This is a genomic window from Collinsella phocaeensis (assembly GCF_900119895.1).
Classification (GTDB): Bacteria; Actinomycetota; Coriobacteriia; order Coriobacteriales; family Coriobacteriaceae; genus Collinsella; species Collinsella phocaeensis.
Genome location: NZ_FQLR01000004.1, coordinates 1,207,947 through 1,265,617 on the forward strand (window position 1 = coordinate 1,207,947; position 57,671 = coordinate 1,265,617).

A 57,671-nucleotide genomic window follows, 5' to 3' on the forward strand; every position below is an offset into this window, starting at 1 on the left:
CGTCCTGGTCGAAGATGACCTCGGGGTCGAGACCGAACGCATCGTGGGCGACGCGCGCCTCGAAGCGCATGCCCTCTGCGACGCACAGATACCAGGGGGCCTCGGGCCCCATGAGCCCCTTCAGGGCGGCGGCGGTCGTGAGGCCGAAGGCGAGGGCGCTGCGCGCCGACGGGCTCGAGGATTTGATCGATCCCGAGCGCGAGGTCTGACACATGCAGAGCAGGTCGATCAGGGCGATGGGGTCGCCCTCGAGCATCCGATCGATGTTCTCGGCGAGCTTGTCCCACACGCGACGGCTCTCGGACAGGGCGCTGCGCACGATGACGGTGTACCCGAGCCCGAGCTGCTCGACGTCTCCGTCGGCGACGAGGTCGAGATCGCACGCGACCATGTCGACGCGGGGCTGGATGCTCACGCACCCCGGAGCCTCTCCGCACGAGAGGGGCACCATGCCCGTCGCGAGCGAAGCCATGCCGTCGAGCGAGGTGGGGACCAAGACGCACGCGGTGCCAGCGCACCACGAGCGGGAGCACCAGATGGCAAGGGAGCACGCGGCGGTCTGGCCGACCCCGAGGATGAGGTCATCGGAGGTGATGCCGGCAGAAGACAGATCCCGCATGGCGGCGAGCGCAGCGTCCATAGACGGGTCGTCGGACTCCGTCAGCGTGATCGAGAACCCGGCGTCGGCGAGCGCGCGGCGAACCGCCACGCGGACGCGCGCATCGGTACCCGGCGACACGATCGCATGCGCGCGCTTAGGAGAGCCCACCACGTTCTTGAGAATACGGGGGAGTTCGTCGAGCAGGCCCGACCCCAAGCGGAAATCGGTGCAGGTGCTTCCGAAGTTGACGAGTTGGCGACGAATGGTCATAGCAATCCACGCTCCAACAATATCTCGGCACAGGTATAGGACACCTCGGTAAACGAACGGCCGCGAATGTCGACGGTGATGTCGGCGGCGGCGCGGTACAGAGGACGGCGATGCTCGTAGAGCCGAGCGGCATGGCGCTTCGAGCGAAAATCGGGACGCGTGTCGGCACGGCGAATCTGGCGCAGGGAGTCATCGAAATCCCCATCGAGGTAGACGCACCAGCCCATCTCGTGCATGAGCTCGATGTTCTGCGGCATCTCGACGATTCCCCCGCCGCAGGAGACGAGCAGGCTGCGCTCCCCCATGAGAGAGCGGAGCGCCTCGGTCTCAAGCTCCCTGAAGGCGGGCTCGCCTTCGCGCTGGAAGATCTTGGTGACGCTCATGCCCTTCTCTCGCTCCACCATGCGATCGGTGTCGACGAAAGGGCGACGGAACATGCGTCCCAGGTTGCGCGCGAGCGTCGACTTGCCGGCACCGAGAAACCCGATGAAGAAGATATGGTCGCAGCCGCGTTTGATCGACGAGGCCATAGACGCTACTCCTCGCAGGGCAGGCCGCGGAGCGCGCGGCGCTCGAAGATCCGGAAGATCTGCGTGTACCAGAGGTCCACCGTCGTCTGCGGCTTCACGAGCACGGTGTCCACGCCCGCCAGGTTGCCTCCCCAGACATCCGTGTAGAGCTGGTCTCCGATCATGACGGACTCGTGCGCGCGCGCACCGAGCCTCCGCATGCCCGCACGTATGGCAAACGGAAGCGGCTTGCAGGCGAACAGGATGAAGTCCATCCCGAGTTCGCGCGCAGAGCGCTCGACCTGATCCTTATGCCAGTTGTTGGACACCATGATGAGCTCGAAGCCGAGCGTGCGCGCCCGGTCGAGCCATGCCAAGACGGCATCGGGCGCGCAGGAGCGGTCGCGCGGAACGAGCGTATTGTCCCGATCGAGCAGGATCGCGCGCTTGCCGCGCACCCAGAGCTCGTCGAGGTCGATGCGCTCGACGCACGAGACGTAGCGTGTCGGTGAGAAAAAACTCATGAAAGGGACTCCGAATACTCCTGACTGAACTGCTCGAACTCCTCGTAATCAGCGGTGAACCGGTGGCTTCCGTCACCGGCGGCGGAGGCGACGTAGTAGAGGTAATCGGTCTGCGCCGGGGCAAGGGCGGCCTCGATCGCGGAGATCGAGGGGCTGCAGATGGGCCCGGGCGTCAGGCCGAGATGCTCGTAGACGTTGTACGGCGAATCGATCTCGAGATCGGCGTAGGTGACCCCCTGATTGCCGCCGCCGCGCGCATAGACGATCGCGGCATCGATCTGCAACGGCATATCGAGGGCGAGGCGATTGCAGATGACGCTCGCCACGAGCGGGCGCTCGTCGGCCACGGCCGTCTCGCGCTCGATGAGCGACGCCATGGTCACGACCTGTTGGGCGGTCAGGCCCTGAGGCCTGGCATCGAGATCGAGCGAAGCGGTCTCGACCTCGAACTGATCAAGGCAGGCGCGAATGATCTGATCGACCGTGGGCGACTCGCCCAGGTTATAGGTCTTGGGGTACAGATACCCCTCAAGAGAATCCTCGTAGGCGCCCGAGAGGAACGGGTACTCGGCGGCGTAGGCGGAAGCCTTGGCCTGCGCAAGGAACTCGTCCGCGGGGATGCCGTAGGTCTCCTCGACGCGTTGAGCCGTCTGCGCGACCGTAAGCCCCTCTTGGATGGTGAGGGTCAACGTATCGGCGTTGGGGCCTTCCACGAGCTGACGGACAACGTCCTCGGGGTCCTGCAGGGTATACAGGATATAGGAACCGGGCTTGAGGGAAGACTCGGCGCCGAGCTTGGTGACAGCGGCATAGTAATCTTTGGGATTATCGATGACATGGTTCTCAGCAAGCAGGGAGGCGATGGCGTCTCCCGATGCGCCCTCGGGAATCGTGACCTCGACCTCGAGACCGGCCTCGGCGGAAGAGGAGGGAAACAAGAGACCCTTCACGACGGGGAACGCGAAGACCGCGACGGCGATGAGCGCGATGACGGCGACCGCGACGGCCGCGGGACCGGCGAGGGAGCGTCGCGAAGGGCGAGCTCGGCGAGAAGCCGAGGAGCTGTAGCTCGACCGAGTCGCCGCGGGGACCGGACGGGCGGCCCGATGGGCGCTCCCGGGCGCGCAATGGGCGCCGGATCTCGCGGAACGCGCAACGGGCCGGCGCTGCGCCTGCACGGAGTCATCACGAAAGCGGGTGCCGGCGGGACGGTCACCGGACCCCGTGGAGCGGCGGCTGAAACCGTCGTCTGGGCGGTTACTCACGGTCGTCGTCCTTTCTCGTACGGGCATCGAGCCACGCCTGCAAGAAAAGCGAGGCGGCGATCATATCGACCTTGCCGCGCATCTGGCGCTCCGACAACCCCTGCTCCCGCAGGATGCGCTTGGCCTCGGAGGAGGACAGGCGCTCGTCGACGAGCTCGAGCGGCAACTCGCAGCGCTCCGCGATGGAGCGCGCCTGGCTGACGACGCGCTCGGCCTGGGGGCCGTCCTCGCCGGCGAGCGTCCGAGGACGCCCGCACACGAGGACGTCGGGCTCATAGTCCTCGAGGACCATGCGGAAACTTCGCGCATGGGCGAGGACCTCATCGGCGGGCAGGACCTTCACCGGCATCGCTACGCGTCCGGCGCTATCGGACGCAGCGATGCCGATGCGGGTCTGCCCGATGTCAAGCGCAAGCGCGACCATGCCGGCCCCTAGAGGCCGAGCAGGGCTCGAGCGGCGTCAAGGGCCGCAGGGATGCCGGATGCATCCTTGCCGCCGGCCTGGGCCATGGTGGGCTTGCCGCCGCCACGCCCGCCGACATGCGCGGAGATCTCCTTGATGACGTCGCCGGCCTTGAATCCCGCGGAGACCGCGTCGTCGGTAGCGGCGGCCAGAAGCGCAGGTGTGCCCTTTTCGGTCACCGTGGCGACCACGCAGGCGACGGGACCTGAGACCTTCTGGCGGATGGTGTCCCAAACGTTGCGGAGCTCGGAGCCCTCAAGGCCTGAAAGCTGGGCGAGGACGAGCTTGTAGCCGTCGGCATCGAGCGCGCCCTCGATAGCGGAGGAGATGGCATCGGAGCTGGCGCCGGTGAGCGCGGCCTTGAGCTTCTGGTTGACTTCGCGCACATCGGCCTGAAGTGACGCGATGCGGGCCGGAACCTCGTCGATGCGGCACTTGAGCGCACCCGCAGCCTGCTCGGCGAGGGCGGCGCGGTTCTCGAGCCACTCGATGGCTCCGGCGCTCGTCGCGGCCTCGATGCGGCGGATGTTGGAACCCGTGGAGGACTCGGAGATGATCTTGAACAGACCGAGCTCGGCGGTGTTGGCAGCATGCGTTCCGCCGCAGAGCTCGCGGGAGAAGGGCCGGTCCTCCTCGCCGACCGACACGACGCGGACGACGTCGCCGTACTTCTCGCCGAACAGCGCGACGGCTCCGGACGCCTTGGCCTCCTCGATGCCCATGACGCGGGTCACGACAGGCTTCGCGGCGAGGATCTCGCGGTTGACCAGGCGCTCGACCGCCTTGATCTGATCGGAGCTCAGAGCCTCGAAATGCGTGAAGTCGAAACGGAGGTAGTCGTGCGCGACAAGCGAGCCGGCCTGGTTCACATGGTCGCCGAGGACCTCCTTGAGGGCGGCGTCGAGCAGGTGCGTCGCCGTGTGGTTGCGACGGACGAGGGCGCGGCGCTCGAGGTCGTAGCCGGCGAAAACGGTATCGCCCTCGGAAAGCGTGCCGGAAAGCGTTCCCTCGTGGACGTACAGCCCGCCCTTGGAGACGGTGTCGCGCACGAGGACCTGCCCGCTATCGGAATCGATCAGGCCGCGATCGCCCTTCTGGCCGCCCATCTCGGCATAGAACGGGGTGCGGTCGAGCACGACCTGGACGTCGACGCCGCCCTCGGCGGTCTTCACGCGCGCACCGTCGACCACGATGGCGAGAACGCGGGCGCCCTCGACGCTCTCGTGGTCATAGCCCATGAACTCGGTGGCGGGAAGCTCGTCGGACAGCTCGGTCCAGACATCGTTGAAGGAGCCCCAGGCATCGCCCTTCGCGGCGGCGCGGGCGCGAGCCTTCTGCTCGGCCATCTCGGCATCGAAGCCCTCGATATCGACCGCGTGGCCCGCGCCCTCGGCGATCTCGACCGTGAGGTCGATGGGGAACCCGAAGGTGTCGTGCAGCATGAACGCGGCCTTGCCGGGAAGCTGCTCGCCCGCCGCCAGGGCGGCAAGCTGCTCGTCAAGGTAGACGCGACCGTTGTTGAGCGTGTTGGAGAAACGCTCCTCCTCGGCGCTCACGATGCCTTTGACCAGCGCGGCGTTCTCGATGAGGTTGGGGTAGGCCTCGCCCATGACGTCGTTGACGGCATCGATGAAACGGCCCAGGAAGGCGTCCTCGATGCCCAGAAGGCGGCCGTGGAAGACGGCGCGGCGGAGCAGGCGGCGCAGGACGTAACCGCGCCCCTCGTTGCCGGGCAGGACGCCGTCGGAGATCAGGAAGTTCACCGAGCGGGCGTGGTCGGCGATGATGCGGAGGCTGCGGGAGGCGCCGCTATAGTCGTCATCGACGTACGTCGCGCCGGAGATCTCCTCGCCGAGCTTGATGAGGCTCTGCATGACGTCGCCGTCGAAAAACGAGCTCTTGTGCTGCATGATCGCGGCCATGCGCTCGAGACCCATGCCGGTATCGAGGTTGCGATGGGGCAGCTCGGGCATGGAGCCGTCCTCCTGGCGATCGAACTGCGTGAAAACGAGGTTCCAGAACTCCAGGAAGCGATCGCAGTCGCAGCCCGGCGCGCAGCCCTCGCGGCCGCAGCCCACTTCCTCACCGAGATCGAAGTAGATCTCGGAGCAGGGGCCGCAGGGGCCGGTGGGGCCGGCGGCCCAGAAGTTGTCGTCCTCGCCGAGGCGCGTGATATGGTCCTCGGCGACGCCCAGGTCGCGCCACACGTCGTGCGTCTCGTCATCGTCGGTGAAAACGGTGAAGTGCAGGCGCTCCTTCGGGAGCTTGAACACCTCGGTGATGAGCTCGTAGGCCCAGGCGCAAGCCTGCTCCTTGGTGACGCCGCCGAAGGCGAAGTTGCCGAGCATCTCGAAGAACGAGGCGTGGCGCCCGTCGGCGCCGATGATGTCGATATCGTTGGTGCGCACGCACTTCTGGCACGAGCAGGCACCGATCTCCTTCATCGTCTTCTTGCCCTGGTAGTACTCCTTGAACTGGTTCATGCCGGCGTTGGCGAGCAGCAGCGAGGGGTCGTCGGGAACGAGCGAGGAACTCGGGTAGAGCTTGCAGCCCTTCTCCTTGAAGAAGTTGAGATAAGCCGAACGGATCTCGGCGGTTGTCATGGTGGGATAGTCAGCGCTCATCGATTGCGACTCCTGGTTCGGAAGAACGGTACGGTCAAACTCAATCATTCTATACTGAAAGCTCGCTGCTCAGGCATCCCACCGCACCAATCCACATTTCGAACGGCACCGATGGGCGTCCAGCCCATCGGAAAACCGAGACGCGCTCGCGCGGTGCGCAAAATACAGGCGCCCCGGAACCGTGGGGCCCTGCGAATGCGGCGCGCATGCGTCGGGCAGTCGGCGCGAAGGCAAAGAGGGTTCGGATCAGCGACCGTCGTCCTGCTCGGCATCGTCGGAGGTGTCCTGGGCGAACGGGTTTCGGAACACGCCCGTAGCGCCGGGCTGGAGCGATGCGAGCCGAGCCCAGGGGTTGTCGAGCTCGGGCTTGGGAAGCGCGGTCGCCTCCGGGACGGAATCGGTGTCGATGAGCTCCGAATCCACCACGAAGCGGTCATCGCCGAGCGCGTCGAAGGCGGGAACGGGCTCACCTTGCTCGTTGCGGAAAGGCGTGCCCTTGAATATGGCCCCATCGTAGGCGACGAGCTGGCGCTTCGTCTCTTTCTCGAAATAGAACACGAACAGGCCCTTCAACGCCGCGCACAAAGGGATCGCGACGACCATGCCCAGAGCGCCCATGAGCGAGGAGCCCACGACGAGAGCGGTGAGGCTCATGGCGGGATGGACCTGGACGGCGGACTGCATGACCTTGGGGCTCACGATGTTATCGGTGACGTTCTGGGCTACGACCGTGACGATCAGCGTCCAAAGCGCGAGCATGGGTGCCGTGAAGAAGGCGAGCAGGCAGGCGATCACCGACGAGAAACAGGGGCCGATGACGGGGATCAGGTGGAACAGGCCGGTGACGACGCCCATCAAGGCGGCGTACGGGTGCCCGATGACGACGAACCCGATGAATGCGAGCAGGCCGCCGACGAACGACGTGATGATCATGCCGCGCATGTAGCCGCCGACCGAGCTGGAAAGAATCGCGATCATGAAGCGGTAGCTCGTCTCGCGGTCCTCGCCCACGATGGTTCCGATCTCGCGGTGAATGACCGGGTAATCGCGAGCAAGCCAGTACGCGAGGACCAGGGCCAGGAACACGACGAAGATCTGCGAGGCGAACTGCGAGATGAACGGGACCATGCCCTTGCCGACATCGCCGGCGAGCTGCGTCACGAAGCGCGAGGCGGCGTCCGCGAGCGACGAGAGCATCGTATCGATATCGGATGCCCAGGTCCCCTGCGACAGCGCCTTGAAATCATGGGCGATCTGCGACGCGAGGTCACCGAGCATGCGGAGCTGACCGGGGAGCCGGGTGAGGATCTCCATGACCTGCTCGGTGAAGATGGGCACGATGACCATGACGACGCAGGCGATGACCGCGAGCACGACAACGAGCCCGACGAGCGATCCGATGCCCCGGGAGACACCGCGGTGCTCGAGCGAGTTCACGATCGGCGACGCGACGAACGCGATGAGCGAGCCCACTGCCAGAAACTCGATGACCGGCGCGAGCACGCCGAAGACGTTGAGCAACGCTATGCCGATGATGATCAGGCCGACGACGGTCCAGACGCGAAACGCCGCGGTTCGCGCGTCCGAGCCGCCGCGGACGGAAGCTTGGGGATAGCTCATTCTGCCGCCATGAGCCCTTCGGGGTCGATCTTATCCTGAATCTTCTTGAGCGTCCGCCTCAGCAGACGGCTGACCTGGACCTGGGAGATGCCGAGCTTCTGGGCGATCTCGATTTGCGTCATGCCCTTGACGAACCTGAGCTCGATGACCTCGCGCTCGCGCGGAGAGAAGCCCGCAAGCGCCTCCTCGATGACCAGGCGGTCATCGGTGAACGCAAGCTCGCTGTCCTCGGAGGCATAGCGGTCGAGCACGGACGGAGCGTCGTCGGAATCGGACGAGCCGGGGGCCTCGAGCGGCACGGAGCTGTACGCAGAAGAGGACTCCATGGCCTCGAGGACCTCGTCCACGGTCACATCGAGGTACCGGGCGATCTCCTCGACCGTAGGCGACCGCTGCAGCTCCGTCGTAAGCTCATCGGTGGCCTGATTGACCTTGGCGGAAAGCTCCTGAAGCCTCCGGGGGACGCGAACGCTCCAGCCCTTGTCGCGAAAATGGCGCTTGATCTCGCCCATGATGGTCGGCGTGGCGTACGTGGTGAACTCGAGCCCGCGGGCAGGGTCGAAGCGGTCGATCGCCTTCAGCAGACCGAGGTAGCCGACCTGCATGAGATCATCGATGGGCTCGCCGCGGTTCTTGAATTTATTGGCAAGGAAGCGAACAAGATTGAGATGGGACATGACGAGCTTCTCGCGCGCGTCCATATCTCCCTCTTCCTTGTAGCGTCGGAAGAGCTCGTGCGTGCGCTCCTTGTCCCATGCAGTCTTGCCGGTCGCCCTATCGGTCATACACATCAGCCTTCAGCTCGAGGAGAAGCGCGGAGGGGTTCTCGCGCTTCTCGTACGAATCGCAGACGGAAGCCAGGATGAGGTCGGCATATGCAGCCACCTCGCCGTCAGCCGCGTCGCCGCTAAAGCTGCCGCAACCGAGCGAGAAGGACATGGCGACGGCCTCGGCGCTCGCGCGGAACTCGATGGAGAGCGACCCTCCGGGGCAAACGGAGCACGCGTAGATGAAGGCCTCCTCGGCCGCCATGCGGATATCCTCGACGCGGTCGACGGACATGGAGGAGAGCATGGCGACGTTGGCGGCGGTCATGCGCACCAGGCGGGCGAGATCGGGGTCGGCGACGACCGAAAGCGCGATCGGGGCATCGGCGTTACTCATGGGACTGCTCCCCTTCGGTTGCAACGGACTGGTCGTCACCGTAAACGAAGTACCTGCTGGCATCGTTCTCCTCCGCAGTCCCATCGTCCCCGCACGCGGCGTCGCCTTGGCAAGCGTCGTCGGAAACGGGATGGGAGAGGCTCTTCGCATCCTCATGATGCCGCTTGGCGAAGAACCCCTGAACCTTATCGGAGGCGGCCTGGGCGATACCGCTCACCGAGCTGGAGGCGGAGGACACGGTCCCGGTAACCGCGGAGACGTCGCGCAGCACGCCGTTGATTTCCAGCAGGTCGGCGGACAGGGCCTCCACGGCGACCGTGCCCTGCTTGAGCAGCGGGTCGATCTGCTCGAGCGCGGGGGCGACGGCATCGAGGGCGGCATCGAGCTTCACGATGACCGGACGCGCCTCCCCGACGACGTCGTTGACGTCGGAAACGGTGCGATCGAGGGACTCGACCGTGGCGCGTGCGCGTTTGAGCATGAGTGCGAGCTCGACGAGCGCCCAAACGCCGACGAGCGCGAGTACGATCAGTGCGATCCGAAGGGGATCCATGGTGCCTCCCAACGTGACGGTTCATGACAGGCGCCGCGATGGGCGCACGACTGTCCATCATACTACCCAGCGCGCCGGCTTCCATGCCCCGCGGCACCGCGAGCACGTTCCGACACGACGAGCCCATCAATCGCAGCGAGGCGCGCGGCCGCTGCGATCGCGCGCGGACTGCTCGGCGCGCCACTGCTCCCAGCCACGGCCCGAAGGACCCCAGAACGCCCCGCGTTCCAGACCTTCGGGAAGGTAGCGCTGGTCCACCCAGCCCTCTGGATAATCGTGCGGATACCGATAGGTCCCGTACTCCTCCGAGCCCGGGCGATGCCGATCGCGAAGATACGACGGAACCTCGCGCATGCCGCTTGTGCGCACGTCCTCGAGCGCCGCATCGATAGCGGCCTCGCACGCGTTCGACTTGGGCGCCAACGCATTGTAGATGGCAGCCTGGGCGAGGATGATGCGGCACTCCGGATAGCCGATGACCTCGGCTGACTTGAACGCCGCCTCGGCGACGAGCAGGGCGCAGGGGTCGGCGTTGCCGATATCCTCGGCTGCCTGGATCATGATGCGCCGGGCGATGAACTTCGGGTCCTCGCCCGCATCGATCATGCGGGCGAGCCAGTAGACGGCGGCGTCGGGGTCGCTCCCGCGCATCGACTTGATGAACGCCGATATGACGTCGTAGTGCATGTCGCCGGTTTTATCGTAGGCGAGGCCGCGCCTCGGGTTTGCGACCTGGACGTCCTCGACGGTTATGGCGACCGGTTCCCACTCGGAATCCCCGCCGTCGACAACCTGCTCGCCGGCATCCGCATGGCAGCGCGACCACGCGACCTCGCTGGCGAGCTCGAGACTCGTCAGCGCGCTGCGAGCGTCGCCGGCGGCAAGGGTGCAGATGGCGCGCACGACCTCGTCCGACGCGTTGAACCGACCTCCCAGCCCGCGCTCGTAGGCAAGGGCGCGGCGCACGAGGACGGCAATGTCCTCGTCCGTGAGATGCTCGAGCTCGACCACGCGGCTCCGCGAGATGAGCGCCGAGTTGACCTCGAAATACGGGTTTTCCGTCGTGGCGCCGATCAGGATGACGGTGCGATTCTCCACGGCATGGAGCAATGCGTCCTGCTGAGAACGGGAGAACCGGTGTATCTCATCGATGAACAGGATAGTGCGCCTGCCGTACGCCATGAGCCTCCGCTGCGCCTCGTCTATCTCGCGGCGCAGATCCTTGACCGTGCCCGTGACCGCGGAGACCTCGACGAACTCGCTGCGCGTATGCGCGGCGACGATATGCGCGAGCGTCGTCTTCCCCGTTCCCGCCGGGCCGTAGAGGATGACGCTGGAGAGCACGTCGTGCTCGATCGCCGAGCGAAGCCAGGAGCCGGGTCCCACGGCTTTCCGCTGCCCCACGTACTCATCGAGCGTGGACGGCCTCATGCGGACGGCGAGCGGCGCATAACTCAGCCGCTTGGCCGATTCTGCCTGGCTGAACAGGGTTTCCATGGGACCTCCGAATCGTATACGTACATATGTTCTTATAGTACACGGTACGCCGGCGGCCGGCAACCGGGGCATGTGCGCGCACCCCGGATGCGACCCGCCCGGACGAAGCGGGGACGTCAGCGTTCGTTGATATAGGTGCGCTGCGGAAACCTGACCTCATCGAACAGCTTGGTGGCAAGCTCGATGAAATACCCGTCGGTCATGCTCGCGATGTAGTCGACGACGGTCTGGTCCGGATCGGACTCCCAGTCATAGGTGCGGTCGTAATACGCGAGCGCGCGCTCGATGCGGGCGATATGGTGCCTGAAGATCGGACTGGCCTCGTCGCGCGCGCGAAGATCGCTCAAGAAGCGCTCGTACATGAGCTCGAAGGCTCGGGCCATCATGGCGCCGTGCTCCTCCTCGACACCGGCGGAGCGGTAGATCTTCGCATAGTTCTCACGCTTGGCGCGCGAGATCTCGCGAAAGAGCCCCTCGCTCATCTCGATGCGGTTCCGACCGTAGCTGTGCTCGACGATATCGATCGACGCGCGCGTGAGGATCCAGGAGTTATACCCCCCACCCATACCGTCGTCGAAGGCGCCGGCATCGATGAACCCCGCCTCGATCGCATCCTGCCGATCGCGCCCGACATAGGCGATGATGTCGGAGATCCGCACCACGCACCCCTCGAGGGTCATGGGCCGCAAGGTCTTAACGTAGTCGAAGCCGCTCGTACGGCAGCGCTCGACGATCGCGTCGAACTCGTCGAACCCGGACAGACCGGAGAGCTCGAACACCCGCTGCTCGTACTCCCCGTTGTGACACAGGATGCCATCGAGCGTCTGCAGCGTGGCGTTGCGCCCGTATAGGACATCGAGGACCCGCACGGAATGGACGTTATGGAAAAAAGAGCGGCCGCAACGCGCCTGAAGAATATCGTTGAGGTGCTTCTCGCCCGCATGGCCGAACGGCGTGTGGCCCAGGTCGTGCCCCAGCGCGATGGCCTCGATAAGGTCGCAGTTGAGGCCGAGTGCGCGACCGATGTCGCGCGCGATGCGCGCCACGAGCTGAACGTGCAGCCCGCGACGCGAAAGATCGTCGTTGCTGCGGAAGCTGAACACCTGCGTCTTGCCGTTATAGCGGCTGTATGCGGGAAGATGCATGATCTTCTCGGCATCGCGCACATACGCGGGGCGCCAGATGCTTCCTGCGTCGGAGGGACGTGCGATACGTCGCACGGCCGCCGAGTCGAGCGCGCGGTACGGATTGAGCCAGCCCGCGGCGCGATCAGACTCCATGCGGGCGACGAGACCGTCACTCAGATGGTCGGGCATCGCGCGGAGGCGGGCGCCCAGGGTGGTATCGCTTGCTGTCATGCGACCTCCCATCTTAGATGCTTCTTGCCGACCATCATCTCACAGCGCGAAGACGGTGAGACGGAAAACCGTCCGATGTGGCTATCCGCCACATAGAGCCGCCGAGCAGGGAGCCGCAGCGGATGCGGTCGCCGCGATGAGGACCCCGCAGGCCAGACGATGCGCGGACGGCCCGGCTCGGAGCGCCTCCACGCGCATCCCGCACGCACCCCCATTCCACCTGTCGCGCAATCATCGGCCGCGAGCTGGCCTGTTAGGCCGTTGGGTCGATTTTGTTAGCCGGGGTGACGGAAATCCGAATTCCGCGCTGCACGGCACGTCCGGACCCCTACGCTTGAAGCGGAGCGAAAGGAGGTCACATGGAAAGCCTGCAGTCGCCCGACGTGGCGCTTGGGGCGCTTCTGGTCGTCGCGTCGGTTGTGGACATACGTGAGAGGATCCTGCCCGACCCACTCGCCTACTCGATAGCGCTGTGCTCGCTGCTCTCCGCTTGCATGGCAGAAGGTATCCGCGGCATGGCATGCAATCTCTTCTGGGGAGGGTTCGCGGGCGCCGTCGTGATGCTGGTGGAGCTGACATGGAGGCGCATCAAGGGCGCTCCGGGCATCGGCGGAGGGGATATCAAGCTCCTGCTCGCCTGCATGGCGCGCGACCCGTTCTGGGGGTTGGCAAGCTTCAGCGTGGGCCTCATCGCGCTCGCAGGGGCAGGCTGCGCCCTCTCGAGGCGAAGCCTGCCCCTAATTCCGTTTTTCACGGCAGCCTCGATCGTCACGGCGCTATGGCTCGGCCCCGGATGAAAAATTCGCTAGAGGCGACTCGAGACAGATGCGCGCCCGTAGAACACGCCCGGCTCATCGTCCTGGTAACCGTACTCCTCGTACAGCTCGTCGTCCCAGCCGTTCTGGCCGAAACGGTCCTCCTCCCAGGTGTAATACCGAGCCGTCGCGTCGTAGTCGTACGCGGCGGAGGCGATCTCGACGACAAGGAGCGCCATCGAGATCACGAACGCAGCGATGACGGCGAGGACGACAGCCGCAAAACCGTACGCGAACCGGGACGGCGATGTCTGGCACGCCGTGCTCGCGCTGGCGCTCTCGACGACAGGCGCTGCCCCGGAGACAGCCTGGGTTTGGTTCGTCATGGCGGGTCCCTTCGGTAGATTCCAGGATGGGGGCTACTTCGCGCCCTCCATCACCTCCTCGAGCGAAACGCTGACGTCATGGGGCGTCGGAACCCAGTCGACCTTGAGGAAGAGCGCCGCGACGGTCAAGGGGATGTAGGTGAACATGAACAGCGGGAAGGTAAACAGGTTGGCGACGACGCGCCACGCCTGCTTGCAATGGATGTGCTTGCGCTCGGCGACCGTCGTGATGAAGCCCATGAAGAAGAACGTCGCGTACATATAGCCTAGCATCATGACGACCGAGCCTATGCACATGGTGAGCTCGGCATCGGTCGCGAGAAATCCGTGACTCAGGTACCCGACGGCGATGAAGGTGACGTTGGCGAGCAGGCAGACCAGGGAGATAAGCATGGCAGGACCCACGACCATCAACATGTCGTACGCGGCGAAGCGATGATACCTGCGGATCGAGGTGAGCAACTGGCCGCCATAGGTGAACAGGACCTGGTAGAACCCCTTCGTCCACCGCATCCGCTGCTTGATGGACGCCTTGAGCGTGACGGGCTGCTCGTCGAAAAACTCGGCGGGGGCGTACCCGATGCGAACGCCGTGCACGGCGCAGAACGTCGTGAACTGGATATCCTCGGTAAGCGTATGGAAATCCCATCCGTGCATGCCCTCGACGAGCTTGGCGGAGATCAGGTAGCCCGAACCCGAGACGGCGCACGAGGTGCCGCACATCATGCGGGCGTTGTTGAGGAAACGGGCCTCGCGCAAAAACCAGATGGCGTTGGCGGCGCTCACCCAGGAACTGCCGAAGTTCTTGGAGTTGCGGTAGCTGGTAAGGGCGAGGTATCCCTGGTCGAACGCATCGTTCATGACCGAGACGTAGTTCCTGGACAGCAGGTTGTCCGCGTCGAAGATGAAAAACGCCTCATACGTATCGGGATACTCGCGGAGGATGCGATCGAACCCGTAGTCCATGACCCAGCTTTTACCCTTACGGGACAAGTCGTTGCGCTCGTAGACGATGGCGCCGGCCTCGCGCGCCGCCTGGGCGGTTCCGTCCGTGCAGGCATCCGCGACCACGAAGATGTCGATGAGCTCCGAAGGGTAATCCTGGTCCTTGATGGACTTGACGAGATTTGCGATGACGGGCTCTTCGTTATGGGCGGCGATGAAGAAGGCGTACCTGTGGAGACGCCGGGCGCGAGGGATCTTGACCTGACCGCGCACGAGACCGATCAGGAAGAAGATACCCTGGTATAGAAAGCAGAGGCTGAACAGAATGCCCACGAGTGAGTTGAAGAAGACGATAGGCGTCACGAAGGCTCCCTCGATCTCAAAGGTCTAAATCGCTAGAAGTGTAGCGCGTTCACCATACGGCATGGTGGAGCGCCTATGGCGTTTGCCGCCTGCCGCACAGAACCAGCACGGCAGATCAATCCTCGAACAAGCCGAGCTGGGGGATGATGGACGCGCCCGCCGCGGTGCGGCCCAGCGAACGGCCTCCGAGCTCGTCCAACGCCGCCGCGAGGTCCCACGGAAGCTCGTCACGGCATTCGACGTGCTCGCCCGTGACCGGATGGTCGAACTGCACGCGCCAAGAATGAAGGAACTGGCGGTCGAGCTCGAGGTTGGCACGAGGACTCCCCTTTCCATACAAAGGATCTCCGACGAGCGGATGATGTATATGGCGCATGTGCACGCGGATCTGATGCGTACGCCCGGTGTAAAGGTGACACTCAACGAGCGTGTAGCCCTCATCCGAGCGCCCTGCATCGAATCGCTCGAGGACGCGAAAGGTCGTGATGGCCTGCCGCGCAAAGGGATCATCGGACACGGCCATCTTGATGCGGTCGCGTGTCGAGCGCGCGATCCCGGTGTTGACGGTGCCTTCATCCATGGCGATGTATCCATGCACGAGCGCGATGTAGCGCCGATCGAGCGTGCGCGTGCGGATGAGGTTCTGCAGCTCGCGCTGCGTATCGTCGTCCTTGGCGGCAAGCATGAGGCCAGAGGTGTCACGGTCCAGGCGGTGGACGATGCCCGGACGGTCCTCACCCTGGACGGTACCGAGGTGGTCGAGGCCGCAATGGTAGGCCAGGGCGTTGGCGAGCGTTCCGTCCACGTGCCCATGGGCCGGATGGCACACGAGCCCGCGCTGCTTGGAGAGCACGATGAGGTAGTCGTCCTCATAGCGGATGTCGAGCGGAATGGCCTGCGGAACGATCGCGCCGGGCTCGGGCTCGTCCGGAAGCTCGACGGAAATGCGATCGCCGTTGGCCACCTGCTGCTTTTTGGACAGGCAGGTTTCTCCGTTGAGGACGACCGCCCCCGCCTCGACGAGGCGGGCGCACGCGGATCGGGAGGGGCAGGAAGCCTGGGCGCCGAGAAAGGCATCGAGACGGTCGCCGGAGGCTTCCGCAGGAACGAGAAGGTGCAGATCGAGCGACATCAGCGACCGTTCCTCTCGCGCCACGCGCGCGCCCGGTCGCCGCGCGCCTTCGCGCGGCGCGCCCGGTCGGCTTCGTCGCGACGGTTGAGCTCGGCGGTGGCGTCGACCCTGTTGGCCGGAGAAACCAAGAATCCGATGAAGGCGATGACCACTCCGCAGGTGATACCGATATCCGCGACGTTGAATACGGGAAAGTCGATGAATTCGGTCGCGATGAAGTCGACCACGTATCCGAAGACGGCGCGGTCGACGGCGTTTCCGATCGCTCCCCCTACGACCAGAGCGAGACCGACGACCTCGAGCTTGGACACGACCTCGGCACGAAGGAGGTACGCGAAGGCACCGACCGTAACGACGAGGGCGAGGAGGACGAAGGCCCCGCCGAAGCCCTCACCCATGCTGAAGGCGGCACCGGTGTTCTCGACATAGGACAGACCGAGAAACCCGGGGATGAGCGGCATCTCGAAACGTGAGCCGACGAAAGGAGCAGGGTCCAGACTCATCTGGACGGCGAGCTTGGTCGCGCGGTCGAGCGCGAAGCACGCGATCGCGACCACGGAGGCGACGCAGAGGCGCCACCTCAAAGCCGGCTGAAACTGAGATTTCGCAGTGGTAGATGCCACAGGTCCCCCTTCACGCATAGGCCCGACCCGCGATGCGGAGTGGGCGTAGGTACACGAACATATAGAAACGATACCCGAACGGGGCGGACCCGAAGTGTCCGCCCCGTTCGAAACCACGGATTGCAGATGGATGCGGCAGGGCGCGATGCCCCGTGCGCGCCACGCGACGGAAGGCGCGTGGGACAGCAAACCGCTTCGAGCATGTAAGCCGAAGCGACTCAGCTCCAGACGACCGAAGGCAACGGCGCGCCATGAGGGACGCGCCCCTTTGGCACATGGATGGACAATTCACGCGGAAAGCAGCGGGGCGCGTGCCAAAAGGGTACGTCCCCCATGGCACGCGGCACCGAGCGACTACACCCCCAGGGCAGCGGCGCAGCGGTCGCAGATGTGCGCGTGCTCCCCGTGGACGCCCGTGCTCTCGCGGAAGTTCCAGCAGCGGTCGCACGCCTCGCCGTGGGCTGCCTCGATCTCGGCGGACAACGAATCGCCGCAGGCGAGCTCGACCTCGGAGACGATGTAGAACTCTGCCAGGTCGACAGCCTTGTCACCCGTGAGCAGGGCGTAGGTCTCGGCGGGCGCGGTCGCCTTCACGCGGACCTGCTGGCTCTTGGTGAAGGTGCCCGCAGCGCGCGCCTCCTCGATCGCCTTGGTGACCACGCCGCGCAGCTCGAGGGACGCCTCGAGGACGCCTGCGAACTCGTTGGCCTGCTCGAGCGTGATGGGGCTCTTGTACCAATCGAGCAGCGCGCCGTACTCCTGGTTGTCGCGGCAACCGGCCGGAGCGAACTCCATGGCCTCGTCGACCGTGTAGGACAGAATGGGCTGCAGGTCGCGCATGAGCATGGAGAGCAGCTCGGCCGCGACGGTCTGGGCGCTGCGCATCTCGTGGCTACCGGGCTTCTCGCAGTACAGGCGGTCTTTCAGCGCGTCGAGGTACACGTTGGAGAGCTCGGTGACCACGAAGTCGTAGAGCGTGCGGTACGCGCGGTTGAACTCGTAGCCGGCGTAGGCCTCGTCGACCTCTGCCTGGACCTGCGTGAGGCGGGCGAGCATGAGCTTGTCGAGCGGCATGAGCCCGTCGAACGAGACGCCGTCGGTCGAGGGCTCGAACTGACCCTCGAGCACGGACAGCAGGAAGCGCAAGGTGTTGCGGAAGCGGCGGTACGCGTCGGAGGTGCGGGCGAGGATCTCGTGGTCGCAGGCGACGTCGGTGGAGGTGTCCACGGAGGCGACCCACAGGCGGATGATGTCGGCGCCCATCTCTTCGCAGATCTTGTTGGGGTCGATCACGTTGCCGAGCGACTTGGACATCTTGCGGCCCTGGCCGTCCAAGGTGAAGCCCTGGGAGATGACGGCCTTGTACGGCGCGACGCCGTTGGTGCCCACAGAGGTCAGCAGCGAGGACTGGAACCAGCCGCGGTGCTGGTCGGAGCCCTCGAGGTAGACGTCAGCCGGGTACTTGAGCTCGGGGCGGTACTCGCAGACGGCCTTCCAGGACACGCCGGAGTCCCACCACACGTCGAGGATGTCGCGGTCGGCCTTGAGGTGATGGCCGCCGCACTTGGGGCAGACGCAGGCGTCGCCGAGATAGGACTCGGGCGCATCGGTGAACCAGGCGTCGGAGCCCTTCTCGTGGAACAGCGCGATGACGGCGTCGAGCGTGTCGTCGTTCATGATCTTCTCGCCGCAGTCGGCGCAGGTGAACGACGGGATCGGCACGCCCCAGTTGCGCTGGCGGGAGATGCACCAGTCGGGACGCTGCTCGACCATGGCGCCGATGCGGTTGACAGCGTGCTCGGGATACCAGGAGACGTGGTTGCGCACCTGGTCGAGCGCCTGCTCGCGCAGGCCGGTCTTGTCCATGGAGACGAACCACTGGTCCGTCGCGCGGAAGAGCACCGGGTTCTTGCAGCGCCAGCAGTGCGGGTAGCTGTGGGTGATCTTCACCTCGGCCACGAGCATGCCGCGGTCGCGCAGGAACTGGATGATGTGCGGGTTGGCCTCGTCGGTGTCCATGCCGGAGAACGGGCCGCCGGTGCCGAACTCCTCGCCATTGTAGAAGCGGCCGTCGTCGTCGACGGGCATGCAGACGTCCATGCCCTCCTTCATGCAGACGTAGTAGTCGTCGACGCCGTGGCCGGGCGAGTTGTGGACGATACCGGTACCGTCCTCGGTGCCCACGTAGTCGGCCAGCAGGGCCACGCCCTCGACCCCGTCGAAGACGGGCTGCTTATAGTGCAGGTGGTCGAGGACCTCGGCGGGAACCTCGTACGGCTTGCCATCAACCATCACGGGCGTGACGTCCCAGCCGGCGATGCCGCAGACCTTCTGGCTGAGGTCCTTCAGCATGATCTCGGCGCGGCCGTCGTGCTCGATGGCGGTGTAGATCGCCTCGGGCTTGAGGGAGACCGCCTGGTCGGACGGGATGGTCCAGGGGGTGGTGGTCCAGATCACGAAGTCCACGGGGCCGTCAAAGGACTCGAGGCCGGCGGGCTTGCTCGCGAGCTCGAAGCGCACGTAGATGGACGGGCTCGTCTCGTCGCCGTACTCGATCTCGGCCTCGGCGAGCGCGGTGTGGCAGTGCTTGCACCAGTGCACGGGCTTGTGGCCGCGATAGATCATGCCGCGATCGAACATGGCCTTGAAGGCCTCGATGTCAGCCGCGTCGTGCTGATGGTAAAGCGTGAGGTACGGGTTGTCCCAGTCGCCCAGGACGCCCAGGCGCTTGAAGCCCTCGCGCTGCAGGTCGATGTTCTCGACGGCGAACTGGTTGCACAGCTCGCGGATCTTCGCGACGCTCGTCTGGTTGAACTTCTCCGTGCCGAGCTTCTCCTCGACCTTGTGCTCGATGGGCTGGCCGTGGCAGTCCCAACCGGGAACGTAGGGGGTCTCATAGCCCTGCATCGCCTTGTAGCGGTTGATCATGTCCTTGGCGATCTTGTTCATCGCGTGGCCCAGGTGGATGGGGCCGTTGGCGTACGGAGGACCGTCGTGCAGCACGAACTTCTCGTGGCCCTCGTTCTTCTTGAGCATGAGCTCGTAGACGTGGTTCTGCTGCCAGCGCTTGAGGCGCTCCGGCTCGCGCTGCGCCAGGGCCGCCCGCATGGGGAACTTGGTCTTGGGCAGGTTCATGGTCTGCTTGTACTCGTTTGCCACGAATACCCCCTTCTCGTTATGGACGCATGAAAAAAGCGCCCGTCCTAGCTCAAGCTGGGACGAAGCGCCAAGAATCACGGAAAGCAGAACCCGCATGCGTTTCGCTATACCACCCAGCTCAAAGGATCGTGCCGTGGCACTCCCCCGTACTCGGCTGGCCTGTGACGACGGCCATCCCGGCGGTGTCTACTGAGCTGGCCATGGCAGCCGTTCGGACCGCGGCTCCGGGGTGATGTTCGAATCGGCCGCACGCACCCGGATCACAGCATCCCGAGCTCTCTTTACCGTGCGGGTCCGATCTACTCGTCCCCATCAACGCCTGTGATTCAGGATGATAGCACGTGGGGCACGTCCCTTAAGCAGTAAGACGCGCATCCTTAAGGTAATCATCCTCAAAAGATTCCGATGCCGGCAAACCATGCTTGACCATGCATCGGGCAGATGAGCATTGGCATGTAGATACTTGAACACGACTTAGCAGCACATCGTGCGAAAAGCAACCCCACCGTCGATCTCAAGATCGAAAGCACTTCGCCCTGACATACCACACGCCAGCGACAACATCGACGATAAGGGCCACGACGGCGAACAGGTTCAGCCAGTCCGCCAGACCGCAGGCTCCCGTTGAATGAGCCTCGAGCACGGCGGCACATGCCATCAGGGAGAACGCGATGGAGACGCCAAGCAACATGCATCCCGTAGCGCGACAAAGCTTGCGCTCATCGTACTGCGCTCGCTGGCTGGGCGTCATGGTGTTATAACCCGCTACAAGCCAGGACCCACGACCCGCAAGCAGCGGAATGCTCAGAACCAGAAACGCCAGCGCGAAGATCGAGAGAGGCACTTCAGAACCCATAAGAGCGGCTCCTTCCACACGACCGTTTCATGCAGACGATCAACCCGCCACCATGCACCACGCGGCTTGTTTTCGGAATCGATCTACCCAAGCAAAGCCCGGCTCATAATGTAGAACTCCTCCTGGTTTGACTGCCATCGCTTCTCCATGGGAGGAAGCTTGGCGTCGAACGCCTCGGCGTCCTTTTCGCTGATATGCATGGCGGGACTGTCGCGATAAGTCCATCCACCGACCGAAAGGACGCCCTCGCGCACGAGCATCGCGGCAGGGTATACGCCTCCCTCCGCGCGCATGCCATTCTTTTTGCAACTCACGAAACCGTATCCCACATAATATTTACGCTATGGATGCGCATGAAATATCACCATGTTGAAGGCCTGGCGTGAATACGACCCTACACCTCGGACGCATCGACCAACATGACGCTCGCCGCGGCGAGCGCCTGGGCGAACAGGCCGCGGCCAGAGACGAGCGTTCCCGTAAAGGTCCCGTCGTACACCTCGTGCACGCCGCAGCTGGGGCTTCGAGACTGCAGGACGGCGGCGGCGAGTTCGCCGGACTCGATCGCAGGCGAGAGCCGCACCATCTCGGCAGCGACACCCGCCCGGTACGCGGCGTCCACGCTTTCACCGAGATCGTTGACGACCTCGCCGTCCACGATCTCCGCGGGCGGACGCGGCGTGGGGAGGCCTCCCGCAACCTCGGGGCATACGGGAATCACCTCGATATCGGGACGGGCGCGCAGCGCCTCCAGCAGGCGTTCGCAACGGTTGCTGCCACCGCTGTACTTGCAGCTCTCTCCCAGCAGGCAAGCGCTCACCGCAACCTTCATCGCAACCGCCCTTCTTCTTTGAACGAACATCTCACGTTAACACTTTTTTTCCGATTTCGATACAGAACGACAAGCGTGAACGCCATCCTAGAATGTCACGAATGACAGCTCGTCAAGGAGGTCTCATGCGCACCGTTCAAATGAGCAACTACACGGTCGGAGAGGACTGCTTCGAAGCGATTCCGGAAGCCCTTGAGGCGTACGGCGCGCGCACGGTCGTCCTTGCGGGCGGGGCCCGCGCCCTCGCCGCGGCGGCGCCCGGAATCAAGAAGGCGATCGAGGGATCCAAGGCCTACGTGCTCGACACGATCGTCTACGGCACGGATTCAACCCAGAGCGCCATCGACGAACTCGAGGCGAACCCGGCGTTCCACGACGCCGACATCGCCTTCGCCGTCGGCGGCGGCAAGGCGATCGATACGGTCAAGACGGCAGCGAAGCGCCTGCGCAAGACGGTCTTCTCCGTACCGACGATCTGCTCCAACTGCTCGAGTGCGACGGCGATAGCCGTCGTGTACAACGACGACCATTCCCTCAAGGGCTACGCCTATCCGGATGCGCCGGCGCACATCTTCATCAATCCTGCGATCATCGCCGCCGCGCCCGAAGAGTACTTCTGGGCCGGAATCGGCGACGCGCTCTCGAAGCAGCCCGAGGTCGAGTACGCGACCAGCGGCGGCGGCCTCACCCACACCGGCGCCCTCGGGCTCGCCCTGGCGCACACCTGCACGGAGCCGCTCATGACCTTTGGCGCGCAGGGGCTCGCCGACGTGCGCGCGAACCGCGCGAGCGAGGCGGTGAAGCAGATCGCGCTCGACATCGTGGTCAACACCGGCTACGTCTCCAACCTCACCAACCAGCCGGATTTCTACTACAACTCGTCGCTCGCGCACGCGTTCTACAATGCCACGACGGGCATTCCGCGCGGCGAGCGCCCGTACCTGCATGGCGAGGTCGTCAGCTTCGGCGTGCTCGTGCTGCTCGCCTACATCGGAGACACCGAGCAGCTCGAACGGTACGCAGCCTTCAACAAGAAGCTCGGATTGCCCGTCACGCTGGCAGAGCTCGATCTCGATGAAAGCCATCTGCCCCGCATAGCAGAGCTTGCCCAAAACACCAACGAGTGGAAGCAGGGCAACCCCGAGCCCTTCACGCCCGAAGCCTTCATCGAGGCCATCAAGGCCGCCGACGCCTTCGGCAAGAACCTGGCGTAGCACCCCGCACGCCCCGCAATCGACTTGAGAGAAGCACCCGTCGGCTCGATGCCGACGGGTGCTTTGTGTCGCAGGAGGCAGCTGAGCTGATGCAAGTCAGACGCACAGCCACACCACACGCGACGAGAGAGGAGCATGGACCTCCAGGGCTACTGCTCGCGGACGCGAAGGTAGATCTGACGCGCACCCGACTCACCCGAGGGCTCGTTGAACTCGTAGACTCCCAGGCTCTTCAAGAACGGGCGCAGCTTCTTGAAGCCGTAGTTGCGCACGTCGAAATCAGGAAGGCGGCGGGAGAGCTGGTCGCCGAGCTGCCCGAGGGAGACCCATCCGTCATCATCGGAGAACTTGTCCACGATCGTATTGATAGTGAGCCTGATCTTCTGCATGTGTCGGCGGCGATCGGCCTTGCTCATCTCACCGAACGCGACGTCGACGACCTCCGGCTCCGCCTCGGCAGTCGGATCCAAGCCCTCGGAGGCTGGAATCTGACGCGCCCCACCGGCATCGCCCGGCCGGCGGCGAGGGGCGCGGGGGGCATCCTCCACGCCATCGGCACCGGAAGCGGAATCGGGCTCAAGCTCCTCATCGGGCTCCGGTTCGCCCTGATCGGCGGCAAGGGAATCCGATACCTGGTCGACAGATTTCCTCTTGCCTCGCCCTCCACGGCGACGGCGCCCCCTTCCCTGCTGTTCGGAAGAAGGCTGCTCCTCGTCAGCCTCATCATCCCGCGCAGCGTCTTCCTCGGCCTTCTGGGCCGCGTACAGCAGGTCGAGGTACTTGAACTGATTGCATGCGGATATAAAGGGCTGAGGGGTCTTCTGCTCGCCCATTCCAATGACGGTCATACCGCTTTCGCGCAAGCGTGCGACAAGCCTCGTGAAATCGGAATCGGAACTCACGATCGCGAATCCGTCGACGGTGCCCGAATACAGAATATCCATGGCATCGATGATCATCGCCGAATCGGTCGCGTTCTTGCCGTACGTGTAGCTGTACTGCTGCATCGGGATGATCGAATTATCCAGCAGGCAACTCTTCCAGCTCGCGAGGCGCGGACTCGTCCAGTCGCCGTAGATGCGCTTGTACGTCGCGGTGCCGGCGTTGGCGACTTCCTGCAAAACGACCTTGATGTACTTCTCGGAGATGTTGTCGGCATCGATAAGGATGGCGAACCGGAGGTCCGAATCGAACGTGGTGGACATGAGCCTCCTCTGCATTAGCTTCTATAACGAAAAACCCCGCCGGTTCTTCCACCGACGGGGCATAAGATTCTGGCTCCTCGAGTAGGACTCGAACCTACAACAACGCGGTTAACAGCCGCGGGCTCTACCATTGAGCTATCGAGGAATTCGGTTGCGGCTAAGCAACAAGGAATAGTATAGGGACTCGAAAAAGATATGCAAGCAAGAATTCGAAAAAAGTTGGAATTATTTTTTGGCAACGAAATCCGCAGGTAGAAGGCGTTCTTTCCGCCGTGCGAAAGCCTCGAAACAAAATACGGCCCGAGATGCATCTCGGGCCGTAAAGTCTAGATCGCAAATCAGCTCTCGATATAGTCCTTGAGTTTGCTGGACCGACTCGGATGGCGGAGCTTGGCCAGGGTCTTGGACTCGATCTGGCGGATACGCTCACGCGTGACGCCGAACTCGCGCCCAACCTCCTCGAGCGTGCGCGGGTGCCCGTCGACGAGACCGAAGCGCAGCTCGATAACCTTGCGCTCGCGGTCGGCGAGGCCGTCGAGCACCTGGGTGAGCTGCTCCTGCAGCATCGAGAAGCTCGCGGCATCGGGCGGAACGACCGCCTGGGAGTCCTCGATGAAGTCTCCGAGCTGGGAGTCCTCTTCCTCGCCGATAGGGGTCTCGAGGGAGACGGGCTCCTGGGAGATCTTCTGGATCTCGCGGACGCGCTCGGCGCTCATATCCATCTCGGCACCGATCTCCTCGGGAGTCGGGTCGCGGCCGAGGTCCTGGAGCAGCTGCCTCTGGACGCGGACGAGCTTGTTGATCGTCTCGACCATATGGACCGGGATGCGGATCGTGCGGGCCTGGTCGGCGATAGCGCGCGTGATCGCCTGGCGGATCCACCAGGTGGCGTACGTGGAGAACTTGAAGCCCTTCTCGTAGTCGAACTTCTCGACCGCACGGATGAGGCCGAGGTTGCCTTCCTGGATAAGATCGAGGAAGAGCATGCCGCGTCCGACGTAGCGCTTGGCGATGGAGACGACGAGTCGGAGGTTGGCGGAGATGAGCGCCTGCTTCGCCTCGAGACCGACCTGCTCGACGCGGGAGAGGCGACGCATCTCGGCGCGGGTGAGCTCGATCTCGCCGTTCTCGGCGGCCTCGAGCTTGTTGCCCGCCTCCAGGCCGGCCTCGATCTTCATGGCGAGGTCGACCTCGTCGGCCGCCGTGAGGAGGTCGACTTTGCCGATCTCCTTGAGGTACATGCGGACCGGGTCGCCCGTGAGCATGACCGTGGAGGCGTCGATGCCGCGGGCGCGGTTGCGCGAACGGGTGGTACGGGCGCGGGACTTCTTCTTGGACTTCGTGGAGGCCATCTCGGCGTCCGCGTTCTTGGCTACCTTGATGTCGTGATCCTCGCTGGAATCGCCGTCGAGGTCGTCATCGTCGCCGAAGTCGTCGGAGTCCACGTCGAGGGCGTCCTCGTCGCCTTGGGAGACGATCTCCACCCCGCGGTTGCGCAGGGCGCTGTAAAGCGTCGTGAGCTGCGAATCGGAGACCTCGACGTCCTTTAGGGCGACCTGGATCTCATCCTCGGTGATCGAGCCGTTCCTCGAACCCTTGTCGAGCAGCTTCTCGAGGTACGAATAGAGTTCGGTTTCCGTGCTCTCGCTCTTCTTAGGCACAGACTCTCCCTTCATAAACCACAGGACTCATTACTCTACCACACACTTCTATACCCTATTGGGAACATTGCAACCGAAGTACCTAAATTCCCATGTGAGCGCGACGTGGTCTCAGGATTCGGACCGGAACGGATCGGCTACGCCTTCGACCGCATCGGCGAGCTCGCGCGCGCGGACTGCGTCCCGCGTCGCCGAGACCGCGAGCTCGCGGCGCTCTTCGGCGGTGAGCGCGCGGTCGCTTCTCAGACGGGCCTGGACGGACCGCATGCGCCTTCGGATCGTCGTGAGCTCGAGCGTGTCGAGGAGAAACGCGATGTTGGTCTCCGTCGGGTGCGAGGAGGTGCTCGCTATGGTCCCGGCGGCGACGAGCTCGGCGGCCTCGGAGCAGACCGCGCGGGCGGCGGCGAGCGCCTCGGCCGGAGGCGTGCCCTCCGGCGTCGCGAGAATCGCCCAGGCGATCGACTCGCCGCGGGGGTCTACCCAATCTATCGAGCATATCCTCTCGGCATGGGGACGAAACGCGTCGGGATGGCTCGACAGCAGGCACAGCAGCTCGCGCTCCCCGGCCAGCGACCGGCGCTCGAGCTCGGTGAGCTGGGACATGCTGAACGGCGCGGCGGCGGGAGCGGACGCGGGGGCGTCGGCGTCGACCGGTACGTAGTCGTAGGGCGCGTCCTCCACCCATTCGTCGGCGTACGAGGGCATGAGCGACGGCGCCGGGGCCGGGCGGGAGGGTTCAGAGGGGGCAGCCGGCTCGCGCCGCGTCGCCTGGTCGCGCATGCGCTCGCGGCTGCGGGCCTGCTCCTCGGCGCGAGCGACCTCGCGGAAGACGCCCGTCGACGAGGCGCGGACCATCTCCGCGTCGACGCCGAGCCGGTCGGCGATCTGGACGAAGTAGCTGTCGATCATATAGCTTGCACGCAGCGGGTAGATGAGCTTCAGCGCATCCTCCAGCGCACGGGCGCGGCCGGCGGGCGTGGAGACGTCGCTCCTCCCCTCCAGCTTGCGGAAGACGAAGTCCATCAACGGTTCGGCCTCGTCCAGGAGCTTGCGCAGCGGCTCGCCCCCATGGGCAGCGATGTAGTCGTTGGGGTCCATGTCGTCGGGAAGGGTGACGCACCGCAGGTCGACGGAACCCGTCTCGACGAACTGAAGCGCGCGCTCGGCCGCCTTCTGGCCCGCGGCGTCGCCGTCGAACAGGTAGACGATACGCTTGGCGAAGCGCGTCAGCGTCTTCACATGGTGCTCGGTGAGCGCGGTGCCCAGCGTGGCGACGACGTTGCCGATACCTGCCTCCCAGCAGGCGATCGCGTCGGTGTAGCCCTCGACGACGACGGCCTCGTCGCGCGCGACGATATGCTCCTTGGCCCAGTTGAACCCGTAGAGGTTGCGCTTCTTGTGGAACAGCGCGGTCTCGGCCGTATTGAGGTACTTGGGCTCCCCGGCACCCATGATGCGCCCGCCGAAGGCTATGCATTTGCCCCGCTCGTCGAAAATGGGAAACATGACGCGCCCGAAGAAGCGGTCGACGAGGCCGCCGCCGTCGCGCTTGAAGGCGACGTTGGCGTCGACCATCTCTCGCGGGGTGAACCCGAGCGAACCGAGATGGGCCGTAAGCGCGCCGCGCCCCGGCGCGTAGCCGATGCGGTACCGCCGGCAGACGGCGGCATCCAGACCCCGCTGCTTGCAGTAGTCGCGCCCGCGGCCGTCCTTGCCGCGCATGAGCATGGTGTGATAGAAGTCGCAGGTAGCCTCGCAGACGTCGACGAGACGCGTGCGCTTGGTGCCCGAGCGGGCGGCCCGCCGGTCATCCGCGAGCTCGATGCCCGCGCGGTCGGCGAGGTACCGGATGGACTCGGGAAAGGAGAGGTTCTCTCGGCGCATCACATAGGTGAAGACGTCTCCTCCCTCGCCGCAGCCGAAGCAATGCCACACCTGGGTCGACGGGATGATATGGAATGAGGGCGTCTTCTCCCCGTGAAAGGGGCAGCATCCCCAGAACTCCTGGCCGCGCGGCTTGAGCTCGACCGTCTCCTGGACGAGCTGGACCAGGTCGGTCGCCGCGCGAACGCGGTCCCTGTCCTCATCGCTGATCATGTGTGCCGGCACCTCCCAGAACCGATAACCTACGCTTCCGGCTGAAGCCGGATAGGACCCGGGACAAGCGACCCGGCGACATGCGAGATGTCCGCAAGGACCGTCTCGATGAGCTCCTCGGTGGACGCGAAGCGGACCGAGGGCCGTAAAAAGCAGTCGAACGCGATAGCCATGCGCTTCCCGTAGAGGTCGCCCGTGAACCCGAGCAGGTTCGCCTCGAGGCGCGCGGAAGCGGAGGAAGAGGCGAACATAGGCGGGATGCCGACGTTGACCGCAGCGGGCCAAGCCGCGCCGTCGACGAGCGCGTACGCGGAGTAGACCCCGTCGGCCGGCATCTGCATGCCGTACGGCACGGCGACGTTCGCCGTGGGGAAGCCCATGCCCGTGCCCTGCCCGCGCCCGGGACCCACGACCCCCTCGATCATCGGCCGACGGCCGAGCTCGCGGCGGGCTTCATCGAGGCGTCCCTCGGACAGCGCGGCGCGGATGCGCGTGGCGCACACGCACCTGCCGCCGTCGAGCACGAGGCTGTGCCCGACGATGTCGACCCCGTGCGCAGCGCCCCAGGCGGCCATGACGTCGACGGTGGAGGCCCCTCCGCGCCCGAGCCGGAAATCGCTTCCGACATGGACCGAGACGACGTTCATGGCCGCAGCGAGCACGCGCTCGAAGAATGCGGCGTGGTCGAGCGCGGCGAGTTCAGCCGTGAAGGGAACGACGAGCACCGCATCGACCCCAGAAGCGGCAAGCGCCCGCAGGCGCCCGGACGAACCGAGCAGCTTGAGGGACGGCCCCGGGCCCACGACGCAGTCGGGGTCGGGGTCGAAGGTCACCGCGACGCAGGAGACGCCTCGGGACCTGGCGTCATCGACGGCTTCGGCTATGAGCCGGGCGTGCCCGATATGGAATCCGTCGAAGGCGCCGATCGCTATGCTGCAGGCGCCGAGCCCGCGTCCGGGCACATCGTCCAGCCAGACGACGGGGGCGCCGTCCCGCAGCAGGAAGTCGTCGCGCAGGCGCTCGAGCTCCTCCCTCATAGGCAGGCACCGTCGATCGGCTGCGGAAACACATCGGTCATCGCGATGCGGCAGGAGTCCATGCGCCCGAGGGCGACGAGCCTGCCCCCCGCGACCAGGCAGAGCCTTGCGCCCTCGGAAAGGTCGGGGCACCGTCCCTCCGCCAGCGAGGCCGGCAGCGGGCGGCCGCAGGAGATTGCCTCGAGATCGCGTGCGCCCACCGGCACGGCGGGGAGCCCGAGCACGCGCACCGGGTCGAGCGCACGGGAGCGCACCGTCGCGGCGTCGAGCGAATCGACTTCGCTGCAGGCGCCGACGGTGACGCAGCCCGACGCCGTGCGGCGCAGCGAGACGAGGTGCGCGGCGGACCCCACGGAACGCCCGAGGTCGCGGGCGAGCGCGCGGATATACGTCCCCTTGCTCACCGTGTAGGCAACGGTCCATACCGCACCCTCCCCGTCGGGGCGCACGGCGATGAGGTCGGCGGCGAGCACGTCGACGGGACGCGCGGGAAGGTCGACCGCATCGCCCTGCCGGGCACGCTTGTACGAGCGGACGCCGTCCACGCTGACCGCGGAGTACGCAGGCGGGACCTGCATCTGCTTCCCGCGGGTACGGGCAAGGGAGTCGCGCGCGAACTCCATGTCGAGCACGCGCCCGTCGACGGGGGCCGTGCGCACGATCCGCCCCTCGGCGTCGTCGGTGTCGGTCTCGGAACCGAAGGCGATATCGGCGATGTAGCTCTTGGTGTCCTGCGTGATGAGGCCGAGCAGGCGCGTCGCCTGGCCGACGCCGAGCACCATGACGCCCGAGGCGAGCGGATCGAGCGTCCCGGCGTGGCCGATGCGACGCTCGCCCAGAGCGCGGCGGCACATGCCCACGACGTCGTGGGAGGTGCACCCCACCGGCTTGTCGACGGCAAACAGGAGATTCAGCGCTGAAGGTTGACGCTTTGCCATAGCCCACCTTTCATGCAGAAGGGAGGGGACGCGATACGACGTCACCCTCCGTTTCAGATACAGCGCCCGGATCCCATCCGGGCGAAATCGGTTTGCCGCGCAGGCGTCAGAGCTCGACGGCCACGTCCTCCGGGTCGTCACCGACCAGTTCGGCGAGCATCGGCAGCGCGGCGCGCAGCGTCTCGACGATCGACCCCTCGTAGGTGAAACCGGCCGCGGCGGAATGGCCGCCGCCGCCGAAGCGGTTCGCGACCCCGCTCACATCGAGCCTGCCCTTGGAGCGCAGGTTCCCGCGCACCGCGCGGACCGAATCCGTCTCCTTGAGGAAGAGGCAGACCTCCACGCCCAGCACGGACCGGACCACGTCCACGAGCCCGTCGCACTCGTCCGCGGAGACCCCGCACTGCGTGAGGTCCGACGCGTACGCGTAGCTGTAGGCGACGCGGCCGTGGGCGACGGTCCGGATGCGGCTCATCACGATGGATTCGAGCTTGAGGTACTCGATGCGCTGGCTCTGGTACACCTCGAGGGCGATGCGCGCGGGCTGCGCGCCGGCATCGACGAGGCGCGAGGCGCACGCGAACGCCGACGGGTCCGCATTCTGGTACTGGAAACGACCGGTGTCGGTGACGAGGCCGGTGAGGAGGCAGTCGGCGATCTGCGGCGTCAGCGTCCAGCCGCCGGCCTGCAGGAGCTCCTCGACCAAGACGGCCGTCGCCGCCGCCGACGTGACGCGGACGGCAGCGTCGGCAAACTCCTCGCGCGCGGGATGATGATCGATCACCACGCGCGCGCGGGCGCGCTTGGCGACCGCCGCGGAGTCGGCGAGCCGCTCCATGACCGGAACGTCGACCGAGATGAACAGGTCGGGCGCCTCGAGGTAAGAGCGCGCGGGAACCAGCCGCTCCACGCCGGGAAGGAACCGGTAGATCCGGGGAACCGGGGCGTCGTCGGCCAGCAGCAGCACGATGCGCTTCGACGGAAACGCACCGATCAGCGCCTGGCCGAGACCCAGGACGGAACCCAAGGCGTCGCCATCGGGGCTGGTATGCCCCGATATGGCGATCGTCTGGGAGCCGACGATGCACTCGATGACGGACTCCCACATGTCGGGCGTCGTCGAGCGCACCGAGCAACACGAGGTGGTACTCATCGACCGCCTTCTTCGTCGACAGCGTCGTCCCCGTCGTCGGGCCAGTCGTCGACGGGCTCCTCCGGGACGAGGGGGTAGCCCTCCTCGTCCTTCTCGACGACAAGCGTCTCGGGGACGTTCTCGAGGGCGCGCGCGATGCGCTCGGCCTCGTCGGTGGAGCGGTCGATGCGGAAATCGAGCTCGGGGACGATGCGCCAATCGAGCGCACGCGAGAGCAGCGTGCGAATGCGGCCGCGAGCGCTCGCGAGGGCCTCGAGGACCTCTTCGTAGCGCCCGGGCTCGCAGCTCACGAACACGCGGGCGTACGCGCGGTCCACGCTGACCTCGCACCCGGTGAGGGTGACGAGGTCGAGGCGCGGATCGGCGATCTCGAACAGAAGGATGTAGCCGAGCTTCTCGCGAAGCTGCTCGGCGGTGCGGCGTGTCGCAGCGGTCTGCTTCACGACGTGCCCCCTTCCCTACTCGGTGCGGGCGACCTCGACGACCTTGTAGGCCTCGAGCTGGTCGCCAACCTTGATGTCCTGGTACTTCTCGATGCCGAGGCCGCATTCGTAACCGTTCTTGACGGTCTTGACGTCATCCTTGAAGCGGCGCATGGACCCGAAGTGGCCGTCGAAGATGACGACGCCGTCGCGCACGACGCGGACGTTGTCGTCGCGGCTGATCTCACCCTCGATGACCATGCAGCCGGCGATGACGCCGGCCTTCGGCACGCGGAAGGTGTCGCGGACCTCGGCGATACCGGTCTGGACCTCTTCCTCGGTGGGAGCGAGCATGCCGATGCGCGCGGCATCGATGTCCTCGATCGCCTTGTAGATGATCGAGTAGGTCTTGATCTGCACGCTCTCCTTCTCCGCGGCGTCGCGGGCCTTGCCCTGAGGGCGCACGCCGAAGCCGATGATGATGGCGTTGGACGCGGCTGCCAGCGAGACGTCCGTCTCGGAGATGGCGCCGACGGCGGAGTGGATGATGTTGATGCGGACCTCGGACTGGTCCATCTTGCCGATGGAGTCCGCGAGGGCCTCGATGGTGCCCTGCGTGTCGGCCTTGACCACGAGGTTGAGCTCCTTGAGCTCGTTTTTGCTCATCTCGTCGAACAGGGTCTCGAGGGTGACGTGCTTGACCTTGTTCTGCTCCTCGATGCGGGCCTTGAGCGCGCGCTCGTCGGCGAGGTTGCGCGCATCGCGCTCATCCTCGAAGACGCGGAACTCGTCGCCCGCGGCGGGAACGGAGTTGAGGCCCAGGATCTCGACGGCATCGGAGGGGCGCGCCTCGTCCTTGGGCTGGCCGTGCTGGTCGAGCATCGCACGAACGCGGCCATAGCTCATGCCGGCGACGATGGTGTCGCCCACGCGCAGGGTGCCGCGGGTCACCAGCACCGTGGCGACCGGGCCGCGCCCGCGGTCGAGCTTGGCCTCGATGATGTTGCCCGAAGCGAAGGTGTCCGGGTTGGCCTTGAGCTCGAGGACGTCAGCCTGGAGCAGGATGGTCTCGAGCAGCTCGTCGATACCGATGTGCTGCTTGGCGGACACGTTCACGAACATGTTCTGGCCGCCCCACTCCTCGGGGATGATGCCGTACTCGGTGAGCATCTGGCGCACGCGGTCGGGATTGGCCTCGGGCTTATCGCACTTGTTGACGGCGACGATGATGGGCACGCCGGCAGCCTTGGAGTGGTTGATGGCCTCGATGGTCTGCGGCATGACGCCGTCGTCGGCAGCGACGACCAGCACGACGACGTCGGTGATCTTGGCGCCGCGGGCGCGCATGGCGGTGAAGGCCTCGTGGCCCGGGGTATCGACGAAGGTGATCTGGCGGCCGTTGATCGTGACCTCGGAAGCGCCGATGTGCTGGGTGATGCCGCCGGCCTCGCCGCTCCACACGTTGGTGTGGCGGATGGCGTCGAGCAGGCTCGTCTTACCGTGGTCGACGTGGCCCATGACGGTGACCACGGGAGGACGGGGCTTGAGGTCCGCCGGATCGTCGTAGAAGCTGAAGGAGTTCTCCTCCTCCGCCGTGACGATGCGGACCTTGCGGCCCAGGTCGTCGGCGACGAGCTCGACGAGGTCGTTGCTCATGGTCTGGGTCATGGTGAGCGGGGTGCCCAGCAGGAACAGGCGCTTGATGATGTCGTTGGCGGGGACGTCGAGGGCCTCGGCGAGCTCTGCCACGGTCACGCCCTCGGAGACCTTGACGGCGTCGAGGTCCTCGGGGTTGATGCCCTGGGCCAGCGCCTCCTCGATCTTGCGCTCCTCGGCAGCGGCGGCAGCCTCGGCCTGGCGCTTCTCCTTGCGCTTCTTGCGGCGGCCGGAGGACTCGCGGGAGGCCTCCTCGACGGCGGCGCGGGCCTCCTCGAGGACCTTCTCGCGGCTGTACTCCTCCGCCTCGCGCGCCATGCGGGTGTAGCGGTCGCCGGTCTCCTCGTGGGCCCCGCGACGCTTCTTGCCGCCGCGGGACGCCTTGTCGGGATTGGGGACGTCCATGCCGGCGGGGACAACGGGCACGGCGTTGGAGCGACGGGTGCGCGCGGGCGCATCGGAAGACGTGCGCTCGGCGCGGCCGCGACCGCGGCCGCGATCGGACCCGCGGCGGCTGTCGGCGGACTCCGCGCGGCGCTTGGACTCCTCCTCCTTCTTCTCCTTCAGCACGACCTCCTGGGCCGCGATCTGGTCGAGCAGGGAGCGGAAGCGCGAACCCGAATCGGACGCGGGGACGGCGCGACGCTTGGCCTCGAGCTCCGCCTCGCGAGCCTCGGCGGCAGCCTTCTCGCGGGCGGCGCGCTCGGCCTCCTCGCGGGCGGCGCGGGCGGCCTCCTCGGCAGCCTGGGCGGCCATGGAGAGACGACGCTCCTCCTCGCGGCGGGCCTCGGCAGCGATGCGCTCGGCCTCGGCTGCGGCGCGGGCCTCGGCGGCCTCCTTCTCGGCAGCCTCCTCCTCAGCACGGCGGGCGGCCTCGACCGCCGCGGCGCGCGCCTCGATGACGGGAGCGAGCTGCTTCTTGACCATCGCGACATATGCGTCCTCGAGCGCGGAGGATGCGGACTTCGCGGGGATCTTCATCTCCGCGAGGTGGTCCAGCAGCTCCTTGGAGGACAAACCAAATTCCTTGGCCAGGGTCGAAACGCGAACTTTCGCCATGGGCCATTCACCTACCTCTCGGGCGCGCGGCGCCCCAAATCAACGATCGAAACGGCTACGGGCGCGCGACATGCGAGACGCCGCCGCGCGCGCCGTGCGCTAGATCAGGTCCTCAGCGTCGTCGAAGGCGTCCGCGCCCCCGTCGAACGCGTCGCCCTCATCATGCAGGCCGCAGAAACGAGAACCGGGTCGGGCCTGGTTGCGGCACGCGACGCCCTCGGCGTCCACATGGGAGCAACGTCGCGGCTCGTCATCCGCGAGCAGGTCCTCCGCAGGCGGCTCGACGACGGGAACGCTGCGCAGGATGTCGGCGGCCAGCGACTCGGACTTGATATCGATGTGCCAGCCGGTCAGGCGGGCGGCGAGGCGGGCGTTCTGGCCCTCCTTGCCGATCGCGAGGGAGAGCTGGTCGTCCGGGACGATGACGCCGGCGTAGTTCTTGTCCTCGTCGATCAGGACGCGCGTGACCTTCGCCGGGGACAGGGCGTTGGCGACATAGGCCGCGGGGTCCTCATCCCACAGGATGACGTCGACGCGCTCACCGCGCAGCTCGCCCACGACGGTGCGGACGCGGCTGCCCTTGGGGCCGACGCAGGCGCCGACCGGGTCGAGGCGGTCGTCGAGCGAGTGGACGGCGACCTTGGAGCGCTGGCCGGGCTCGCGGGCGATCGACTTGACCTCGACGGTGCCCTCGTAGATCTCGGGGACCTCGAGCTCGAAGAGGCGCTTGATGAGCGCGGGGTGCGTGCGGGAGATGACGATAGGCGGACGGGAGTGCTCGCCGCGCACCGGGGGAAGCGTGGAATTGGGGTCGCGCACGTCGATGATGACGGCCTTCAGGCGCTGGTTGTGCATGTAGCGCTCGCCCTGCGGGCGCTCGTTGCGCTCGTTGTCGTAGCGGCGCTGGTCGAAATGGGGCAGCTCGGCCTCGACGCCCTCGCGGATCTTGACGATCGTGAAGTCAGGCGTGGACTGGAGCACGGTGCCGGTGATGATGTCGCCGATGCGGCCGGAGAACTCCTCGTAGATCTGCTCGCGGGCGGAGTTGCGCACGATGGCGTTGATCTCGGCCTTGGCGTGCTGCGCGGCGATGCGGGAGGTGTCCTTCGGGGTGACGTCGGTCTCCTCCCACTCCGTGTAGTTGCCCTCCTCGTCCATGGAGTCGTCGATCGGCGTGAGCTTGTAGACGTAGATCTTGCCGGTGGCGCGGTCGATGGTGACCTTCGCGCCCCAATCGAGATGCAGGATCTCGGCATAGCTCTTGGCGAGCGACTGCTCGAGGCGGTCGATCAGGTAGAGCTGGTCGATGTGCTTCTCCTGGCAGAGCGCCATCAGCGCATCCATCATGTCAGATGCCATTACTTATCACCCTTTCCGCCCTTGAAGTCGATGACCGGCTTCAAAGTGCATTTCTTGACGTCCTCATATGAGATGATGGCGGGCTCGGCGCCCTCGGCCTCGATGGTCACCGCTTGCTCGTCGGCTGCGGCGAGCGTGCCCTTGAAGCGACGCTGGCCCTCCGACGCCGTCGTGGTGAGCTCGACCGGCTCGCCCACGAAGCGAATGAAGTCGGACGGACGGCGGAGCGGGCGGGCAAGACCGGGGCTCGAGACCTCGAGGGTATAGGAACCCGCAAAGGGATCCAGACCCTCCACGACATCGCTCACCCACGCGTTGTTGGCTGTGACCTCGTCGAGCGTGATGGCCTCACCGTCCAGGCGGTCGATACGCACGCGCACGCAGGGCGCCTTGGTGGCGCCGACGACCTCGACGTCGACGATGTCGACGCCATGGGCCTCGGAAACCTGCTCGAGCGCATCGATGACCTGCTGCTCCAGCTTGCTCTTGACCATGAACACCTCCCCAAACAAGAAAGGAAGCGCAGGCAAGCCCGCACTCCCTTCACGTTACAACTTCAATTGCACATATACCTTAGCATAAGCAGGCAGAACATGCTCCAGACCCGTGTCCCCGACGGGCATGTGGCTCGTAACCCGACACATCTTCTCCACAACATGAACCCCCATGTGCCGCAATGCGAGCGTCCGGGCTGTGGTCATGAGTACAGCCTCCGACCTCCAAGCGACACAAAGTTTGTCACAGCGTCCAATGACCGTAAACCCGTCGCACGTGACACTAAACCCGATACGAAAGCACCCGGAAATCAGCCGGGGCCCGGCGGTCGCCGGGCAGACGTGAGAGGAGCTTTGCATGGCAGACAAGCAGCCGGGCATCGTGAAGAAGATGACCTTCGGCGACGAGGAGTTCGACGTCCCGTTCGCCAAGGGCAACCCCGGAAAGACTCGCGAGGAGCTCGACGAGATCAAGAGGCGCATGCGCGAGGACCCCGAGGCCGCCGGCGACGGAGAGATGGTCGCCACCATGGGCTTCTGCGCCAAATACGACCCGCATACCTACATGACCGACATCCCCGGCGTCATGTGCGAGCGCGACGTGGCATGCGTCCTGCGCGACGGCACCACCATCTACGCCGACATCTACCGCCCGGCCAACACCACCGAGAAGGTTCCTGTCATCTGCGTGTTCGCACCCTTCGGCAAGAACCCCTCCGAGGGCATGGACTCCTGGCAGCTCATGGGCGTTCCGCCCAAGACGGTCTCCCCGTACGCCAAGTTCGAGGCGCCCGACCCCGGGTACTGGTGCCATTACGGCTACGCCGTGGCCAACGTCGACCCGCGCGGCGTGGGCAATTCCGAGGGCGACGTCTACCTGTGGGGCTCCCAGGACGCCCAGGACGGCTACGACTTCATCGAGTGGGTGACGGCCCAGGAGTGGTGCAACGGCCGCGCCACCATGATCGGCAACTCCGGCGTCTGCATGGCCCACTGGCGAATCGCCGCCACCCGCCCGCCGCACCTCGCCTGCCTCGCCGCCTGGGAGGGCCAGGGCGACCTGTACCGCGAGAGCTACTTCTGCGGCGGCATTCCCAACCCCGACTACGAGACCCACATCATCCAGGCGCTCGCGGTCAATAACTACATCGAGGACACGCCGGCCATGGTGGCCAAGTACCCGTTGATGAACGCCTACTACAAGGACAAGATCGTCGACTGGAACAAGATCCGCATCCCGACCTACGTCACCGCAGGTTGGGTCCATCATCACCTGCGCGGCGCGTTCGAGGGCTTCCGCCGCATCCGCACCCCGAAGAAGTGGATGCGCGCGCACCGCGACTTCGAGTGGCCCGACACCTACACGCCCGAGAACATGGAGGATCTGCGCAAGTTCTTCGACCGCTACTGCAAGGAGATCCACAACGGCTGGGAAATGACGCCGCGCGTGCGCCTCGACGTCATGGACGGCTACGGCTACGACTACGCCAGCCGCCGCGCCGAGGACACCTTCCCGCTCAAGCGCACCGAGTACAAGAAGCTCTACTTGAACGCCGCGGACGGCTCCGCGAGCTTCGAGAACCCCGCCGATGAGGCCGAGGTCACCTACGACCCCAAGACCGAGACCACCACGTTCACCTATGAGTTCACCGAGGACACCGAGATCACGGGCTTCATGAAGCTCCACCTGAACGTCGAGTGCCGCGGCTACGACAACATGGATCTGTTCCCCTGGGTCATCAAGCTCGACAACGACGGCAACTACGTGCCGATCCGCGTCATGGGCGCGCCCTTCCGCGGCGCCTGGGGCTTCCTGCGCTGCTCGCATCGCGACCTCGACCCCAAGTACGCGAGCGACTTCCAGCCCGTGCACTCCCACGAGAAGGAGGAGCGCATGCAGCCCGGCGAGATCGTGCCCGTTGATGTGGAGATGTACCCGCACTCCCGCTTCTGGCACAAGGGCGAGAAGATCCAAGTGGTCATCGCCGGCCGTTTCATCAAGACCGAGTGGTTCCACGACAACGACATGAACCACAAGACCGACAACGGCGACGGCATCCACGTCATCCACACGGGCGGCGAGCACGACTCCTACCTCCAGATCCCGGTGGTGCCGCCAAAGTACCAAGTGGGCGACTACATCTGGCGCGGCGACTGCGCGTAAGTCGCAACAGCGCGACCGACCGCGATTCCAATGGGGCGCTGCCGCACGCATGCGCCCCACCCCCTGGGGGCACGTGCACCCAGGGGACATCATCCAGCGTGAGGGCGGACCTCTCCCCTTCCGCTTTATCGAGGGAGTCGTCTTATGGCAGAAAGCAAGAAATTCAACGCCTGGCTGCCCGATTTCGGCACCAAGGGCTGGGGCATCACCATCGCCTGCTTCGTGTTCTTCTACTTCTACTCGTTTTGGAACGCCGCGACCAACACGCTATTCGGCCTCTTCAATGAGATGTACGGCTGGCAGCAGACCGACATGTCCTATGTCATCACGATCGCCGGTTGGATCAGCCTAATCGCCGTCGTGCTCTTCGGCACGCTCGGTCGCAGGATCGGCGCCAAGATGGTCTCGGTCATCGGACTTACCGGGTCGGCCACAGGCTTCGCCGTGCTCGCCTGCGCCCGTACGTTCGCGATCTTCACCGCAGGCGTCGTGATCTTCAATTTTTCGATGGTGGCGTACGCGACCATCGGCGTGGGCCTGCTTGGATCCTCGTGGTTCCCGCGCACCAAGGGGGCCTTCATGGGCATCGCCACCATGGGCATGACCATCTCCTCGGCCACGTTGAACCCCATCATCCTGGGGTTTGCCGGCAGTAGCCTCGGCATCTCCGGCTTTTTCTGGGTCATGGCAGCCATCGTCGCGGCGACGGTCGTCGTCGTGTTCCTCTTCGTCAGGAACAACCCCGAGGAGGCGGGCGCCTATCCCGATAACGACCGATCCGTGAGCCGTGAGGAGCTCGAAGCGGAGTTCAGGGCCGCGCAGGAGTACAAGAAGACGAGCCCCTGGACGATGGCCCGCGTTCTCAAGACCCCGCAGACCTGGCTCATCGGCCTCGGCACGGGTCTTCCCATGATGGTCGGCGCCGGAACCATCGCCCTGCTCGTTCCCACGCTCGCCTCGTACGGGCAAGACCCGATGCTGGGCGTCGTGTTGCTGTCCTCCATGTGGCCCATCGGGCTGCTCGGCCACTACCTCATCGGCGTGCTCGACCAAAAACTCGGCACCAAGAAGACCACGATCGCCGTGATCTGCGTGTTGGGGCTCGGTGGACTGCTCATGAGGATTGGCGGTGCGAACACCGTTGTCTGCGCCGTGGCCACGGGCATGTTCATGTTCGGGCTCTCGGGTGCGGCAAATGTCTGCATGTCGCTCACCGCGTCCATCTATGGTCGCGAGGACTTTGAGGTCGCGTACACGCCCATCCAGGTCATCTTCAACGTGCTCAACTTCGCAGGCGTCTCGGTCATGTCCACCGTCGCCGCCCTCGCCGGCCAGCAAAACGTCATGCTCGCCGTGTTCATCATCTGCATCGTCGCGCTCGTACCTGTAATCGCGCTGCCCTACCGGCAAATCGCGTCCAACGTGCGCGGGATGTAAAGCCGCCGGGCGGCCGCGTATCCATTGAGCCGGAATATGCCGCGACCACCAGACGGGCCGTTAGTAAACCTAGCCGAGTGCGTGCCCGGCATCCAGTCCAGAAAGGAAATGAACACACTATGAACGAATTCCAGAAAGAGGTCCTCGACATCCTCAAGGACAAGGCCGTCGAGATCTTCGGCGCCGATCGTGATTCCCTCTCCGCCGAGACGTCCTTCGTGGACGACCTCGGCTGCAAGAGCGTGAACATCGTGCAGTTCGCCTCCGCGCTCGAGGACGAGTACGAGGTCGAGGTGCCGTTCATGCAGCTCAACAAGTGCAAGACCTTCGCCGACGCCGCGAAGTTCGTGGACGACGCCCTGTCCATGTAGCCGGTACTGGCGCCCCGGGCATGCATCCGCTCGCCCGGGGCGCCCTTCCGATACCGTCTCGCCGCGTGACCGGACACATGGCCACAGGTCGCCCGGCGAGGCCGCATCGCCTTCAATCGCCTGAACAACCGCTTGGAAGAAACGGAGACACCATGGCAACCCTGATCGAGAAGCTCATCGTAGACGCCAAGGGCGCGCCCAAGCGCGTGGCCCTGCCCGAGTGCGAGGCCGACAACACCTTGCTCGCCGCCCGCCGCGTGCTCGACGAGGGCATCGGCACCCCGGTGCTCGTGAGCCCGCGCGACGTCGTCGAGGCGACCGCCGAGCGCGCGGGCGTGCCACTTGCGGGTATGGAGATCGTCGACAACACCGACGAGACGGCCGCCGATGCCCTGGCCGAGCGCTACATGGCCGCCGGCGCGTGCCTGATCTCGGCCAAGAGCAGCCGTCGCAAGATCAAGAACCCCATGTACTACGCCATGATGATGGAGGAGCTCGGCGAGGTGGACTGCACCTTCTGTGGCCACACCAACACCACCGGCGAGGTCCTCATGGCCGCGCAGACCATCATCGGCCTGAAAGAGGGCGTCGACGTCCCGTCCATCTTCGCCCTCGTGGAGACGGCTGGCTTCACGGGCCCGGAGGGCGACGTCGTCTGCTTCACCGACTGCGGCCTGAACCCCGAGCCGGGCGCCTCCGAGCTCGCCTCCATCGCCATCTCCGCCGCCGACAACGTGCGCGCGATCATGGGCTGGGAGCCCCGTGTGGGCTTTTTGTCCTTCTCCACGAACGGCTCGGGCGCCGGCGAGTCGGTCGATCGCGTGACCGAGGCCATCCGGCTTGTCCGCGAGCGCCGCGCCGACATCGCGGTGGACGGCGAGTTCCAGCTCGACGCTGCCATCGACCCGGCGGTCGCCGCCAAGAAGGTCGACCGCCCCTCCGAGGTCGCCGGTCGCGCCAACGTGCTCGTGTTCCCGGATCTGAACGCCGCCAACATCGCCGTCAAGCTCGTGCAGCGCTTCGCGCATGGCTCGGCGTATGGCCACACGCTCTCGGGCTTCAAGTGCCCCGTCGCCGACTCCTCGCGCGGCGCCACCGTCGACGAGATCGTGGGCGACATCGCGATGCTCGTCCTGGCCTGCCGCTAAGGTCGCCGCACCCCACCCGTCCCACCAGCAGAAAGGAACTCGCATGGCTCACAAGATCCTCACGCTCTCACCCGGCTCCACTTCCACCAAGGTCGCCGTCTTTGACGGTGACGAGGCCCTCTTCCGCCTGAACGTCACCCACCCCGCAGACGAGCTCGCCGCCTTCGACTGCGCGGCCGACCAGTTCGACTACCGCCGCCAGACCATCCTCGATGCGCTCGATGAGCAGGGCATCGGCCTTGCGGACATCGACGCCTTTGCCGGCTACTGCGGCGCCATGGGCCCCACCGAGGGCGGCATCTTCGCCATCGACCAGACGGTGTGCGACCACGTCATGAACGCGGGCATCAACCACCCCTCCATCCTGGGCGCACCGTTGCTCTGGGCGTTCGCGCAGGAGGTTGGCAAGCCCGCCTACGCCGTGAACCAGCCCGACACCGATGAGCTCGCCGACGTGGCGCGCATCACCGGCTTTCCCGGCGTGTACCGCAAGAGCCACGTGCACTGCCTGAATCAGAAGGAATGCGCCATCCGCTGCGCCGCCGAGCTGGGCATCGCCTATGAGGACGGCAACTTCGTGGTGGCCCATGTGGGCGGCGGCCTGTCCGTGGCCGCGCATGACCACGGGCGCATGGTCGACACCAACGACGTTCTGGAGGGCTCAGGGCCCTTCGCGCCCAACCGCTCGGGTGACGCCCCGTTGAAGCCCGTGGTGAAGCTCTCCTTTGCCGAAGGCGCAAGCAAAAAGGAGATCGACGGCGTCATCGGCAAGACCGGCGGCCTTCTGGGCCTTGCCGGCACCGACGATGCACGCGTCATCCTCGCACGCATCGAGGAGGGCGACGCCTGGGCGAAGCTGGTCTACGACGCCATGGCCTACCAGGTCGTCAAGGCGATCGGCGGCTTCGCGGCGGCGCTCGCGGGCAAGGTCGACGGCATCGTGCTCACGGGCGGCGTGTCCAACGACCCGTACTTTGCGGGCTACGTGACCGAGCGCGTGGGCTGGATCGCCCCGGTCAAGGTCTACGGCGGCGATTTCGAGATGGATGCGCTGGCGTCGGGTGCCATCCGTGCGCTCGAGGGCGCCGAGGAGGTCATGGCATTCACGGGCGAGCCCAGCTGGAAGGGCTTCACCATGCCGGGCGCCATCGCGGACGTGGAGGCCCGGGCGTGACAGATACCAATCAGCGCGCGAAGGGCGGCCCGCATTACGCCTACGCCATCGTGGCGGCCTGCATCGCGATCACCTGCCTGCCGTGCGCGCTCATCCTCTCGTGCGCGGGCATCTTCTTCACGCCCGTGTCGGAGTTCTTCGGCGTGCCCAAGGCCACGTTCACCCTGTACTTCTCCATCCTCAACCTTGCCATGATGGTGGCGCTGCCCGTGAGCGGCAAGTTCATGGGCAAATGCGACCTGCGCGCGCTGCTCTCGGGCTGCGTGGCGCTGTGCGGCGCGGGGTGCATCGGCATGGGGTTTTGTCAGCAGATGTGGCAGTTCTACGTCTGCGGCGGCGTGATGGGCATCGGCTTGGCGCCGCTGCTCTACCTCGCCATCCCCACCCTCATCAATGCATGGTTCGTCAAGCGCGTGGGCTTCTTCGTGGGGCTCTGCATGGCGTTCACGGGCATCGGCGGCGTCATCTTCAACCCAGTGGGCACCGCGCTCATCGCCGGCGGGGCCGAGAGCTGGCGCGTGGCCTACATGGTTTTTGGCGTCATCATCCTGGTGGGCACGCTGCCGTTCACGCTGCTCGTGATCAGGAACACCCCGGCCGACAAGGGGCTGCTCCCCTTCGGCGCGACGCAGGCGCCCGACGCGGCCTCCCCTGTCGGCTCGACTGCGAGGGCCGTCGAGCCGGTGAACGACACCACCTCGGGGCTCACGCTCGCGCAGGCGCTGCACAGCCCCGCCTTCTTCGCCGTCCTGGCCTTCTCCGGGCTCATCACGCTCAACCAGAACATCTATCAGTTCCTGCCCAGCTACGCGAGCTCCTTCGCCGACTCCCTGCCCGCCGTGGCGGCAGCCTCGGGCGTGGTCGCGAGCGCCTGCATGGGTGGCCAGGCCGTGGGCAAAGTGCTTTTGGGCATCATCAACGACCGCTCCGTGCGTGCAGGCATCTGTCTGGGCGTAGGCGCCGGCATCGCGGGCATGACGCTCATGTGGCTCGTGCCCGGACAGATCGCGCTGCTCTTGACGGGCGCGTTCCTCTTCGGCATCGCCTACGCCATGACCACGGTGCAGACGCCGCTTTTGACCCGCACGGTCTTTGGCGGGGCCGACTACACCAACATCTACTCCAAGATCACCATGGTGGGCGCGCTCATGGGCACCGTCTCGGCCGTGGCCTGGAGCTTCATCGTGGACTCCGCCGGCGGCTACCCACTCATGTTCATGATGGGCTACGTGCTCCTGGCGAGCTGCGGCGCGCTGGCGCTCTACGCCCTGGCATGGAAGCACGGGCACGTGGCTACGTAGGGCCTTGACCTTAGTCACCTCGAACGCAAAAAACCCGCGGGCCATCTTCCGAAATACAAAGGAGAATAGCCCGCGGGTTTATGCCATGGCGCGGCACGGCATGCCATAGGGCGAGACACTCAAGACGGAGCCGGCCGCGATGCGTGGAGGTGACCGCCCTTGAGTCCAATCGCGCCAAGCATGTCAGCTGAGCATGCCCACCCCCCCCCGCTATCCCCGATGCCTCAGACGCGATCTGCGCGGCGCCGGGAGCCCGCGCGTGATCACCGCCCGGAAATCCGGGCTGTCGGCGTCTGCGGTGTCGCACGGGCAGAGATGGCAGGTGCCCTCCCACCCCGCCACCACGGCGTGATGCCAAGGGAAGCCGCGATCGCCCGCCTGCACGAAATCGGCCGCCGCCTTGAAGCCGGGCAGGTCGGCTTTGGTGAACGCACGGTCGTGATGCCCCGTGTAGAAGCGCTCGAAATCGAGGTGCCCCATCTTCTCCAGCGTGTGCCGCCACGCCGCGACGGGAAGCGATTCGGCAAAACATAGGCACATGATGGGGGTCACGGCGTCGCCCGAGAGCAGGACCTTGAGCTCGGGGCAGAGATAGCCCATGCTGGCGTCCGTGTGACCGAGAAGGGCCACGCAGACGAGCCTGCGGCCCCCAAGGTCGATCTCATCCCCATCTGCGAGATGGGCCACGCGCGGGCGCGCGCCCGTCTCAAAAGCCCAAGGCTCATCGGGCGCCACCATGCCGTCGCGCACCGCAGCTGCGCGCAGCTCGCCCAGGTTCGCCGCCGCCTCGCCCCAGTGGCCGTCCTCGCCCGCCGCCATGGCGACCTCGGGAAACGCCCAGGCACCGCCCACATGGTCGGCATGGCGGTGCGTGAGCAGCGCCTGCACGGCCCGTGCGCCCGCAAGGGAGCGCACGGTGGCCATGAGATTCCCGCAACCGCCCATCGTGTCCACAAGCGCCGCCTCGCGCTCGCCCACCACAAGGTAAGCGCGGTAGCCGAACGGGTCGCTCAGTTGGAAAAGGCCCTCGCCCAGCGAGCGCGCGCGTATGACGTCCCCCAGTGCAGCCATGGCAATCATCCTCTCTACAACAATGGCCCGCACGTGACGGGACACGGGCGGGCCAGCTCAAAAAACCGGGCTCTTCACGCGGGAGAGAAGGGCGCGCGAGGGCCTAGTGCATCTGCGGGGCGGGATCGTTCATGAGCTTGCGGGCGATGCCCTCGGCACGCTGCGCCCACAGGAAGCTCACGACGTAGCCGACGAGCCAGCACTGGAAGAAGCTGCCGAAGAGCGCCATCGGGAACATCTGGATGGGCATGCCCTGCATGACGATGGCGTTCACGTACGTGAGGATAAGGGCGTTGACGACCACGTAGATGCTATTCACCACGATGTTGAGCACCAGGCCGAACTTGATGCCGTCGGACGGCTTGAGCCCGCACTTGCCGGCGAAGGCGAAGCCGAGCTTCTCGGACGGGATGAACCAGCCCACGAAAAACGAGATGATGTAGGAAAGGACGATGTTCAGGCCGGTGGCGGACAGGAAGGCGGGCATGAACGCCTCCTCGGGCACGCCCGCCGACGAGATGCCGATGTAGCTCGCCACGAGTGAGATCGAAATGGCGATCGGGATGTTGGTGAGCAGGACCTTGACGAGCTTCGTGCTGGTTTTCATGGGCATGGCAACACCTTTCACGTTGGAGCCTACCGGTGCGCGTGGCGCCGGAGCCCGGGCTCCGGTGCCCGGGCCTGCAACCCTTCATGTAGATGATATGGAGAAAGAACCGCGCACCCTATGGCGACGGATCCCAAATACGTCGTAAAAGAACGGTTCCCGCTGTACCAGTGCACAAGGCGGAGCCGGGCCCGGCGCGCTACTGCGCGAGGACGAACGCCGTGGCAAGGCCGCGCTCGTTCGTGATGGAAACGAGCAGTTCGCGCACGCCCGCCTCCGTAAAGACCGGGGCGAGGGCCGTCCCCTCGCCCATGGTCACGCAAGGACGACCGTTGGCATCCTCGAGCGTCTCGACGGCGCGGAAGTCGAACCCCTCGGCCGTGCGCCAGGCGAGCGCCTTGAACACGGCCTCCTTGACGGCGAATTTGCCCGCCAGCACCGAGGCCCAGTCCGCGCGGGCATACGCCTCGGCGCGCTCCGACGCGGAAAACGTCCTGCGGGCGAAGCTGCCCTCGCGGTCGACGCAAAACCGGGCCATCTCCTCGATGTCGACGGAGTCCACACCGATGCCCAGAACCGGGCCGTGCGCGACCGAACCGTCATCCATATCGGCACCTCCCGAGCGTCGAGCCGTTTGCACGCGATCCGAGCCACCAGTGTAGGCGAACACGCCCGCGCGCGCCTAATCCTCAGCAAATCCCCGGAATACCGGGACGCCCGTGTAGGTGCGCGCCTCCTCGACGCCGGAGAGCACGCGCCGCGCGCCCGCCGCCATGGCCTCGAGCTCGAACTCGCCCGGGTACGCGGCGACCGGGGCGATCCAGCCGCACCGCGTGGAGATGGCGTTCACGAGGCCCTGATCAAAGGCCATGCCGCCGCCCAGCAGGATGCCGTCGACTCGTCCCCCGAGCACCGCCGCCATGGCGCCGATCTCCTTGCAGACCTGGTAGATCATGGCATCCCAGGCGCGCGCCGCAGCGGCGCTTCCGCCCTCGGCAAGGGCGATCACCTCGCGGGCGTCCGAGGTGCCGACAAGGTCCACGAACCCGCCCGTCTTCATGCAGAGGGCGCGGGCCTCGGCGACCGTGTGCCCGGCATCGAGCCAGTCCAGGATCCCCGCCACCGGCATGCCGCCGCAGCGCGTGGGCGCCATGGGGCCGTCGCCGCCAACGATGTCGTTGCCGTCGATCATGCGGCCATGGCGATGCGCGGAAATCGAGACGCCCCCGCCGAGATGACAGACCACGAAGTCGCAGTCCTCGTAGGCGCGGCCGAGCGATGCCGCATGGCGGATGGCCGTCTCCTTCAAGTTGAGCGCATGGAGGTGCACGTTGCGGTACACGCCGCGCACACCGGTCATGCGGGCGGCGTCGCAGAGCTCGTCGGTATCGGGCGGATTCACCACGAAGGCGGGCCTGCCGCCCGCAGCCTCGGCGAACTCGTGCGCGAGCTGCGGTCCGAGCTGCGCGGGGTGCTGCACCCCGTTGGCCCCGGCACGGGCGTGCCCGAGCATGGTGCCGCACACGGCGTACGTGCCGCCCGGAAGGCTCATGAGGCCACCCCCGCGCCCCACGAAGGCGTCGATGGAGGAGAGCTCGACGCCATGGTTGGAGAGCATGGCGAGGATCGCATCGCGGCGGTAGGGCAGCTGGTCAGATATGGTGGGAAACGCCGCGAGCCGATCGGCCGCGTGCGCCACGTTCTCTGAGAATACACAGCCCTCCCCCTCGAACAGCCCCACCTTGGTGGAGGTTGATCCGGGGTTGATCGCCAGGACGCGCCAGGGCTTCGCATCGCTCATCAGCGCACCTCCCTAGCCAGCGCGTCCGCAAGCGCCTGGGCGCGCACGCAGCTCATGACCACGTTGCCCACGATCTCGGAGACCGGCGCCGAGCGGCTGCAGTCGCACACGATCCTCTTGAACCCTTGGAGCATGGGGCCGTAGGCATCGGCGCCCGTGAGGTTCTGGATGATCTTGACTGCGATATTGCCCACGTTGATGTCGGGCCAGATGAGCAGGTTCGCCCGGCCAGCCACATCGGAGGGGCGGCCCACCTTCTTGGCGGCCACGTCCGCGCGGACGGCGGCGTCGAACTGGAACTCGCCGTCGATCGCGAGGTCGGGGCGGGCGGCGCGCGCGATGTCGCGGGCGGCGCGCACCTTGTCCACGAGCGCGTTGTCCATGGAGCCGTCCGTCGAGTGCGAGAGCAGCGCGCAGCGCACGTCCCAGCCGGTGAGCGCGGCCACCGTGTCGCACGAGGCGCAGGCGATGGAGGCCAGTTCCCCGGGGGTCGGATCCACGCAGACCGCCGAGTCGCCGAAGCCGATGAGGCCGCCCTCGCCGCCGTCCCAGCCAGGCACCTCGGCGATGCCGCAGGAGCTCACGGTGGCGACGCCCTCTGCGAGGCCCACGATGGTCTGCGCCGCCAGGATGATGTCGCCCGTGGCGTTGGCGATGCCCGCGAACATGACGTCCACATCGCCGAGTACCTGCAGGATGAGCGCGCGCTCCAAGGGCCGGGTCATGCGGCGCGCGGCCCCCTTGGGCTTGTAGCGGCAATCCGGGTGGGCGAGATAGCGCTCACAGCACCGGGCGTTCTCGGCCTCGTCCGCAATGTCGATGATCTCGACGCCCTCAAGGGAGAGGCCCCGCTCCCCCGCCAGGCGCGCAAGCTCGGCGCCGTCACCCACTAGCACGCACTGGGCGAGGCCATCCGCCTGGAGCTCGGCCACTGCGCGCATCATCGTCTCGTCGTCCCCCTCCGGGAACGCCACGCGCATCGGGCGCGCTGCGGCGCGGCGACGCAGGGCCTCCATGAGGCCGGGGGAAGTGACACGTGTGGATGGCATGGGCTACTCCATCTCTTCCTCGACGCGCGACGCGAGCTCGCCGATGGTCTTCATGACCATGACCTCGCGCACGGGCACCTCCGCGTCGAGCTCGTTCTCGATCATGGAAGTGAGGGCGATCATCTTCATGGAGCCGCGCCCAAGCTCCTCGAAGGTGGTGTCGGGTGTGATGTCGCCCTCGAACTTGTAGGCGGACTTGGCGAATGCGGCGACCTGCTCGAAGATCTCCTGGTTCATGATGGGTTCCTTTCCGTGGGGTGTGATGCGTGATGGGCAAGGCGAGACGATGGCGGGCCCCGCCTTGCCGAAAACGGGGCCTTAGGCGTCGAGCTCGAAGCAGAGCTCCTTGTAGCCGGGGCGGTCGATGATCTTGGGGTGCACGCCCACCGTTTCGCCGGCCATGAGGCGGGCGCGGACGTCCTTGGCGGTCTTCTTGGTGATGCCGAAGATCACGTAGGTGTACTGCGGGCCCTCGTCGAGCTCCACGGCGCCGTAGGCATACTTGCCGACCTCACGCAAATACGGCTTGTCGTTTTGGGGCCCCGGCACCGTGAAGTCGATGAGATGGCCGTGACCCGAGACCTCGTACCACTCGGTGGCGTGATATCCGCAGGCATTGCAGGCCAGGTGCGGCGGGAACTCCACGGCCCCGCACTCCAGGCACCTGCGGCCCCAGAGCTTGCCCTCCTCCAGGCCCTCGTAGAACTTCTTGACGACCGGCTCCATATCCTTGAGCTGCATGGCTTGTCCTTCCCTTTCGATGAGACCGTCGGGCTAACCCACGGTGCGCAGAATCTGGCAGCGGACGTTCTGAGAGCCGCCGAAGCCGCGCAAAAACGTGGTCTGCGGGCGCTTCGCCATCTGGGTGGCGCCGGCCTCGCCGCGCATCTGCTTCACGGCCTCGTAGATGTCGGCGATGCCCGAGGCGCCGTGCGCATGGCCGAAGTTGCAGCGGCCGCCGTGCGGGTTGATGGGCTTGTCGCCGTCAAACGCGGTGCGGCCCTCGATGGCGTACTTCCACGCCTCGCCGCGCGGCAGGTAACCGCACTCCTCGGCCGAGACGATCTCGGAGGCGAGGAAGAAGTCGTTGCACATGAACAGGTCGATCTCGTCGGGCGACACGCCGGTGAGCTCATAGACCTGCCGGCTGGCCACCTGCGTGGCCCAGTGCTCGTTGTGGACGAGTCCCGCCTCGACGGCGGAGGCCCCGGTGCCGAGCACCTCGATGGGCGTGTGCGGCACGCCCATGGCGAGTGCCTTCTCGGTGGGCATGACCACCACGGCCGCCGCGCCGTCGCACTTCTTCTCGAAGCCGGTCACGCGCAGGTACTGGGTGACCTTGGGGTTATACATGGATTTGAGGTACTCGTCCGCGGTGGCGAAGCCCATCTCGGCCGCGTCCTGCTCGATCGTGGTCTCGAAGTACGCCAGGGGGTTCGCCACGGCGCCGCGGCGAAGCGACTTCGTGAGGCCGTTCAGGGCATCGTCGATCTGCTCTGCCGTGAGGTCGTAAGTCATGGCGTACTCGTTGATCCAGTTGTCGAACGAGACGCCGAAGGCGCCATCGAGCGGTCGGCCGTACGCGCGGTCGTAGATCTTGTCGAGCGAGGGAATCATGACCTCTAGGGGAAAGTCCGTGCGCACGTGCGAGGGCATGTGCTCGACGGGGAGCGTGGAGGCCAGGTCGACCGCGCCGCTGAGCACCACGTCGTAGGCGCCGGACGCCACCGCCATGACCGCCTGCTCAAGGGCCACATAGCCCGTGCAGCACGCCTCGGAGTGGTGGACCGAGCCCTTGCCGCGCATGCCGAACCAGTCGGCGACCTGCATGTTGGGGGTGATGCAGTCGTTGATGAGGTAGGGGTTGGCGGCGCCGTGGTAGAAGAAGTCGACGTCGCGCGGCTCCAGGCCAGCATCCGCGATGGCCTCGAGGGCCGCGTAGCCAAACGCCTCGCCCTCACCGATACCCTGCGTCTCGGGGTGCTCCTCGAAGTCCTTGAACGGGGTGCAACCCACGCCCACGATGGACACGCTGCGCGCGTTCTTACCGAGCTTGACCGTTGTCATGGCCTCACATCCTTTGCTGCAGACGGATACGATAACTCGGATGCTACGGCGTGCGCGCCGCTCATGGAAGAACGGTCCGGCGCGCGGTGTTCCCCGCGCTGGGACATTTTAGCTCCATATGTTCCATCTTGCAGGTCAGAGCAGGTTGTGGCGGCGGCACACACAGCTGGCGCGCATGCCGTTCACGACCGAGATGCAACCGGCAGGCCGCATGCGCCTACAGCTGGCGCGCGTGGTGGCACTCGGAGGGAAACGGCGTTCCCGCGCGCTCGCCATCCAGGAAGAACGGCGCGTACAGCAGGCGGTTGAGCGCGCCGGCCACCACCTCGGGCGAGAGATCCGGGCGCTTCTCCAGCCAGTATTGGATGAGGTTGTGGTGCCCGGCGATGGCGAAGGCCAAGTAGAGGTCGCGGTCCTCGGCCGAGCCCGGCACGTCGGCCAGCCGCTCGCGGAAATGCTCGTGCATGAGCACCGTCGCCTTGTGCACGAACTGAGGGTCGCCGTGAGGCCCGTTCAGCGCCACCACCTTGTCTCGCCGCTCGTACAGAAGCTCCATGCGACGGATCATCGTGGGCGTGGGGTCGAGTTCGGACTGGCCGAAGCGCGCCTTGAGCGCATAGCTGTTGATGTCGTGCATGTTCGCCAGAAGATCGGTCTCAAACGCCTTGACCACCTCGTCCACGCTTGAGAAGCGCCGATAGAACGTGGATCGCGAGATACCCGCGATCCTCACGACGTCGGCGACGTGGATGTCGGGGATATCCGTCGTCGCCATAAGCGCAAAGACCGCATCCTCGATCCGCTCGTCGACCGCCTCGCGACGCGCATCGTATCCCCAGGCCGTCATCGCATACCGTCCCTTCTCCTTTGCATGCACATGGCCGAACGGCGATCGGGCTCGCACACGGCAAACGACTCCTCATGCCGCCCCCAGGTAGAAAAACACCCAGAAGAACCATCCGAAAAAACCGGTGGGCAGCCAGGCAGCTCCCCACCGGTCGGGCGCAAAGCCGCGTGAGCGATACCGCGCACGCGGTCGCGGATACCCTAACGCTTGATCTCGAGCGTGGGGAACTGCATGCTCTTGTAGCGATCGATCTCGTCTTTGACCTCAGGCAGCTTCGCGAAGAACTCGTCGCGCGTCTTGTTGATCTCGTTCAGGTGCTCGGCGCGGGCGCGGTCGTCGTTCCTGTCGCGGATGAGCCCGTTCTCGGCGATCTTGAGCACCGGCCGGCCGGTCGCCTCGTCCGTCACGAGGTCACCGCCTGCGCCGCACACCGCGCATTCCCAGGGGAACTCGATTCCGTCCCAATGTGCGTCGCCGGGATAGACCAGGGAGCTGTGACAGTTGGGGCACACGCCGTCATGCGGGTCGCCCAGCCACGTGCGCTCCTCGACCGGCGTCCTGATTGCCTTGACGATGTTCTCGCCCATCTTGCGGGCACGCGGAAGCTGGTCTCCCCATACGAAGGTGTTACCCGGACGGCCGTCGCGCGTGGCCATGTAGCGGTCGACCACGGTAAGCGACATGGTGAACATGGTCGCCTGCATGGACTCCAAGGCCAGCGTCTGCCAGTCGTGCATGGAGCCGCCCACGGCGATGAGGCCGGCGACGGTGTGCGGGTTGCGGTCGACCGCGCCGATGGCGAGCAGGAACGAGAGCTCGTAGGCGAGAAAGCGCTGGGCCAGGCGCGTGTAGACCGAGCTGGGCGTGAGGTCGTAGGTGGGAACCGCGAAGATGATGCCGTCGCAGGTGTGCATCTCGTTGATGATGGCGTCGGCGTCATCCTTGTCCTTGAGCACGCAGCCGCGGTATTCCTTCTGAAGGCCCGCGCCCACCTTGCCCATCTGCATGGTGCAACCCTCGCAACCGGTGCACGGCAGGATGTTGTAGTCGAAGAGGTTGATGAGCTCGACCTCTCCGCCCGCCTCCCGGACCGCGCAGAGCGCCTCCTTGGCAAGCGCCTCGCCGTTGCCGCCGTGCCTTCCGGCACAAATCGCCATGACCTTCATGTGAGCTCCTTTCCAGAGCGATAGATACGCAGGCGACGGGCGGCACCTCGCCGCAGGCCGCCTGCGCCGTTGTGGGTCAGATGCCGCCGGCGCAGACGCGCGAAGCCTCAACGGGCGGAGAGGACACCCTGGAGCGCCAACGCATCGTTGCGGGCGGACAGGCATCTGAGTGCATCACGCGCGGACCGCGCCGGGTGACGGGGCCGGAGGCGATCGCCCCGTCACCCGGCGCGGTCCGCAACGTATACGCCTTACGAGAAAAGATGCGACCCTCTACCTGCGACGGATGGGTATGGGGCGCGGCGGGGTGCGCGGTTTTTCGGCACCGGCCTGGATGATGGCGCCCTCGTCGCAGGCGGAGACGCATGCCCCGCACTGGACGCAGGCCTTCTGGTCAATCACGTGGATGAAGCGCGCCTTGCCGAGGATTGCATCCTCCTCGCACGCGTCGACGCATTCGCCGCAGCCCACGCACTTGTCGGGCAGGATGTGATAGGTCATGAACGCCTTGCACGCGCCCGCCGCGCAGGTCTTCTTCGTGATATGCGCCTCGATCTCGTCACCGAACAGCTCGATGAACGAAGCGGTCGTGCGCCCGGCGGCGCGGCCGACTTCGCAGAGGGACTGGGTCGCCATGACGGGGGCCAAGTCGCGCATGAGGTCCAGATCGGCACGCTGTCCCTTCTTGCGGCAGATGTCGCCCACGATGGTGGCAAGCTGGTACGTTCCCTCGTGACCGTAGACGCAGCGACCGCATCCCTCCTGGCGGTAGGTCGACAAGATCTCGAGCAGCACCGAGGCGGCGCAGTCCTTCTTGGTCAACACGCGCACGTAATCGGACCCGAGCTCCACGCGCGCCTCCCCGTCGCCGGCGCTCACGAGCGCGCCCGAGGGAAAGCCAACGTAGACCGCCTTCGCATCGGAGGGCGCCACGCCGGCAGCCGAGCAGACATCGGCGACCGCGCACGCCTCGGGCAGATCGACAGGCGCATCCGCCCCCTCGATCCAGACCGTGCGCACGCCCGGCGCGCCCAAGAGCTCCGAGCCGGGTATCAGACGCACGTCGGGCAGATTGCCGCCCACGTCCGACGGTATGGGCTTCTCGCCACGCGTCACCTGGACGCAGGCGGTGTCGTTCTCGTAGACGAACCCCAGAAGGGGGTCGGCCTCGATGACGGCATCCGCGCCGAGGCCCAGGGCGCAGCGAAGCTCGTCCGCGAGCGCAGTCTCGCACGCAGGCACAAGGACGCGGAGGTCGCCTCCGTCCTCGACCGCCGCGCGGATGCGCTCGGCAGCAGCGGCGACATCCGCCTTCAAGAGATGCAGGGAGACGGGCGCCTGGTGATACACGGGCATGAAGTTGACGATAGTCAGCATGTCAGGCCCTCCTTCCTAGTATTCGTTCCACAGGCGCGGCGCATGGAGGTCGAGACGCAGGTCGCACTGCAGGCAGCGGCTCGCTTCGCAGCGCGCCTCATCGCACGTATACGGGGCCTCGAAGGGGGCGAAGGTCTTGGCGCGCACGACCCCCTCGGCAGAAGCGGGCTCCACGCGTCCGTCGTAGTACCCCTCGGGCACCTTGCCGAGCAGCGGCGAATGCTCGGGATGATCCGTGAGGACCTCCGAGATGTCGCCGTCCCCACCCAGGAACTCATCGATGGAGCTCGCGGCGATACGGCCCTGCTCGATAGCGGCGATCACGGACTTCGTTCCCGTGACGCAGTCGCCGGCGGCCCAGACGCCTTCGACGGAGGTGCGGAGCGCCGCATCGGTCGACACATAGGGGCCATGGGTGAGCTCGAGGCCCATTCCTGCGGTATCCTCGGGTTTCTGTCCCACGGCGAAGATGACGTGGTCGGCCGGGAGCGTGACCTCCCCGCCTTCGACGAGCTCGGTCACCGCGCGGTGGTCCTCATCGAAATAGAACCGGGATATCTTCTGGACCGTCACCGAGCCCACGCGGCCGCTGCCGGGCTCGGACTCGTTGATCGAGTTGAAGGCGTACGCATCGTGCAGGACCACGCCCTCCTCGGCGCCCTCCGCGCGCTCCTCGGGCGTCGAGGTCATCTTGTCCTCGGCTTCGAGGCAGCACACATCGACGCTCGCGGCGCCCAGGCGCACCGCCGTGCGCGCGCAGTCGTACGCGACGTTACCGCCGCCGAGAACCACAACATGCCCGCTTGCGTCCAGCGGCGAACCCTGTCGAGCCGCCTTCAGGAAGTCGGTGTTGAGATAGACCCCTGCGAGGTCTGCGCCCGACATGGGCAGGCGGGTGCCCGCATGGGTGCCCACGCTCACCAGGACCGCATCGAACGCTCCGCCGTGCGCCGCGAGGAGCGCGACGGGGTCGCCTATGCGCTCGCCGCACCTCAGCTCGATACGCGGGCTCTCATCGCATCCTTGCGAAATCTCTGAGATGGTTGCCATCTCGCGGTCGACCACCTCATCCGGCAGGCGATACGCGGGGATACCGTAGCGCATCTGGCCTCCGACCTTCTCGTTGGCCTCGTATACCGTGACCATATGGCCCTTCTCGGCCAGATAGAGCGCCGCCGTGAGACCCGCGGGGCCCGCACCGACCACGGCGACGCGCTTGCCCGTAAGCGCCTCGTGGCGCACACGCGCCTTCCACGATCCCGTATCGCGCACGGCGGCGGCCCGCTTGAGGCGGCAGATGGAAAGCGGCGCGGTGAGGCCGTTGCGCTTGCACTCGCTCTCGCAGCTGTGCGTGCAGATGCACCCCAAGGACTCGGGGAACGGGACCCTCTCGCGCACCACGGCCACGGCGTCGTCCCATGCGCCGTCCTTGACGTGGCGCAGGTACTCGGGGATATCGATGTGCGCGGGGCAGCCCGATCGGCACGGCACGATGTTGTCCTCACGCGAACGGTCGTCGCGCAGGGAGCCCAAGACGTCGATGATGGAGCCCGTGGGGCAGACCTCGATGCAGGCCTCGCAGAACCGGCAGCCCGCCTGCTCGAGCGTCACGTGCCCGTCGGTGCCGATCCTGATACCGTTCTCGGTATGCTGGTAATCGAGCACGCCGACGCCGCGCACATCGCGGCACGCGCGCACGCAGCGGCCGCAACGGATGCACCGCGTAAACATATGGGTGATGAGCGGGTTGGAGTCGTCGGTCGCCACCGGGCGGCTCTTGACGCGCCAGCGCATGGGAGAGACGCCCATGTACTGGTACATGGACTGCAGCTCGCACTTGCCGTACTTCACGCAGCCGGTGCAGTCGGTGGGGTGCGTGGCCAAGATGAGCTCCATGGCCATGCGGCGAACGCGGTCCGCCGCCGGCGCCTCGGAGTCCACGACCATGCCCTCGCGCGCAGCCGTCTTGCATGCGCAGACGGGTTCGGACGCGCCGTCCACGCAGACCATGCAAAGCCGGCAGCCGCCCACGGCCTCAAGGTCGGGATGCTTGCAAAGATGCGGGATGAAGATGCCGGCATCGAGCGCGGCGTCGAGAACGGAAGCGCCCTCGGCGGCCTCGACCTGCTGGCCGTTGATCGTTAGGTTCAAAGCATGCCTCCAGTTGTAAGACGAGCGAGGGCCCTCGCATACGGAAGGCCCTCGCCCCCGCATAAGGCGGGTCACGCGGCGGCACGCGGCCGCCGCGCTCAGGTACGCGAACCGCTTAGTACTCGAAGAGCTTGGCGGCGGCGTTCTCGCCGGCGATGCGGCCGGAGTTCAGGCAGAATCCCATCGTGTTGCCCGGGATGCAGTAGTTGTAGGAATCGCCGTAGATGGTGCACGCGTCGGTGCCCACGCAGTACAGCCCCGGAATGACCTTGTGCTCGTCGGTCATGACCTCGAGGTTGTGATTGACGAGCACGCCGCCCAGGGTGCCGTAGGCGCCCACGAACTGCTTGCAGCAGTAGAACGGGCCCTTCTCCAGCGGCTGCATGAACTCGCGCTCCTTCTCGAAGAGCTCGTCGTACCCCTCGGCGCACATCGCGTTGTACTCCTCGACGTTGGAGATGAGGCCGTCGACGTCGATCCCCGCTTTCTCGGCAAGCTCCTCGAGCGTGTCGGCCTGGCAGATGGGCTCGTAGCCGTCAGCGAGGTCGCGCTCCCACTGCTCGTCGAACCCTTCGTAGAGATCGTGCGGATGCACGTGGGAAACGATATCCGGACCGTCCTTCTTCCAATGCTTGAGCATCTTGGCGTCGAAGATGGCGTAGCCGACGCGGCCGGGAAGGTGGTTGATTGCGTTGCCCACGAACGTGGTGTTGAAGATCTCGTCCTCGGGCATGAAGCGCTCACCGTTGCGGTCGCACCAGTAGCAAGGTTGACGGAACGCGCCCTCCACGTAGAAGTGATTCATGTTGTCGGGGAGCTGGTACATGATCTCCATGGTGACAGGCGTGTGACCCGCGCCCACGGCATGGCACATGTTGAAGCCGTCGCCATCCATGCCGGGGATGGCGAAGCTGAAGAGGTCCTTGCCCCATTCGAAGCCCATGTACTTCTTGATCATCTCGGCGTTGGCGCCGAAGCCGCCCGTCGCCACGATAACGGACGAGCAGGAGATCTCGATATCCTCGCCGTCTTTGTCCTTGGCGCGCACGCCCGTGACAGCCCCCTCGTCGTTGCAGATCAGCTCGGTGGCGGGGGTCTCGAACATGAACTCGACGCCCAGCTCCTGCGCGCGCTCGGTCATGCGCTTGGTCATCGTGGTCGCCGCTCGCGGGCCGGGCTCGGAGCCGTCCTCGGGCTGGACCACATGCCAGGTGTACTCGCCATCGGCGTAGGCGCGAGTGCGCTCGCGGGCGCGGAAGGCCGGGCGGACGCTGTTGAACTCCACGCCCATGTCCTGGAGCCAGGCGATGGTGTCACCGGATTTGAAGTAGTACGCGCGCACCAGGCGGGCGTCCACCTGGTAGTGCGTGTAGAACATGTGGCGGCGGAAGAGCTCCCCGGGCGTGACCTCGATCATCGACGCCTTCTGCACGGGCGAGCCCGCAGCGGCCGGGCCCATGCCCATGTTGGCGGCGCCGCCGGTGTTGGACGCCTTCTCGAGCGTGATGACGCGGGCGCCGGACTCTGCGGCGGCCACGGATGCGGCCAAGCCGGACAGGCCCGCCGCGACGACGACGACATCGGTCTCAAGCTGTTTCATTTCTACCTCCTCAATACGGTATATTGCAACTCCCCAGACGGAACCACTTGGGCACGCCCGAAGAGGATGCCGGGTCCCATCTGGAGCCCGGCAGATACGAGCAGCGCTTCGGCGCCTATGCGCGCGGCGGCATCGTGGGGGTGATGAAGTCGCGATAGAAGGCGACGCGGTCCTTGTAAGCCTGCGTCTTCCTCATCTCGGCGAGCCGGCCCTCGTTCTCCTGGATATCCTTGCCGTGGATCTGCTTGCCCGAGATGATGTCGTGCGCCTTGTGCAGGTCCTCGTCCCCGTAGGAGACCTTGACGGCCCCGTCCTCGATAGAGACGGTGCCCTCGAGGCCGCACACGCAGCAGATGGCGCGGTTCTCGCCGGGGACCAGATAGAAATCGTTGCAGTTGCAATGCGGGCAGACACCGGGTTCACCCTGGTAGGAAGCATTGTCGATGTCCTTGGCGGCGTTGGCCAGATTAACGCCGATCTGATGCGCGCGCTCGATGAGCGCGTCCTCCATGAGGGCCGTCTTGGACCACGGCACCCACTCGTTGT

The 57,671-nt window shown here is 65.9% G+C and carries 51 protein-coding genes and 1 tRNA gene (2 of these 52 cut by a window edge); 8 read left to right on the forward strand and 44 right to left on the reverse strand.

Translation table 11 applies throughout. From position 1 onward, the window contains the following. From BQ7355_RS07315 to BQ7355_RS07370, 12 genes are all read right to left on the reverse strand, one after another. Positions 1-871, reverse strand: partial view of a dehydroquinate synthase/iron-containing alcohol dehydrogenase family protein gene (locus tag BQ7355_RS07315; protein ID WP_072415588.1) — the 5' portion only. 209 nt of this gene lie to the left of the window's left edge; only the first 871 of its 1,080 coding nucleotides appear in the window; the start codon lies at positions 869-871; its stop codon lies off the left edge, out of view. Next, entirely contained in the window at positions 868-1,401 is a 534-nt protein-coding gene (locus BQ7355_RS07320) for a shikimate kinase (RefSeq protein WP_072415589.1), read from the reverse strand. The genes BQ7355_RS07315 and BQ7355_RS07320 overlap by 4 nt, the downstream gene beginning before the upstream one ends. Before the next feature lie 5 nt (positions 1,402-1,406). Beyond that, positions 1,407-1,904 carry a YqeG family HAD IIIA-type phosphatase gene (locus BQ7355_RS07325; protein ID WP_072415590.1) on the reverse strand — a complete coding sequence of 166 codons (498 nt, stop codon included), beginning with the start codon at positions 1,902-1,904 and terminating at the stop codon, positions 1,407-1,409. Then, positions 1,901-3,169, reverse strand: a complete 1,269-nt coding sequence (gene mltG / locus BQ7355_RS07330) for an endolytic transglycosylase MltG (RefSeq protein WP_240307347.1) — start codon at positions 3,167-3,169, stop codon at positions 1,901-1,903. The genes BQ7355_RS07325 and mltG overlap by 4 nt, the downstream gene beginning before the upstream one ends. Further along, the gene (gene ruvX, locus BQ7355_RS07335; protein WP_072415591.1) at positions 3,162-3,593 is read right to left on the reverse strand and encodes a Holliday junction resolvase RuvX; all 432 of its coding nucleotides are present in this window, start codon (positions 3,591-3,593) and stop codon (positions 3,162-3,164) included. Before ruvX ends, mltG begins: the two co-directional genes overlap by 8 nt. Before the next feature lie 8 nt (positions 3,594-3,601). Beyond that, positions 3,602-6,256, reverse strand: a complete 2,655-nt coding sequence (gene alaS / locus BQ7355_RS07340) for an alanine--tRNA ligase (protein ID WP_072415592.1) — start codon at positions 6,254-6,256, stop codon at positions 3,602-3,604. A 246-nt stretch (positions 6,257-6,502) separates the two neighbouring features. After that, on the reverse strand, positions 6,503-7,876 hold the full coding sequence (locus BQ7355_RS07345) for an AI-2E family transporter (protein ID WP_072415593.1): 1,374 nt from the start codon (positions 7,874-7,876) through the stop codon (positions 6,503-6,505). Then, the gene (locus BQ7355_RS07350; protein WP_072415594.1) at positions 7,873-8,661 is read right to left on the reverse strand and encodes an RNA polymerase sigma factor SigF; all 789 of its coding nucleotides are present in this window, start codon (positions 8,659-8,661) and stop codon (positions 7,873-7,875) included. Before BQ7355_RS07350 ends, BQ7355_RS07345 begins: the two co-directional genes overlap by 4 nt. Next, complete coding sequence (locus BQ7355_RS07355) at positions 8,651-9,040, reverse strand: ATP-binding protein (RefSeq protein WP_072415595.1); 390 nt, start codon at positions 9,038-9,040, stop codon at positions 8,651-8,653. The genes BQ7355_RS07350 and BQ7355_RS07355 overlap by 11 nt, the downstream gene beginning before the upstream one ends. After that, positions 9,033-9,593: a DUF948 domain-containing protein gene (locus BQ7355_RS07360; protein WP_072415596.1), complete on the reverse strand. Its 561-nt coding sequence runs from the start codon at positions 9,591-9,593 to the stop codon at positions 9,033-9,035. Before BQ7355_RS07360 ends, BQ7355_RS07355 begins: the two co-directional genes overlap by 8 nt. A gap of 126 nt (positions 9,594-9,719) precedes the next feature. Beyond that, positions 9,720-11,090 carry a replication-associated recombination protein A gene (locus tag BQ7355_RS07365; RefSeq protein ID WP_083581642.1) on the reverse strand — a complete coding sequence of 457 codons (1,371 nt, stop codon included), beginning with the start codon at positions 11,088-11,090 and terminating at the stop codon, positions 9,720-9,722. Positions 11,091-11,206: 116 nt separating this feature from the next. Continuing rightward, positions 11,207-12,448 (reverse strand): deoxyguanosinetriphosphate triphosphohydrolase family protein, encoded by a 1,242-nt coding sequence (locus BQ7355_RS07370; protein ID WP_143761786.1) that lies wholly within the window; start codon positions 12,446-12,448, stop codon positions 11,207-11,209. 359 nt (positions 12,449-12,807) lie between these two features. Here BQ7355_RS07370 and BQ7355_RS07375 point away from each other — a divergent pair, with 359 nt between their 5' ends. Next, the gene (locus tag BQ7355_RS07375) at positions 12,808-13,245 is read left to right on the forward strand and encodes a prepilin peptidase (protein WP_072415598.1); all 438 of its coding nucleotides are present in this window, start codon (positions 12,808-12,810) and stop codon (positions 13,243-13,245) included. An 8-nt stretch (positions 13,246-13,253) separates the two neighbouring features. On the opposite strand, the gene BQ7355_RS07380 is transcribed toward BQ7355_RS07375, so the two are convergent. The 7 genes from BQ7355_RS07380 to BQ7355_RS07415 form a co-directional block, all read right to left on the reverse strand. After that, on the reverse strand, positions 13,254-13,589 hold the full coding sequence (locus tag BQ7355_RS07380) for a hypothetical protein (RefSeq protein ID WP_072415599.1): 336 nt from the start codon (positions 13,587-13,589) through the stop codon (positions 13,254-13,256). Between the two features lie 33 nt (positions 13,590-13,622). Continuing rightward, on the reverse strand, positions 13,623-14,897 hold the full coding sequence (locus BQ7355_RS07385) for a glycosyltransferase family 2 protein (protein WP_072415600.1): 1,275 nt from the start codon (positions 14,895-14,897) through the stop codon (positions 13,623-13,625). Positions 14,898-15,012: 115 nt separating this feature from the next. After that, positions 15,013-16,029, reverse strand: coding sequence for an RluA family pseudouridine synthase (locus BQ7355_RS07390; protein WP_072415601.1), 1,017 nt, complete (start codon positions 16,027-16,029; stop codon positions 15,013-15,015). Next, positions 16,029-16,652, reverse strand: a complete 624-nt coding sequence (lspA, locus tag BQ7355_RS07395) for a signal peptidase II (protein ID WP_240307348.1) — start codon at positions 16,650-16,652, stop codon at positions 16,029-16,031. Before lspA ends, BQ7355_RS07390 begins: the two co-directional genes overlap by 1 nt. Before the next feature lie 354 nt (positions 16,653-17,006). Then, a complete protein-coding gene (ileS, locus tag BQ7355_RS07400; RefSeq protein WP_072415603.1) occupies positions 17,007-19,811 on the reverse strand; it encodes an isoleucine--tRNA ligase in 2,805 nt (934 codons plus the stop codon). A 514-nt stretch (positions 19,812-20,325) separates the two neighbouring features. After that, complete coding sequence (locus tag BQ7355_RS07405; protein ID WP_072415604.1) at positions 20,326-20,667, reverse strand: DUF3784 domain-containing protein; 342 nt, start codon at positions 20,665-20,667, stop codon at positions 20,326-20,328. A gap of 394 nt (positions 20,668-21,061) precedes the next feature. Further along, on the reverse strand, positions 21,062-21,499 hold the full coding sequence (locus tag BQ7355_RS07415) for a 2-thiouracil desulfurase family protein (RefSeq protein ID WP_072415606.1): 438 nt from the start codon (positions 21,497-21,499) through the stop codon (positions 21,062-21,064). Positions 21,500-21,624: 125 nt separating this feature from the next. Here BQ7355_RS07415 and BQ7355_RS07420 point away from each other — a divergent pair, with 125 nt between their 5' ends. Beyond that, on the forward strand, positions 21,625-22,713 hold the full coding sequence (locus BQ7355_RS07420) for an iron-containing alcohol dehydrogenase family protein (protein WP_072415607.1): 1,089 nt from the start codon (positions 21,625-21,627) through the stop codon (positions 22,711-22,713). 149 nt (positions 22,714-22,862) lie between these two features. On the opposite strand, the gene BQ7355_RS07425 is transcribed toward BQ7355_RS07420, so the two are convergent. The 11 genes from BQ7355_RS07425 to BQ7355_RS07475 form a co-directional block, all read right to left on the reverse strand. Further along, a complete protein-coding gene (locus tag BQ7355_RS07425; protein ID WP_072415608.1) occupies positions 22,863-23,918 on the reverse strand; it encodes an NYN domain-containing protein in 1,056 nt (351 codons plus the stop codon). 70 nt (positions 23,919-23,988) lie between these two features. Further along, positions 23,989-24,063: transfer RNA gene (locus tag BQ7355_RS07430), tRNA-Asn, on the reverse strand. Between the two features lie 193 nt (positions 24,064-24,256). After that, positions 24,257-25,579 (reverse strand): RNA polymerase sigma factor RpoD, encoded by a 1,323-nt coding sequence (gene rpoD / locus BQ7355_RS07435; RefSeq protein WP_072415609.1) that lies wholly within the window; start codon positions 25,577-25,579, stop codon positions 24,257-24,259. Between the two features lie 111 nt (positions 25,580-25,690). Further along, complete coding sequence (dnaG, locus tag BQ7355_RS07440) at positions 25,691-27,676, reverse strand: DNA primase (protein WP_072415610.1); 1,986 nt, start codon at positions 27,674-27,676, stop codon at positions 25,691-25,693. A gap of 29 nt (positions 27,677-27,705) precedes the next feature. After that, positions 27,706-28,713 (reverse strand): bifunctional riboflavin kinase/FMN adenylyltransferase, encoded by a 1,008-nt coding sequence (ribF, locus tag BQ7355_RS07445; protein ID WP_072415611.1) that lies wholly within the window; start codon positions 28,711-28,713, stop codon positions 27,706-27,708. Next, on the reverse strand, positions 28,710-29,651 hold the full coding sequence (gene truB / locus BQ7355_RS07450) for a tRNA pseudouridine(55) synthase TruB (protein ID WP_072415612.1): 942 nt from the start codon (positions 29,649-29,651) through the stop codon (positions 28,710-28,712). The genes ribF and truB overlap by 4 nt, the downstream gene beginning before the upstream one ends. Positions 29,652-29,757: 106 nt before the next feature. After that, positions 29,758-30,804, reverse strand: coding sequence for a DHH family phosphoesterase (locus BQ7355_RS07455; protein WP_083581645.1), 1,047 nt, complete (start codon positions 30,802-30,804; stop codon positions 29,758-29,760). Further along, entirely contained in the window at positions 30,801-31,247 is a 447-nt protein-coding gene (gene rbfA / locus BQ7355_RS07460; RefSeq protein WP_072415613.1) for a 30S ribosome-binding factor RbfA, read from the reverse strand. The genes BQ7355_RS07455 and rbfA overlap by 4 nt, the downstream gene beginning before the upstream one ends. A 15-nt stretch (positions 31,248-31,262) precedes the next feature. After that, positions 31,263-33,941: a translation initiation factor IF-2 gene (infB, locus tag BQ7355_RS07465; RefSeq protein ID WP_072415614.1), complete on the reverse strand. Its 2,679-nt coding sequence runs from the start codon at positions 33,939-33,941 to the stop codon at positions 31,263-31,265. A gap of 99 nt (positions 33,942-34,040) precedes the next feature. After that, complete coding sequence (gene nusA, locus BQ7355_RS07470) at positions 34,041-35,300, reverse strand: transcription termination factor NusA (protein ID WP_072415615.1); 1,260 nt, start codon at positions 35,298-35,300, stop codon at positions 34,041-34,043. After that, a complete protein-coding gene (locus tag BQ7355_RS07475; protein WP_072415952.1) occupies positions 35,300-35,794 on the reverse strand; it encodes a ribosome maturation factor RimP in 495 nt (164 codons plus the stop codon). The genes nusA and BQ7355_RS07475 overlap by 1 nt, the downstream gene beginning before the upstream one ends. A gap of 358 nt (positions 35,795-36,152) precedes the next feature. Between BQ7355_RS07475 and BQ7355_RS07480 the strand changes: the two genes are divergently transcribed. The 6 genes from BQ7355_RS07480 to BQ7355_RS07505 all read left to right on the forward strand — a co-directional run bounded on the left by BQ7355_RS07480 (position 36,153) and on the right by BQ7355_RS07505 (position 43,389). Beyond that, positions 36,153-37,958 (forward strand): CocE/NonD family hydrolase, encoded by a 1,806-nt coding sequence (locus BQ7355_RS07480; RefSeq protein ID WP_072415616.1) that lies wholly within the window; start codon positions 36,153-36,155, stop codon positions 37,956-37,958. Between the two features lie 144 nt (positions 37,959-38,102). Then, positions 38,103-39,395 carry an MFS transporter gene (locus BQ7355_RS07485; protein ID WP_072415617.1) on the forward strand — a complete coding sequence of 431 codons (1,293 nt, stop codon included), beginning with the start codon at positions 38,103-38,105 and terminating at the stop codon, positions 39,393-39,395. A 119-nt stretch (positions 39,396-39,514) separates the two neighbouring features. Continuing rightward, positions 39,515-39,766 (forward strand): acyl carrier protein, encoded by a 252-nt coding sequence (locus BQ7355_RS07490; protein WP_072415618.1) that lies wholly within the window; start codon positions 39,515-39,517, stop codon positions 39,764-39,766. 152 nt (positions 39,767-39,918) lie between these two features. Next, positions 39,919-40,914, forward strand: a complete 996-nt coding sequence (locus tag BQ7355_RS07495) for a phosphate acyltransferase (RefSeq protein ID WP_072415619.1) — start codon at positions 39,919-39,921, stop codon at positions 40,912-40,914. 43 nt (positions 40,915-40,957) lie between these two features. Next, positions 40,958-42,088: a butyrate kinase gene (gene buk / locus BQ7355_RS07500; RefSeq protein WP_072415620.1), complete on the forward strand. Its 1,131-nt coding sequence runs from the start codon at positions 40,958-40,960 to the stop codon at positions 42,086-42,088. Continuing rightward, positions 42,085-43,389: an MFS transporter gene (locus BQ7355_RS07505; RefSeq protein ID WP_072415621.1), complete on the forward strand. Its 1,305-nt coding sequence runs from the start codon at positions 42,085-42,087 to the stop codon at positions 43,387-43,389. The genes buk (BQ7355_RS07500) and BQ7355_RS07505 overlap by 4 nt, the downstream gene beginning before the upstream one ends. Positions 43,390-43,599: 210 nt before the next feature. Here the strand turns inward: BQ7355_RS07505 and BQ7355_RS07510 are convergent, their stop codons facing one another. The 14 genes from BQ7355_RS07510 to BQ7355_RS07575 form a co-directional block, all read right to left on the reverse strand. Further along, entirely contained in the window at positions 43,600-44,460 is an 861-nt protein-coding gene (locus BQ7355_RS07510) for an MBL fold metallo-hydrolase (RefSeq protein ID WP_072415622.1), read from the reverse strand. A gap of 103 nt (positions 44,461-44,563) precedes the next feature. Further along, complete coding sequence (locus BQ7355_RS07515; RefSeq protein ID WP_072415623.1) at positions 44,564-45,073, reverse strand: hypothetical protein; 510 nt, start codon at positions 45,071-45,073, stop codon at positions 44,564-44,566. 193 nt (positions 45,074-45,266) lie between these two features. Further along, positions 45,267-45,674, reverse strand: a complete 408-nt coding sequence (gene acpS, locus BQ7355_RS07520; RefSeq protein ID WP_072415624.1) for a holo-ACP synthase — start codon at positions 45,672-45,674, stop codon at positions 45,267-45,269. Positions 45,675-45,749: 75 nt separating this feature from the next. Beyond that, the gene (buk, locus tag BQ7355_RS07525; RefSeq protein ID WP_072415625.1) at positions 45,750-46,868 is read right to left on the reverse strand and encodes a butyrate kinase; all 1,119 of its coding nucleotides are present in this window, start codon (positions 46,866-46,868) and stop codon (positions 45,750-45,752) included. Beyond that, positions 46,868-47,917 (reverse strand): phosphate acyltransferase, encoded by a 1,050-nt coding sequence (locus BQ7355_RS07530; RefSeq protein WP_072415626.1) that lies wholly within the window; start codon positions 47,915-47,917, stop codon positions 46,868-46,870. The genes buk (BQ7355_RS07525) and BQ7355_RS07530 overlap by 1 nt, the downstream gene beginning before the upstream one ends. Positions 47,918-47,920: 3 nt before the next feature. After that, positions 47,921-48,154 (reverse strand): acyl carrier protein, encoded by a 234-nt coding sequence (locus tag BQ7355_RS07535; protein ID WP_072415627.1) that lies wholly within the window; start codon positions 48,152-48,154, stop codon positions 47,921-47,923. An 81-nt stretch (positions 48,155-48,235) separates the two neighbouring features. Continuing rightward, a complete protein-coding gene (locus BQ7355_RS07540) occupies positions 48,236-48,658 on the reverse strand; it encodes a Zn-ribbon domain-containing OB-fold protein (RefSeq protein WP_072415628.1) in 423 nt (140 codons plus the stop codon). Between the two features lie 33 nt (positions 48,659-48,691). Next, entirely contained in the window at positions 48,692-49,984 is a 1,293-nt protein-coding gene (locus BQ7355_RS07545) for a thiolase family protein (protein WP_072415629.1), read from the reverse strand. Positions 49,985-50,201: 217 nt separating this feature from the next. Then, positions 50,202-50,831, reverse strand: a complete 630-nt coding sequence (locus BQ7355_RS07550) for a TetR/AcrR family transcriptional regulator (RefSeq protein WP_072415630.1) — start codon at positions 50,829-50,831, stop codon at positions 50,202-50,204. Positions 50,832-51,031: 200 nt separating this feature from the next. Further along, entirely contained in the window at positions 51,032-51,997 is a 966-nt protein-coding gene (locus tag BQ7355_RS07555; RefSeq protein ID WP_072415631.1) for a flavodoxin family protein, read from the reverse strand. Between the two features lie 273 nt (positions 51,998-52,270). Further along, positions 52,271-53,374, reverse strand: coding sequence for an NADH-ubiquinone oxidoreductase-F iron-sulfur binding region domain-containing protein (locus BQ7355_RS09270; RefSeq protein WP_205407578.1), 1,104 nt, complete (start codon positions 53,372-53,374; stop codon positions 52,271-52,273). A 15-nt stretch (positions 53,375-53,389) separates the two neighbouring features. Then, entirely contained in the window at positions 53,390-55,525 is a 2,136-nt protein-coding gene (locus BQ7355_RS07565) for an FAD-dependent oxidoreductase (protein ID WP_072415632.1), read from the reverse strand. A gap of 115 nt (positions 55,526-55,640) precedes the next feature. Beyond that, positions 55,641-57,125 carry an FAD-dependent oxidoreductase gene (locus BQ7355_RS07570; protein WP_072415633.1) on the reverse strand — a complete coding sequence of 495 codons (1,485 nt, stop codon included), beginning with the start codon at positions 57,123-57,125 and terminating at the stop codon, positions 55,641-55,643. Positions 57,126-57,240: 115 nt separating this feature from the next. Beyond that, positions 57,241-57,671, reverse strand: partial view of a flavodoxin family protein gene (locus tag BQ7355_RS07575; protein WP_072415634.1) — the end only. 538 nt of this gene lie beyond the right edge of the window; the window shows 431 of its 969 coding nt (coding positions 539-969); its start codon lies beyond the right edge, outside the window; its stop codon occupies positions 57,241-57,243.

What these genes read in the sequence shown, in the direction of transcription:
- BQ7355_RS07455 (WP_083581645.1), bottom strand. Translation starts at nt 30,804, where the DNA reads ATGAGTACCACCTCGTGTTGCTCGGTGCGCTCGACGACGCCCGACATG.
- BQ7355_RS07390 (WP_072415601.1), bottom strand. Translation starts at nt 16,029, where the DNA reads ATGTCGCTCGATCTGCACCTTCTCGTTCCTGCGGAAGCCTCCGGCGAC.
- BQ7355_RS07530 (WP_072415626.1), bottom strand. Translation starts at nt 47,917, where the DNA reads ATGCCATCCACACGTGTCACTTCCCCCGGCCTCATGGAGGCCCTGCGT.
- BQ7355_RS07380 (WP_072415599.1), bottom strand. Translation starts at nt 13,589, where the DNA reads ATGACGAACCAAACCCAGGCTGTCTCCGGGGCAGCGCCTGTCGTCGAG.
- nusA (WP_072415615.1), bottom strand. Translation starts at nt 35,300, where the DNA reads ATGGCATCTGACATGATGGATGCGCTGATGGCGCTCTGCCAGGAGAAG.
- buk (WP_072415625.1), bottom strand. Translation starts at nt 46,868, where the DNA reads ATGAGCGATGCGAAGCCCTGGCGCGTCCTGGCGATCAACCCCGGATCA.
- BQ7355_RS07360 (WP_072415596.1), bottom strand. Translation starts at nt 9,593, where the DNA reads ATGGATCCCCTTCGGATCGCACTGATCGTACTCGCGCTCGTCGGCGTT.
- BQ7355_RS07425 (WP_072415608.1), bottom strand. Translation starts at nt 23,918, where the DNA reads ATGTCCACCACGTTCGATTCGGACCTCCGGTTCGCCATCCTTATCGAT.
- BQ7355_RS07370 (WP_143761786.1), bottom strand. Translation starts at nt 12,448, where the DNA reads ATGACAGCAAGCGATACCACCCTGGGCGCCCGCCTCCGCGCGATGCCC.
- BQ7355_RS07550 (WP_072415630.1), bottom strand. Translation starts at nt 50,831, where the DNA reads ATGACGGCCTGGGGATACGATGCGCGTCGCGAGGCGGTCGACGAGCGG.
- alaS (WP_072415592.1), bottom strand. Translation starts at nt 6,256, where the DNA reads ATGAGCGCTGACTATCCCACCATGACAACCGCCGAGATCCGTTCGGCT.
- BQ7355_RS07540 (WP_072415628.1), bottom strand. Translation starts at nt 48,658, where the DNA reads ATGCAGCTCAAGGATATGGAGCCGGTCGTCAAGAAGTTCTACGAGGGC.
- BQ7355_RS07570 (WP_072415633.1), bottom strand. Translation starts at nt 57,125, where the DNA reads ATGAAACAGCTTGAGACCGATGTCGTCGTCGTCGCGGCGGGCCTGTCC.
- BQ7355_RS07510 (WP_072415622.1), bottom strand. Translation starts at nt 44,460, where the DNA reads ATGGCTGCACTGGGGGACGTCATACGCGCGCGCTCGCTGGGCGAGGGC.
- BQ7355_RS07420 (WP_072415607.1), top strand. Translation starts at nt 21,625, where the DNA reads ATGCGCACCGTTCAAATGAGCAACTACACGGTCGGAGAGGACTGCTTC.
- truB (WP_072415612.1), bottom strand. Translation starts at nt 29,651, where the DNA reads ATGGCAAAGCGTCAACCTTCAGCGCTGAATCTCCTGTTTGCCGTCGAC.
- ribF (WP_072415611.1), bottom strand. Translation starts at nt 28,713, where the DNA reads ATGAGGGAGGAGCTCGAGCGCCTGCGCGACGACTTCCTGCTGCGGGAC.
- BQ7355_RS07515 (WP_072415623.1), bottom strand. Translation starts at nt 45,073, where the DNA reads ATGCCCATGAAAACCAGCACGAAGCTCGTCAAGGTCCTGCTCACCAAC.
- ruvX (WP_072415591.1), bottom strand. Translation starts at nt 3,593, where the DNA reads ATGGTCGCGCTTGCGCTTGACATCGGGCAGACCCGCATCGGCATCGCT.
- BQ7355_RS07495 (WP_072415619.1), top strand. Translation starts at nt 39,919, where the DNA reads ATGGCAACCCTGATCGAGAAGCTCATCGTAGACGCCAAGGGCGCGCCC.
- BQ7355_RS07555 (WP_072415631.1), bottom strand. Translation starts at nt 51,997, where the DNA reads ATGAAGGTCATGGCGATTTGTGCCGGAAGGCACGGCGGCAACGGCGAG.
- acpS (WP_072415624.1), bottom strand. Translation starts at nt 45,674, where the DNA reads ATGGATGACGGTTCGGTCGCGCACGGCCCGGTTCTGGGCATCGGTGTG.
- BQ7355_RS07490 (WP_072415618.1), top strand. Translation starts at nt 39,515, where the DNA reads ATGAACGAATTCCAGAAAGAGGTCCTCGACATCCTCAAGGACAAGGCC.
- buk (WP_072415620.1), top strand. Translation starts at nt 40,958, where the DNA reads ATGGCTCACAAGATCCTCACGCTCTCACCCGGCTCCACTTCCACCAAG.
- BQ7355_RS07535 (WP_072415627.1), bottom strand. Translation starts at nt 48,154, where the DNA reads ATGAACCAGGAGATCTTCGAGCAGGTCGCCGCATTCGCCAAGTCCGCC.
- BQ7355_RS07480 (WP_072415616.1), top strand. Translation starts at nt 36,153, where the DNA reads ATGGCAGACAAGCAGCCGGGCATCGTGAAGAAGATGACCTTCGGCGAC.
- BQ7355_RS07345 (WP_072415593.1), bottom strand. Translation starts at nt 7,876, where the DNA reads ATGAGCTATCCCCAAGCTTCCGTCCGCGGCGGCTCGGACGCGCGAACC.
- BQ7355_RS07350 (WP_072415594.1), bottom strand. Translation starts at nt 8,661, where the DNA reads ATGACCGATAGGGCGACCGGCAAGACTGCATGGGACAAGGAGCGCACG.
- BQ7355_RS07355 (WP_072415595.1), bottom strand. Translation starts at nt 9,040, where the DNA reads ATGAGTAACGCCGATGCCCCGATCGCGCTTTCGGTCGTCGCCGACCCC.
- BQ7355_RS07365 (WP_083581642.1), bottom strand. Translation starts at nt 11,090, where the DNA reads ATGGAAACCCTGTTCAGCCAGGCAGAATCGGCCAAGCGGCTGAGTTAT.
- BQ7355_RS07375 (WP_072415598.1), top strand. Translation starts at nt 12,808, where the DNA reads ATGGAAAGCCTGCAGTCGCCCGACGTGGCGCTTGGGGCGCTTCTGGTC.
- BQ7355_RS07475 (WP_072415952.1), bottom strand. Translation starts at nt 35,794, where the DNA reads ATGGTCAAGAGCAAGCTGGAGCAGCAGGTCATCGATGCGCTCGAGCAG.
- BQ7355_RS07325 (WP_072415590.1), bottom strand. Translation starts at nt 1,904, where the DNA reads ATGAGTTTTTTCTCACCGACACGCTACGTCTCGTGCGTCGAGCGCATC.
- BQ7355_RS07415 (WP_072415606.1), bottom strand. Translation starts at nt 21,499, where the DNA reads ATGAAGGTTGCGGTGAGCGCTTGCCTGCTGGGAGAGAGCTGCAAGTAC.
- infB (WP_072415614.1), bottom strand. Translation starts at nt 33,941, where the DNA reads ATGGCGAAAGTTCGCGTTTCGACCCTGGCCAAGGAATTTGGTTTGTCC.
- BQ7355_RS07545 (WP_072415629.1), bottom strand. Translation starts at nt 49,984, where the DNA reads ATGACAACGGTCAAGCTCGGTAAGAACGCGCGCAGCGTGTCCATCGTG.
- BQ7355_RS07485 (WP_072415617.1), top strand. Translation starts at nt 38,103, where the DNA reads ATGGCAGAAAGCAAGAAATTCAACGCCTGGCTGCCCGATTTCGGCACC.
- BQ7355_RS07405 (WP_072415604.1), bottom strand. Translation starts at nt 20,667, where the DNA reads ATGGGTTCTGAAGTGCCTCTCTCGATCTTCGCGCTGGCGTTTCTGGTT.
- dnaG (WP_072415610.1), bottom strand. Translation starts at nt 27,676, where the DNA reads ATGATCAGCGATGAGGACAGGGACCGCGTTCGCGCGGCGACCGACCTG.
- BQ7355_RS07320 (WP_072415589.1), bottom strand. Translation starts at nt 1,401, where the DNA reads ATGGCCTCGTCGATCAAACGCGGCTGCGACCATATCTTCTTCATCGGG.
- BQ7355_RS09270 (WP_205407578.1), bottom strand. Translation starts at nt 53,374, where the DNA reads ATGCTGACTATCGTCAACTTCATGCCCGTGTATCACCAGGCGCCCGTC.